General features: G+C 60.6%; 51 protein-coding genes and 5 pseudogenes (1 of these 56 only partly in view). 30 read left to right on the top strand and 26 right to left on the bottom strand.

All coding sequences use genetic code 11. From position 1 onward, the window contains the following. Window positions 1–866: 866 nt before the first annotated feature. The 3 genes from rpsT to mutM form a co-directional block, all read right to left on the bottom strand. Window positions 867–1,145, bottom strand: a complete 279-nt coding sequence (gene rpsT, locus N2599_RS20550) for a 30S ribosomal protein S20 (protein ID WP_027510846.1) — start codon at window positions 1,143–1,145, stop codon at window positions 867–869. A 193-nt stretch (window positions 1,146–1,338) separates the two neighbouring features. Beyond that, window positions 1,339–2,112 (bottom strand): enoyl-CoA hydratase, encoded by a 774-nt coding sequence (locus N2599_RS20545; protein WP_027510847.1) that lies wholly within the window; start codon window positions 2,110–2,112, stop codon window positions 1,339–1,341. An 11-nt stretch (window positions 2,113–2,123) separates the two neighbouring features. Continuing rightward, a complete protein-coding gene (gene mutM, locus N2599_RS20540) occupies window positions 2,124–3,014 on the bottom strand; it encodes a bifunctional DNA-formamidopyrimidine glycosylase/DNA-(apurinic or apyrimidinic site) lyase (protein ID WP_027510848.1) in 891 nt (296 codons plus the stop codon). 150 nt (window positions 3,015–3,164) lie between these two features. On the opposite strand from mutM, the gene ubiE reads away from it, so the two are divergent. The 8 genes from ubiE (at window position 3,165) to ertB (ending at window position 12,983) form a co-directional block, all read left to right on the top strand. Continuing rightward, entirely contained in the window at window positions 3,165–3,941 is a 777-nt protein-coding gene (gene ubiE, locus N2599_RS20535) for a bifunctional demethylmenaquinone methyltransferase/2-methoxy-6-polyprenyl-1,4-benzoquinol methylase UbiE (protein ID WP_027510849.1), read from the top strand. A 5-nt stretch (window positions 3,942–3,946) separates the two neighbouring features. After that, entirely contained in the window at window positions 3,947–5,521 is a 1,575-nt protein-coding gene (gene ubiB, locus N2599_RS20530; RefSeq protein ID WP_027510850.1) for a 2-polyprenylphenol 6-hydroxylase, read from the top strand. A gap of 95 nt (window positions 5,522–5,616) precedes the next feature. Continuing rightward, window positions 5,617–7,176, top strand: coding sequence for an aromatic amino acid lyase (locus tag N2599_RS20525; RefSeq protein ID WP_027510851.1), 1,560 nt, complete (start codon window positions 5,617–5,619; stop codon window positions 7,174–7,176). 46 nt (window positions 7,177–7,222) lie between these two features. After that, window positions 7,223–8,605: a hydantoin-5-propionate amidohydrolase gene (gene ertD / locus N2599_RS20520; RefSeq protein WP_027510852.1), complete on the top strand. Its 1,383-nt coding sequence runs from the start codon at window positions 7,223–7,225 to the stop codon at window positions 8,603–8,605. Then, on the top strand, window positions 8,602–9,882 hold the full coding sequence (locus tag N2599_RS20515) for a Zn-dependent hydrolase (protein ID WP_027510853.1): 1,281 nt from the start codon (window positions 8,602–8,604) through the stop codon (window positions 9,880–9,882). The genes ertD and N2599_RS20515 overlap by 4 nt, the downstream gene beginning before the upstream one ends. Continuing rightward, window positions 9,863–10,960 carry a thiohydantoin desulfurase gene (ertC, locus tag N2599_RS20510; RefSeq protein ID WP_027510854.1) on the top strand — a complete coding sequence of 366 codons (1,098 nt, stop codon included), beginning with the start codon at window positions 9,863–9,865 and terminating at the stop codon, window positions 10,958–10,960. Before N2599_RS20515 ends, ertC begins: the two co-directional genes overlap by 20 nt. Window positions 10,961–10,963: 3 nt before the next feature. After that, window positions 10,964–11,293 carry a TfoX/Sxy family protein gene (locus N2599_RS20505; protein WP_027510855.1) on the top strand — a complete coding sequence of 110 codons (330 nt, stop codon included), beginning with the start codon at window positions 10,964–10,966 and terminating at the stop codon, window positions 11,291–11,293. Window positions 11,294–11,321: 28 nt separating this feature from the next. Then, window positions 11,322–12,983, top strand: a complete 1,662-nt coding sequence (ertB, locus tag N2599_RS20500) for a thiourocanate hydratase (protein ID WP_027510856.1) — start codon at window positions 11,322–11,324, stop codon at window positions 12,981–12,983. 15 nt (window positions 12,984–12,998) lie between these two features. Here the strand turns inward: ertB and N2599_RS20495 are convergent, their stop codons facing one another. The 5 genes and pseudogenes from N2599_RS20495 to N2599_RS20480 form a co-directional block, all read right to left on the bottom strand. Then, window positions 12,999–13,400 (bottom strand): GFA family protein, encoded by a 402-nt coding sequence (locus N2599_RS20495; RefSeq protein WP_027510857.1) that lies wholly within the window; start codon window positions 13,398–13,400, stop codon window positions 12,999–13,001. Further along, the gene (locus tag N2599_RS20490) at window positions 13,400–13,888 is read right to left on the bottom strand and encodes an SRPBCC family protein (RefSeq protein WP_037142269.1); all 489 of its coding nucleotides are present in this window, start codon (window positions 13,886–13,888) and stop codon (window positions 13,400–13,402) included. Before N2599_RS20490 ends, N2599_RS20495 begins: the two co-directional genes overlap by 1 nt. Continuing rightward, a complete protein-coding gene (locus tag N2599_RS20485; protein ID WP_037142272.1) occupies window positions 13,872–14,201 on the bottom strand; it encodes an ArsR/SmtB family transcription factor in 330 nt (109 codons plus the stop codon). The genes N2599_RS20490 and N2599_RS20485 overlap by 17 nt, the downstream gene beginning before the upstream one ends. A gap of 100 nt (window positions 14,202–14,301) precedes the next feature. Next, window positions 14,302–14,571: pseudogene (locus tag N2599_RS37625) on the bottom strand (VOC family protein); the annotation flags it as partial. 19 nt (window positions 14,572–14,590) lie between these two features. Further along, window positions 14,591–15,829 carry an MFS transporter gene (locus N2599_RS20480; RefSeq protein WP_051336607.1) on the bottom strand — a complete coding sequence of 413 codons (1,239 nt, stop codon included), beginning with the start codon at window positions 15,827–15,829 and terminating at the stop codon, window positions 14,591–14,593. Window positions 15,830–15,941: 112 nt separating this feature from the next. Between N2599_RS20480 and N2599_RS20475 the strand changes: the two genes are divergently transcribed. Next, a complete protein-coding gene (locus N2599_RS20475; RefSeq protein ID WP_027510861.1) occupies window positions 15,942–16,814 on the top strand; it encodes a LysR family transcriptional regulator in 873 nt (290 codons plus the stop codon). A 1-nt stretch (window position 16,815) separates the two neighbouring features. Here N2599_RS20475 and N2599_RS20470 read toward each other — a convergent pair whose 3' ends face one another. Then, on the bottom strand, window positions 16,816–17,721 hold the full coding sequence (locus N2599_RS20470) for a LysR family transcriptional regulator (protein WP_027510862.1): 906 nt from the start codon (window positions 17,719–17,721) through the stop codon (window positions 16,816–16,818). 121 nt (window positions 17,722–17,842) lie between these two features. On the opposite strand from N2599_RS20470, the gene N2599_RS20465 reads away from it, so the two are divergent. The 3 genes from N2599_RS20465 to coaBC all read left to right on the top strand — a co-directional run bounded on the left by N2599_RS20465 (window position 17,843) and on the right by coaBC (window position 21,084). After that, a complete protein-coding gene (locus N2599_RS20465; protein WP_027510863.1) occupies window positions 17,843–18,607 on the top strand; it encodes an SDR family oxidoreductase in 765 nt (254 codons plus the stop codon). 270 nt (window positions 18,608–18,877) lie between these two features. Continuing rightward, on the top strand, window positions 18,878–19,795 hold the full coding sequence (locus N2599_RS20460) for a DMT family transporter (protein ID WP_027510864.1): 918 nt from the start codon (window positions 18,878–18,880) through the stop codon (window positions 19,793–19,795). A gap of 77 nt (window positions 19,796–19,872) precedes the next feature. After that, window positions 19,873–21,084 (top strand): bifunctional phosphopantothenoylcysteine decarboxylase/phosphopantothenate--cysteine ligase CoaBC, encoded by a 1,212-nt coding sequence (gene coaBC, locus N2599_RS20455; RefSeq protein WP_027510865.1) that lies wholly within the window; start codon window positions 19,873–19,875, stop codon window positions 21,082–21,084. Here coaBC and N2599_RS20450 read toward each other — a convergent pair. Further along, entirely contained in the window at window positions 21,071–21,880 is an 810-nt protein-coding gene (locus N2599_RS20450) for a class II glutamine amidotransferase (protein WP_027510866.1), read from the bottom strand. The two genes, coaBC and N2599_RS20450, sit on opposite strands and share 14 nt — an antisense overlap. 521 nt (window positions 21,881–22,401) lie before the next feature. Between N2599_RS20450 and N2599_RS20445 the strand changes: the two genes are divergently transcribed. The 6 genes from N2599_RS20445 (at window position 22,402) to otsA (ending at window position 28,620) form a co-directional block, all read left to right on the top strand. Then, on the top strand, window positions 22,402–23,079 hold the full coding sequence (locus N2599_RS20445) for a FadR/GntR family transcriptional regulator (RefSeq protein ID WP_027510867.1): 678 nt from the start codon (window positions 22,402–22,404) through the stop codon (window positions 23,077–23,079). After that, the gene (locus N2599_RS20440) at window positions 23,076–24,365 is read left to right on the top strand and encodes a CynX/NimT family MFS transporter (protein ID WP_027510868.1); all 1,290 of its coding nucleotides are present in this window, start codon (window positions 23,076–23,078) and stop codon (window positions 24,363–24,365) included. Before N2599_RS20445 ends, N2599_RS20440 begins: the two co-directional genes overlap by 4 nt. A gap of 99 nt (window positions 24,366–24,464) precedes the next feature. Continuing rightward, complete coding sequence (locus tag N2599_RS20435) at window positions 24,465–25,958, top strand: S10 family peptidase (protein WP_027510869.1); 1,494 nt, start codon at window positions 24,465–24,467, stop codon at window positions 25,956–25,958. A 7-nt stretch (window positions 25,959–25,965) separates the two neighbouring features. Then, a complete protein-coding gene (locus N2599_RS20430; protein WP_027510870.1) occupies window positions 25,966–26,367 on the top strand; it encodes a GFA family protein in 402 nt (133 codons plus the stop codon). 37 nt (window positions 26,368–26,404) lie between these two features. Then, window positions 26,405–27,202 carry a trehalose-phosphatase gene (otsB, locus tag N2599_RS20425; RefSeq protein WP_027510871.1) on the top strand — a complete coding sequence of 266 codons (798 nt, stop codon included), beginning with the start codon at window positions 26,405–26,407 and terminating at the stop codon, window positions 27,200–27,202. A 44-nt stretch (window positions 27,203–27,246) separates the two neighbouring features. Further along, window positions 27,247–28,620: an alpha,alpha-trehalose-phosphate synthase (UDP-forming) gene (gene otsA / locus N2599_RS20420; protein ID WP_027510872.1), complete on the top strand. Its 1,374-nt coding sequence runs from the start codon at window positions 27,247–27,249 to the stop codon at window positions 28,618–28,620. Here otsA and N2599_RS20415 read toward each other — a convergent pair. Continuing rightward, the gene (locus tag N2599_RS20415; RefSeq protein ID WP_027510873.1) at window positions 28,601–29,521 is read right to left on the bottom strand and encodes a choline sulfate utilization transcriptional regulator; all 921 of its coding nucleotides are present in this window, start codon (window positions 29,519–29,521) and stop codon (window positions 28,601–28,603) included. The genes otsA and N2599_RS20415 overlap by 20 nt on opposite strands. Window positions 29,522–29,756: 235 nt before the next feature. Between N2599_RS20415 and betC the strand changes: the two genes are divergently transcribed. Further along, window positions 29,757–31,271, top strand: a complete 1,515-nt coding sequence (gene betC, locus N2599_RS20410; RefSeq protein ID WP_027510874.1) for a choline-sulfatase — start codon at window positions 29,757–29,759, stop codon at window positions 31,269–31,271. A gap of 25 nt (window positions 31,272–31,296) precedes the next feature. Here the strand turns inward: betC and N2599_RS20405 are convergent, their stop codons facing one another. After that, window positions 31,297–32,004, bottom strand: coding sequence for a glutathione S-transferase family protein (locus N2599_RS20405; RefSeq protein ID WP_027510875.1), 708 nt, complete (start codon window positions 32,002–32,004; stop codon window positions 31,297–31,299). Window positions 32,005–32,115: 111 nt separating this feature from the next. Here N2599_RS20405 and N2599_RS20400 point away from each other — a divergent pair, with 111 nt between their 5' ends. Beyond that, on the top strand, window positions 32,116–33,012 hold the full coding sequence (locus tag N2599_RS20400) for a LysR substrate-binding domain-containing protein (protein WP_027510876.1): 897 nt from the start codon (window positions 32,116–32,118) through the stop codon (window positions 33,010–33,012). A gap of 8 nt (window positions 33,013–33,020) precedes the next feature. Here N2599_RS20400 and N2599_RS20395 read toward each other — a convergent pair whose 3' ends face one another. After that, window positions 33,021–33,323, bottom strand: coding sequence for an ArsR/SmtB family transcription factor (locus tag N2599_RS20395; protein WP_027510877.1), 303 nt, complete (start codon window positions 33,321–33,323; stop codon window positions 33,021–33,023). 51 nt (window positions 33,324–33,374) lie between these two features. On the opposite strand from N2599_RS20395, the gene N2599_RS20390 reads away from it, so the two are divergent. Then, the gene (locus N2599_RS20390) at window positions 33,375–34,319 is read left to right on the top strand and encodes a threonine/serine dehydratase (RefSeq protein WP_027510878.1); all 945 of its coding nucleotides are present in this window, start codon (window positions 33,375–33,377) and stop codon (window positions 34,317–34,319) included. Here N2599_RS20390 and N2599_RS20385 read toward each other — a convergent pair whose 3' ends face one another. Beyond that, complete coding sequence (locus N2599_RS20385) at window positions 34,320–34,847, bottom strand: Lrp/AsnC family transcriptional regulator (RefSeq protein ID WP_051336606.1); 528 nt, start codon at window positions 34,845–34,847, stop codon at window positions 34,320–34,322. An 81-nt stretch (window positions 34,848–34,928) separates the two neighbouring features. On the opposite strand from N2599_RS20385, the gene N2599_RS20380 reads away from it, so the two are divergent. Then, the gene (locus N2599_RS20380; RefSeq protein ID WP_027510880.1) at window positions 34,929–35,315 is read left to right on the top strand and encodes a RidA family protein; all 387 of its coding nucleotides are present in this window, start codon (window positions 34,929–34,931) and stop codon (window positions 35,313–35,315) included. Between the two features lie 7 nt (window positions 35,316–35,322). Here N2599_RS20380 and N2599_RS20375 read toward each other — a convergent pair whose 3' ends face one another. Continuing rightward, window positions 35,323–36,906 carry a peptide chain release factor 3 gene (locus tag N2599_RS20375; protein WP_027510881.1) on the bottom strand — a complete coding sequence of 528 codons (1,584 nt, stop codon included), beginning with the start codon at window positions 36,904–36,906 and terminating at the stop codon, window positions 35,323–35,325. A 90-nt stretch (window positions 36,907–36,996) separates the two neighbouring features. Between N2599_RS20375 and dut the strand changes: the two genes are divergently transcribed. Together dut and N2599_RS20365 are read left to right on the top strand one after the other, a co-directional pair. After that, on the top strand, window positions 36,997–37,467 hold the full coding sequence (dut, locus tag N2599_RS20370; RefSeq protein WP_027510882.1) for a dUTP diphosphatase: 471 nt from the start codon (window positions 36,997–36,999) through the stop codon (window positions 37,465–37,467). Then, window positions 37,464–38,363: a GNAT family N-acetyltransferase gene (locus tag N2599_RS20365; RefSeq protein ID WP_027510883.1), complete on the top strand. Its 900-nt coding sequence runs from the start codon at window positions 37,464–37,466 to the stop codon at window positions 38,361–38,363. Before dut ends, N2599_RS20365 begins: the two co-directional genes overlap by 4 nt. Before the next feature lie 25 nt (window positions 38,364–38,388). Here the strand turns inward: N2599_RS20365 and N2599_RS20360 are convergent, their stop codons facing one another. After that, a complete protein-coding gene (locus tag N2599_RS20360) occupies window positions 38,389–38,871 on the bottom strand; it encodes an Lrp/AsnC family transcriptional regulator (protein WP_063829607.1) in 483 nt (160 codons plus the stop codon). Between the two features lie 88 nt (window positions 38,872–38,959). Here N2599_RS20360 and N2599_RS20355 point away from each other — a divergent pair, with 88 nt between their 5' ends. Continuing rightward, complete coding sequence (locus N2599_RS20355; protein WP_027510885.1) at window positions 38,960–39,856, top strand: DMT family transporter; 897 nt, start codon at window positions 38,960–38,962, stop codon at window positions 39,854–39,856. Here the strand turns inward: N2599_RS20355 and N2599_RS20350 are convergent. Continuing rightward, window positions 39,843–40,403: a cysteine hydrolase family protein gene (locus tag N2599_RS20350; protein ID WP_027510886.1), complete on the bottom strand. Its 561-nt coding sequence runs from the start codon at window positions 40,401–40,403 to the stop codon at window positions 39,843–39,845. The two genes, N2599_RS20355 and N2599_RS20350, sit on opposite strands and share 14 nt — an antisense overlap. A 104-nt stretch (window positions 40,404–40,507) precedes the next feature. Between N2599_RS20350 and N2599_RS20345 the strand changes: the two genes are divergently transcribed. Then, entirely contained in the window at window positions 40,508–41,125 is a 618-nt protein-coding gene (locus N2599_RS20345) for a LysE family translocator (RefSeq protein WP_027510887.1), read from the top strand. Window positions 41,126–41,259: 134 nt separating this feature from the next. Then, a complete protein-coding gene (gene cysK, locus N2599_RS20340; protein ID WP_027510888.1) occupies window positions 41,260–42,222 on the top strand; it encodes a cysteine synthase A in 963 nt (320 codons plus the stop codon). A 44-nt stretch (window positions 42,223–42,266) separates the two neighbouring features. On the opposite strand, the pseudogene N2599_RS37865 reads toward cysK, so the two are convergent. Continuing rightward, a pseudogene (locus N2599_RS37865) lies at window positions 42,267–42,663 on the bottom strand (magnesium chelatase subunit ChlI family protein); the annotation flags it as partial. 442 nt (window positions 42,664–43,105) lie between these two features. Between N2599_RS37865 and N2599_RS20330 the strand changes: the two are divergent. Next, on the top strand, window positions 43,106–43,930 hold the full coding sequence (locus N2599_RS20330; RefSeq protein WP_027510890.1) for an alpha/beta hydrolase: 825 nt from the start codon (window positions 43,106–43,108) through the stop codon (window positions 43,928–43,930). A gap of 48 nt (window positions 43,931–43,978) precedes the next feature. Here the strand turns inward: N2599_RS20330 and N2599_RS20325 are convergent. Together N2599_RS20325 and N2599_RS20320 are read right to left on the bottom strand one after the other, a co-directional pair. Continuing rightward, a pseudogene (locus N2599_RS20325) lies at window positions 43,979–44,284 on the bottom strand (NAD-dependent formate dehydrogenase); the annotation flags it as partial. Window positions 44,285–44,290: 6 nt separating this feature from the next. Then, window positions 44,291–45,235, bottom strand: a complete 945-nt coding sequence (locus N2599_RS20320) for a complex I NDUFA9 subunit family protein (RefSeq protein WP_051336608.1) — start codon at window positions 45,233–45,235, stop codon at window positions 44,291–44,293. Between the two features lie 529 nt (window positions 45,236–45,764). On the opposite strand from N2599_RS20320, the gene N2599_RS20315 reads away from it, so the two are divergent. After that, the gene (locus N2599_RS20315) at window positions 45,765–46,391 is read left to right on the top strand and encodes a class I SAM-dependent methyltransferase (protein ID WP_222286306.1); all 627 of its coding nucleotides are present in this window, start codon (window positions 45,765–45,767) and stop codon (window positions 46,389–46,391) included. A 119-nt stretch (window positions 46,392–46,510) separates the two neighbouring features. Here the strand turns inward: N2599_RS20315 and N2599_RS20310 are convergent, their stop codons facing one another. The 3 genes and pseudogenes from N2599_RS20310 to N2599_RS20300 form a co-directional block, all read right to left on the bottom strand. Next, a complete protein-coding gene (locus tag N2599_RS20310) occupies window positions 46,511–46,912 on the bottom strand; it encodes a hypothetical protein (RefSeq protein ID WP_027510696.1) in 402 nt (133 codons plus the stop codon). 73 nt (window positions 46,913–46,985) lie between these two features. Then, window positions 46,986–47,144 (bottom strand): annotated as a pseudogene (locus tag N2599_RS20305) (ATP-binding protein); the annotation flags it as partial. A gap of 150 nt (window positions 47,145–47,294) precedes the next feature. Beyond that, window positions 47,295–47,539, bottom strand: a pseudogene (locus N2599_RS20300) (IS110 family transposase); the annotation flags it as partial. A 166-nt stretch (window positions 47,540–47,705) separates the two neighbouring features. Between N2599_RS20300 and N2599_RS20295 the strand changes: the two are divergent. Then, complete coding sequence (locus N2599_RS20295) at window positions 47,706–48,269, top strand: putative glycolipid-binding domain-containing protein (RefSeq protein WP_037142163.1); 564 nt, start codon at window positions 47,706–47,708, stop codon at window positions 48,267–48,269. A gap of 374 nt (window positions 48,270–48,643) precedes the next feature. Here the strand turns inward: N2599_RS20295 and gshB are convergent, their stop codons facing one another. From gshB to N2599_RS20280, 3 genes are all read right to left on the bottom strand, one after another. After that, window positions 48,644–49,591 carry a glutathione synthase gene (gene gshB, locus N2599_RS20290; RefSeq protein ID WP_027510694.1) on the bottom strand — a complete coding sequence of 316 codons (948 nt, stop codon included), beginning with the start codon at window positions 49,589–49,591 and terminating at the stop codon, window positions 48,644–48,646. Window positions 49,592–49,687: 96 nt separating this feature from the next. After that, window positions 49,688–50,191, bottom strand: a complete 504-nt coding sequence (locus N2599_RS20285; RefSeq protein ID WP_027510693.1) for a cupin domain-containing protein — start codon at window positions 50,189–50,191, stop codon at window positions 49,688–49,690. A 94-nt stretch (window positions 50,192–50,285) separates the two neighbouring features. Further along, window positions 50,286–51,319, bottom strand: the 3' portion of a protein-coding gene (locus tag N2599_RS20280) for an ABC transporter ATP-binding protein (RefSeq protein ID WP_051336601.1). It continues 73 nt past the right edge of the window; the window shows 1,034 of its 1,107 coding nt (coding positions 74–1,107); its start codon lies beyond the right edge, outside the window; its stop codon occupies window positions 50,286–50,288.

The raw sequence follows: 51,319 nt of genomic DNA, 5'->3' as shown, positions 1-51,319 counted from the left end.
CATGCCGCCTTCCAAATTGATTTCATCGGGCGGATATCAGCCAGCCGCCCGATCAATTTTCCCCGTTCTGGCACGCCGGCAGCCCGTTCATGGGCCATCATGCATGCCGGTTCACACAAACACCGTCCCGCCCAGCGAGACCGACGCAGAGGACCGTGGCAGACACCGCGTTCATGCGGTCCCTGTCATGTTCACTACGCCAAGGTGGCTGCCAGGCCTCGTTTCCCGGCCAACCGCCCAAACGCAAATATACTATCCCCATCCCCTTCGGCTCACCTTAGGCGTGCAGCCGCTGAGCGCACAAAGCATCCTCGTTCCGCGACCAGCCACGGTCCCGGCGCAAATTGCTCAAGTGCTTGAAAAAACGGAGAGATAAACTGCTCCGTAGCAAATGGCACAAACCCATCGGCCTGCCGGTGTGGCAGTTTAGACTAAGCCTTTGCAGGTGATGTCCGCGCCCTTTGCTGGACGCCATTTAGGCAGGATCAGTTGCGGAGATCAATGATGAATTTTACGCAAAATTAAGAAGCGGCCATTGACTCCGGGGCCCGCTTTTGGGCGTCACGCCAATGTCAAAAAAGAATCGCAGGAGAATCAAGGAGATTCCCTAAGTGGGTATTTTGGACACGCATTGAAAGAAAAAAAATAAAAATCCGCTTGACTCACAACTAAGCCCGCCGGAAGGCAGGAGAGTCGCCCAAGCTGGAAACATCCTTGCGCAACTATTTGATTTTAAACATTTTTTCATGTCACCTCAGTGACACGAAACAGTCGCTAAATTAACCAATCCGGCGGAGATCGTTAGAATCGAAAAAGCCCGGCTTGATTACCGGGCTAATCATAACGATCAATTTGTTAACGAAAGATTATGCGGCCGAAGCTGCCGACAGCGCCTTCACGCGAGCAGCGAGGCGCGAAACCTTGCGGGATGCCGTGTTGGCGTGAAGCACGCCCTTGCTTGCAGCGCGCGCCAGTTCCGGCTGAGCTGCGAGGAAGGCTTCCTTTGCCTTTGCAGCATCACCTGCCGCGAGTGCCTCTTCGACTTGGCGAACGAAAGTGCGAACGCGCGAGCGACGAGCCTTGTTGACGTCGGTACGGCGGGCGATCTTGCGGGTCGCTTTTTTCGCCGAAGTTGTATTGGCCATGGATGCCTCTCTCAAGAATTCGAACAAACTCCGTCATTACCGCGGGCCTTGCGGCCACAATATCCAGCAATGCGGGAGCATAAACGGAAAACCTGATCGGCTTCCCGAACCGTGGGCGGGCATATAGCTCTAAAGCCGACCCGCGTCAACGCGCATTTTCAAGGAAACGCCGCCTTTCTCCGTGGAATGAAGATCAGCGGTGTTTAAAGGCCGGTTTGCGCTTCTCGATGAAGGCAGCCATGCCCTCCTTCTGATCTTCCGTTGCAAAAAGGCTGTGGAATAGACGGCGCTCGAAACGCAGGCCCTCCTCCAGCGTGGTTTCCAGCGCGCGATTGACCGCCTCTTTGGCCATCAGCACCGAGGGCTGCGACAGCGACGCGATCTTGGCCGCTGCCTCCAGCGCTTCGTCGAGAAGCCGTTCCGGTGCGACCACACGAGAAACAAGCCCTGCACGTTCCGCTTCCGCCGCGTCCATCATCCGGCCGGTCAGCACCATATCCATCGCCTTCGACTTGCCGACCATACGCGTCAAGCGCTGCGAGCCGCCCATGCCGGGGATGACGCCGAGCGTGATTTCAGGCTGACCGAATTTCGCGGTCTCCGATGCGATAATAAAGTCGCACATCATCGCCAGCTCGCAGCCGCCACCGAGCGCGAAGCCGCTGACGGCAGCGATGACCGGCTTGCGGGCCTTGGCAATCTCATCCCAACCGCTGATGTATTCGGCCTTATAGATATCTGCAAACTGCAGCGGCTGCATTTCCTTGATATCGGCGCCGGCTGCGAAAGCACGTTCCGAGCCCGTCAGAACGATTGCGCCGATCGCCTCGTCTGCGTGGAAGTCCGCATAGGCGTGCTTCAATTCCTTGAGTACCGTGGAGTTCAGCGCGTTCAGCGCCTGCGGCCGGTTCAGCGTAATCAGACCGACATTGCCGCGGGTTTCGACGATCAGCGTTTCATAGGCCATGTTTCTCTCCCCTATTTCTGGCAGTCCGGGCAATAGAAGGTGGAACGCCCTGCCTGCACGATGCGCGAGACCGTACCGCCGCAGCCGGGTGTGCGGCAAGGCAGACCTTCGCGGTCATAGACCGAGAAGGAATGCTGGAAATAGCCGAGCGAGCCGTCGGTCTGGATATGGTCGCGAAGTGACGAGCCGCCGGCCTTGATCGCATCGGCGACGACATCGCGGACCGATGCGACGAGAAGGTTTAGCTGCTCCTTCGGCTTTCCGGTTTTGCTGACCAGCGTTCCAGCAGCACGTGTCGGCATCAAATGCGCGCGCCAAAGCGCTTCGCAGACATATATATTGCCAAGCCCGGCGATGTTTCTCTGGTCGAGAAGCGCACCCTTCAGCGGTTGTGCCTTTCCGGCAAACCGCTCCGCAAGATAAGTGGCGCTCAGCTCGTTGCCGGTTGGCTCCGGCCCGAGGCCGAAGAGGAAAGGACTGTTCTGAAGCTCAGACCGATCGGCGATATCCATGAAGCCGAAGCGGCGCGGGTCATTATAGATGACGCGGCGCTCACCACCCTTGCCTTCCAGATGGAAGATCGCATGGTCATGCTTCTCGTCCTTCGACCGCTCGTGGCGAAAATCGCCGGGCGTTTCGCTGACTGGCCCCTGCTCGATGCGGAAGGAGCCGGACATACCGAGATGGGAGATGATGGTCTTGCCGCTGTCGAGATCGATCAGCAGATACTTGGCGCGGCGGCCAAGTCCGATAATGGTGCGGCCTGAAACCTGGTCTTCGAAATTTTCCGGAAAAGGAAAGCGCAGATCGCCGCGGCGAAGCTCCAGCCTCTCGATGCGTGCACCCTCCATGGCGGGTGAAAGACCGCGCTTCACCGTTTCGACTTCTGGCAATTCCGGCATCTTAACCCATCTGTATTTAAACGTGTTTCAACTGCGGACGATGTGGGTTATAGCGCCAGTAAGCCGCGGGTATTACCCGCCCCCACAGATAGCGTCTTAAGCGACGTTTCGCTATGGTCGCGTACCGATTTCGAGTAACGGAGTAGTCCGATGCCAGAAAGCCGCACTTCCGCCGATGGCGGCATGGAAACGTCCTACGGCTTCCGCGAGGTGCCGAGCGGCGAGAAGCAGGGTCTCGTCAACGACGTCTTCCACAAGGTCGCCAGACGCTACGATATCATGAACGATGTGATGTCGATGGGTATGCACCGCGCCTGGAAGGATGCGATGGTTGCGGCGCTCAATCCGCGCAAGGAACCGGGCTACAAGGTGCTGGATGTAGCGGGCGGCACAGGCGACATCGCCTTCCGTATCGTCGAGGCGTCGAACCGCATGGCACACGCGACCGTGCTCGACATCAACGGCTCCATGCTGGGCGTCGGCTCAGAGCGGGCAGAGAAGAAGAAACTCTCCGACAATCTTACCTTCATTGAGGCCAATGCCGAGGACCTGCCCTTCGAGGCCGGCAGCTTCGATGCCTACACGATCGCCTTCGGCATCCGCAACGTGCCGCGCATAGACGTCGCGCTCGCGGAAGCCTTTCGCGTGCTGAAGCGCGGCGGCCGGCTGCTCGTGCTGGAATTTTCGGAAGTGGACATGCCTCTTCTGGACAAGGTCTACGAGGCCTGGTCTTTCAACGCCATTCCGAGGTTCGGCAAGGCGATTACCGGCGACGCCGAGCCCTATCAGTATCTCGTCGAATCCATCCGCAAGTTCCCGAACCAGGAAAACTTCGCGGAAATGATCCGAAAGGCCGGCTTTTCGCGCGTGACCTACACCAGCTATACCGGCGGGATCGCGGCCTTGCACTCGGGCTGGAAACTTTGATCTAAATGAGTGCTTTCGGAGCATATTTCCGGCTCGTGCGGGTCGGCTGGGTTCTAGTGCGCGAGGGCGTTGTTTCGGCCTTGCCCTCCGAGGAATTGCCGCCGTCTGTCAGCCTTGCGAAATCGTTTGTCGGCCTGTTTGCGCGCAGCCAGGCGAAAGCCAAGAAACGCAGCGATCGGCTGGCCCAGGCAGTCGAGCGGCTCGGACCTTCCTATGTGAAGATTGGGCAGTTCCTGGCGACCAGACCGGATGTCGTAGGCGTGGAGTTCGCTGACGACCTTTCGCAACTTCAGGACCGGATGGCCTTCTTCCCGATTGCGGCGGCAAAGGCGAGTATCGAAGGTTCGCTCGGCCGCCCGATCGAAGAGCTTTATGCGAGTTTCGACGATCCGATTGCCGCAGCCTCTATTGCGCAGGTGCATCCTGCAGAGGTAAATACCCCCAATGGCCGCAGGAAGGTCGCGGTCAAGGTCGTGCGTCCCGGTGTGCGGCAGCGCTTCGCCCATGACATCGAGGCGATGTATCTCGTCGCCGGTATGCAGGAACGCTTCATGCCTTCGAGCCGGCGGCTGAGGCCGGTCGAAGTGACGAAGACGCTCGAGCAGTCGACCAAAGTCGAGATGGATCTCCGGCTTGAAGCGGCGGCCCTTTCCGAGATTGCCGAAAACACGGGGCAGGATCCGGGCTTCCGCGTTCCGAAGGTGGATTGGGAGCGCACCGGCCGCGACGTCATCACCATGGAGTGGATCGACGGCGTGAAGATGTCCGATGTCGAGGGGCTCCGCAGCGCCGGGCACGATCTTAACACGCTTGCCGATAGGCTGATCCAATCGTTCCTGCGCCACACGCTGCGCGATGGCTTCTTCCATGCCGACATGCATCCCGGCAATCTCTTCGTCGATTCGGGCGGCATGATCGTCGCCGTCGACATGGGGATTGTCGGTCGGCTTGGAAAGAAGGAACGGCGCTTCCTCGCCGAAATTCTCTATGGCTTCATTACGCGTGACTATGTGCGTGTTGCGGAGGTCCATTTCGAGGCGGGCTATGTGCCAGGCCATCACAATGTCGAAAGCTTCGCGCAAGCAATCCGGGCGATCGGCGAGCCGATCCATGGCCAGCCGGCCGAAACGATCTCGATGGGCAAGCTGTTAACGCTGCTGTTCGAGGTGACGGAACTTTTCGACATGCAGACCCGGCCCGAGCTGGTCATGCTGCAGAAAACCATGGTGGTCGTCGAAGGCGTCTCGCGCATGCTGAACCCGCGTTTCAACATGTGGAAGGCATCGGAGCCAGTCGTCGGAGATTGGATTCGCAATAATCTCGGCCCGAAGCGGATCGTCACCGACCTCAAGGATGGGCTGAAGGCTGCCGTGAAGCTTGCGGAAGCCGTTCCGGAAATCGCCGCGCAGACCGAGAAATTCCATCACCAGTTGCTGCATATGAGCGAGCATGGACTGCGCTTCGATCCGCAGACAGCGGAAGCGATCGGCAAATCCGAGGCACGATACAGCCGATCCGGCCGCCTCGCGCTCTGGATTATCGCGTTGACGCTTCTCTATATTGCCTGGATGTTGAGCTGAGGTTCAGACACAAACAATCACATGCTGTGTTCGGCATTTGGGATATCCCACAATGCGCAGTGCTCGCTTAGTCTCGCATTCAAGGAGACCTGCAGATGAAGCATGAACGCCCTGGCATCGAACTTTCCGGCCAACCATTCGGCTTTGGCGACATGGTGAGGATAGGGTCCGGCAGGGTGGCGCTATCAGCTTCGCCGACGGGCATGGCACGGGTGGAGATCGCGCGTTCCGTCGTCGAAGAAGCGATCCAGGCTGGCATTCCCGTTTACGGTTCCACTACCGGCGTCGGCGCGATGAAGGACGTCGAATGGTCGGCGGAGGAACTCGATACCTTCAACCTCGGCCTCGTGCGCGCCCATCACTTCGGCACCGGCACGCCCTTTTCCAGCGCTGTCGTGCGGAACGCCATGGCGATCCGCGTCAATACCGCGCTGACGGGCCAGGTCGGGTGTACGCCGGAGCTCATAGAAACCTATCTGCGGCTGCTCAGGGCTGACCTCATCCCGCTCGTGCGGCGCACGGGCTCGATCGGTTGTGCCGATATCGGCCTTATGGGACAGATCGGAGCGGTTCTGACCGGCGTCGGCGAAGCCGTCTATCGCGGCAAGCGCATGCAGGCGGCCGACGCCTTCCGGGCGGCGGGGCTCGAACCGGTCACCATGGCGCCGCGCGACAGCCTTGCTTCGCTCAGCATCAACGCGGTGAGTTTTGCATCTGCCGCCGAGGCGACGCGCAATGCGGCGGCTTCGATTCGCGTTCTGCTCGCAACCGGCATGATGGCGGCCGGCGCTCTTGGCGCGTCACGCGACCCCTGGCGGGCAGTACGCCATGTCGGCACCCCGCGGGAAGCGCTGATCGGCTCGTGGCTGTGCAATGCGTCAGAGGCTTGGGAATGGCCGGTGGCCACCCACGTGCAGGACCCGCTCAGCCTTCGCATGATCGCCCAGGTCTTCGGCGCGGTGATCGAGAACCTACTTTCGACCGGTCACAAGATCCTTGCTGCCACCGGCCGTTCGGACGACAATCCGGTCGTCGTCGAGGGCCGCGTAATGACGTCCGGCGGTTCGCTACCTCTCGATGTAACGATCCTGCTCGAATCGGCAGCACTCTGCATGGCGCATGCGGCACGCAATTCATTCAACCGCTGCGTCCTGCTCGGCAACGGACAGCGGCGCGACCTGCCCGTGAACCTCGTGCCGCCCGGCCGGATTGCGACCGGTTTCGGGCCGATCATCAAGCTCGCCGGCGAGATCTTTTCACGCGTGCTTTCCATGTCCAACCCAGTGTCCGCCCAGTCGCTGGTGGTTGCGGCGGGGCTTGAGGACGAAGCCGCTTTCCTGCCGCTGGTGATCGAGCGCTTCGAGCGGCAGATGCGGGCGCTGAAGCGTCTTGCCGCTCTCGAGGCTCTGCTGGCATCACAGGCGGCCGACATTCTCGGCGACCGGCCCGAGGGCGTTGCGGGCATGATTTACGATGTCGTCCGCAAGCACGCCGATTTCTACACCGTCGATCGCCCCCTTTCGGCGGAGGTCGAAGCGATCGAGGAAGAACTCGGGTCCGATGAGTTCGTCTCGAAGCTGATCGAGCCTGTGCCGATCGCCGCCTTCGACGATTTCTTCGCCCTCGGCTCGGTGGAGTACATCGACGGAGACTGACGCAGGAAGCGGTCGTCATCTAAGCTTTTAACCGGAGGAAAACAGCGTGGCTGATTTCGATCTCGTTTTGCAAGGTACCGTCGTGCTGCCGGAGCGCATCCTCGATGAGGGTTATGTTGCAGTCCGCAACGGCAAGATCGCCGAGGTCGGCGTCGGCGTGCCGCCCGCGGCCAAGGAGCGGCACTTGCTCGGCAAGGCGCTGATCCTGCCCGGTGCGATCGATGCGCAAGTGCATTCGTTGAGCCAGATGGATCAGGAGGACTTCATCTGGTCGACGCGTTCGGCGGCTGCTGGCGGCGTCACGACGATCGTCGACATGCCTTATGACGAAGCCAATCTCGTCTGCTCGGCGGAAGCGGTAAAGAAAAAGACCAACCATGCGAGCCCGCAGACGCGTGTCGATTTCGCTCTCTATGGCACGGTCAGACCTGAAGAAGGTGCGGCCCGAATACGCGAAATGGTGGATGCCGGGGTCGCCGCCTTCAAATTCTCGACTTTCGGGACCGATGCGAAGCGTTTCCCGCGCATTCCCCCTGCCCTCCTTGCCGAATGCTTTGCCGCAATCGCCCCGACCGGGCTGACGGCCGGTGTTCACAATGAAGACGATGAAGCCGTTCGAACTTACATGGAGAAGGTCAAGGCAAGCGGCGTGACCGACTGGCGTGCCCACGGTCTTTCACGCCCGCCGATGACCGAACTTCTCGCCATGCACACGATCTTCGAGACTGGCGCTCATACCGGCTGCCCGGCGCATGTCGTGCATTGTTCGCTCGGTCGCGGCTACGATATTGCCCGTGCCTATCGCCGCGGCGGCTTCGAGGCGACGGTCGAATGCTGCATTCATTACCTGACGCTTGACGAGGAAAACGACGTGAGGCGCCTCGGCGGCAAAGCCAAGATCAATCCGCCGATCCGGCCGCGCGCCGAGGTGGAAACGTTGTGGCGCAAGATAGCGGAAGGCAATGTCTGGCTGGTGTCGACCGACCATGTGAGCTGGTCAGAAAACCGCAAGACCAATCCGGACATGTTGGCGAATGCCTCGGGCGTGCCGGGGCTCGAGGTCATGGTGCCGCTTTTCGTCAAGGGAGCGTTGGAGCGGGGCATTCCACTCACATGGGCCGCGAAGCTGATGGCCGAAAATCCGGCGAAGCATTTCCGCCTCGACCACATCAAGGGCGCACTGACGCCCGGCAAGGACGCCGACATCGTCGTGCTGGAGCCGCGAGAGAGTGTCTACGACGCTGCCGTGAGCGGTAACAATGTCGTCGGCTGGAGCCCTTATAATGGTATCCGTTTGCCATGGACAATTTCGGCGGCATATCTGCGCGGCAGCCAGATAGCCGATGGCGCGAACGTGCTTGCAGAGCCCGGCACGGGACAATTCGTCCGTCCGCTGCCGCGCCAGATCATTTCCGGAGAAGCCGCATGAGCCGCAACCTGCCCGTCAACGCCGATCGCATCGCCGAGGATATCGACGCACTTGCAAAGATCACCGAGCCCGATCATCCATGGACACGCCGGGCCTTCTCGCCGCTGTTTCTCGATGGCCGCGCCTATATCGAAGCGCGCATGAAGGCGGCCGGGCTGGAGACACGGATCGATGCGGCCGGCAATCTGATCGGACGCCGGGTGGGGACGAAACCGGGTCTTGGCACGATCATGGTCGGTTCGCATTCCGATACTGTACCAGATGGCGGGCGCTTTGATGGCATTGCGGGCGTGATCTCGGCGTTGGAAGTCGCCCGGGCGCTGAACGATCGGGGAATCGTGCTAGAGCACGATCTGGAGGTCGTCGACTTCCTCGCGGAAGAAGTCAGCATCTTTGGCGTTTCGTGCGTCGGCAGCCGCGGCATGACCGGGCAGCTTCCGGAGGCATGGCTTTCGCGCACTAGCGGCGACCGCGACCTGGCTGAGGGGATTGCGCAAGTCGGCGGCCGTCCAAGCGTGCTGCTGCAGCAGAACCGGCCCGATATTGCCGGCTTCCTCGAACTGCATATCGAACAGGGGCCTGTGCTCGAGGACGAGAAGAAAGACGTCGGCATCGTGACGGCGATCGCTGGCATCACCCGGATTGAAATTACAGTCGAAGGCCGAGCGGACCATGCGGGTACGACGCCGATGGATGGCCGCGCGGATGCGCTGGTCGCCGCCTCGCGACTGGTGCTCGATATCCGCAACGCGGCAGGCGAGCGGGCGAAGACGCCGGGCCATTTCGCCGCGACCGTCGGCGAATTCCGGATAGAGCCGAATGCGGCCAATGTCGTGCCTTCCAAAGTCGTGCTGCTGATCGACGGGCGCGCGGAAATCCGCAGCGACATGGAAGCCTTCTGCGAATGGCTGGATGCGCATGTCGTCAAGCTTGCGATCACCCACGGTGTGACGATCGAACCACCGAAACGCGTTTCAGACAACCATCCGACACCTGCAGATGCCAGCTTGCTGCAGACGCTGGAGCGCGCCTGCAACGCAGTCGGCGCCAAACACCGGCGCATGGCATCCGGCGCAGGGCACGACACCGCCTGGATCGCTAAGGTGGCACCCGCGGCAATGATCTTCGTGCCTTGTAAAGAGGGCCGCAGCCACTCGGCCGACGAATGGGCGGAAAATGACGACATCGCGCTTGGCGCGGCGGTGCTTTTTGAAGCGGTGCGGGAGATGGACAAGGCGCTGAGCAAGGAGAAGGCTGATGGGACGCATACTCGTTGAAAAGGACGTCGAGGCGGCAGTCAAGGGTGGCTCCGTCTATGCAGCAGGCGGCGGCGGCTGGGCCGATCACGGCCGTATGCTCGGTTATGCCGCGGTCAGCATCGGCAAGCCGGAACTCGTTTCCATCGATGAACTTAGAGACGACGACTGGATCGCGACGGCAGCGGCGATCGGCGCGCCAGCCTCCACGACGCCTTGGGAAATGCAGGGCATCGATTACGTGAAAGCCGTCCAGCTTCTTCAGGACGAACTCGGCGAAAAGCTCTCCGGGCTCATCATCGGGCAGAACGGCAAATCCTCGACGCTGAACGGCTGGCTGCCCTCGGCCATTCTCGGCACGAAGGTTGTCGATGCGGTTGGCGATATCCGGGCGCATCCGACCGGCGACATGGGCTCGATCGGCATGGCGGGTTCGCCGGAGCAGATGATCCAGACGGCCGTTGGCGGAAACCGCGCGGAGAACCGCTACATCGAGCTTGTGGTGAAGGGTGCGACCGCGAAGATCTCTCCGATCCTGCGAGCCGCCGCTGACCAATCGGGCGGCTTCATCGCCAGCTGCCGCAATCCGCTGCAGGCATCCTATGTGCGCACGCATGCGGCACTCGGCGGCATCTCTATGGCGCTTGCGCTCGGCGAAGCGATCATTGCGGCGGAGAAGAATGGCGGATCGGCCGTCATCGATGCGATTTGCAAAACAACCGGCGGCAGCATCCTCGCTGAAGGCATCATTACGATGAAGGATGTCGTCTACACCAAAGAAGCCTTCGACATCGGCACGATCGTCGTCGGCTCCGGCGCCGAAGCCGTGACGGTGCATGTGATGAACGAATACATGGCCATCGACGATGCCGATGGTAAGCGCGTGGCGACGTTTCCCTCGGTCATCACGACGCTTTCGCCGGAAGGTGAGCCGCTCAGCGTCGGCCAGCTCAAGGGCGGCATGCAGGTTTTCATCCTGCATGTACCCATGGATATCATTCCACTTTCTGCAAGCGTCCTCGACCCAACCGTCTACCCGCCCGTGGAAGAAGTGATGGGTATTGAGATTGGGCGCTATGCCTTGGCGGCAAAGGCGTGACTTATGGCGCGGGATGCCGGTCTTGAGGAACTGATGAGAGAAGAGCTCAGCGGCCATCCGGGTCTCAGCGAAAAGGCCATGTTCGGCGGCTGGGGCTTTCTGTTGAACGGCAACCTTCTCTGTGGTGCGCGAGAGGATGGCATGCTGGTTCGGCTCGGCAAAGGCAATGACGGCTGGGCACTGGCTCTACCGGGAGCGGTGCAGATGCTGTCGGGCGGGCGCTTGATGCAAGGCTGGGTGCGCGTCAATGCCGATGTGTATGGCGAGGATGCACTGCGAAAGCGTCTGCTTGATGCGGCACTCGCCTATGTGGAGATGCTGCCGGGGAAATAACAAGACAGGACTTGAGGAAGGACATTCCATGCCGAAGCCTAATCCACGTCATCCAAAATTTCCGATTCCCGGCGGGCTGGAACTGCGGGCCAAGGGTTGGCGGCAGGAAGCGTTGCTGCGTCTCCTCGAAAACGTGCTTGCCGTCGGCGAGGACCCGGACAATCTCGTCGTCTATGCGGCACTTGGCAAGGCCGCGCGCAACTGGGCGGCGCATAAGGGCATCGTCAAGGCGCTGACGGAGATGGAGGAGGATCAGACCCTGCTGATCCAGTCCGGCAAGCCGATCGGCCTCGTGAAAACCCATGCCAAGGCACCGCTCGTCATCATGGCGAACTGCAATATCGTCGGCCAATGGGCGAAGGTCGAAGTGTTTTACGAACTGCAGCGCAAGGGATTGATCTGCTGGGGTGGGCTGACGGCGGGCGCCTGGCAATATATCGGCAGCCAGGGTGTTATCCAGGGCACCTACGAAATCTTCATGCGTATCGCCGAGCGACGCTTCGGCGGCGATCTCTCCGGCCGCTTCGTGCTCACCGCCGGCCTTGGCGGTATGGGCGGGGCTCAACCGCTCGCCGGCCGCATGGCAGGGGCCGCGATCCTGTGCGTCGATATCGATCCCGAGCGGGCGAAGAAGCGCCAGCAGATCGGTTACCTGCAGGAGATCACACCTGATCTCGATACCGCACTGCAGATGATCGATACGGCCGTGAAGGAAAAGCGCGCGCTATCCGTCGGCCTCGTCGGCAATGCGGCCGAGATCTACCCGGAGATCGCCCGGCGCGGCATCGTGCCGGATATCGTGACGGACCAGACCTCGGCGCATGATCTCGTCTATGGCTACGTGCCGAAGGGCATGAGCCTTGCCCAGGTCAAGGAACTTCGCGATGACGGCCAGGGCCAGTTAATGGCCGCAAGCCGCGCCTCGATCGTTCAGCATGTAACGGCGATGCTGGAGTTCCAGAAGAAAGGTTCCGAAGTCTTCGACAACGGCAACTTGATCCGCACACAGGCGAAGGAAGGCGGCGTTGCCAACGCCTTCGACATTCCGATCTTCACCGAAGCCTATCTGCGGCCGCTGTTTGCCCGGGCGATTGGCCCATTCCGTTGGATGGCGCTTTCCGGCGAAGAAAGCGACATCGCCCGGATCGACGATCTGCTGCTCGAAATGTTCCCGGACAACAAGATTATCACCAACTGGATCCGGCTTGCCCGCGAGCATGTGCCCTTCGAGGGCCTGCCGGCGCGGATCGCCTGGCTCGGCCACGGCGAGCGCACCGCGCTTGCCCGCCGCGTCAACGAATTGGTCGCCAGTGGAGATCTGAAAGGCCCTGTCGCCTTCTCGCGCGATCATCTTGATGCCGGCGCTATGGCGCATCCGAACATCATGACCGAGCGCATGAAGGACGGCTCCGACGCGATCGCCGACTGGCCGCTGCTCGATGCCATGATGCTCTGCTCCTCGATGGCCGACCTCGTCGTCGTCCATTCCGGCGGCGGCGGCTATGCCGGCTACATGACCAGTTGCGGCGTGACTGTCGTCGCCGACGGCACGGCGGCTGCCGACGAACGCCTCGACCATGCGCTCACCAATGATACGGCGCTCGGCGTCATGCGCTATGCAGACGCCGGATACGATGAAGCGCTGGACGAAGTGCAAAAGAAGGATGTGTCGTATATCCAGCTTGATTGAAATATCGGCGCTCCATCAAAGATGCCGCGTCTCCTCCGGGGGACCGTCATAGCGGTCGCGCAGGCCGTCGACGAAGGCAATGGGTGCGGCGATGAGCTCTTCAGCAGTCGCATCGTCCAGACAACTTACGGTGATCGCGTAGAAGGTGCCGAGATGTTCGTTTTCGCCCCAACTGTAGGAGCTGATGCCGCAATCCTTGCAGAACAGATGATGCAGTTTGCGGGAGGCAAACTGATATTCTCCGAGCTTTTCTTCCCCTGATAGAAGGCGAAAATCCTCCGGCTGGGCCACCGCCAGCCAGTTGCGCTTCTTCATGCAGATCGAGCAATTGCAGCGGAACGTGCCGGCCGACAGATCGAGCCTGGTTTCGTAGCGGATTGCGCCGCAATGGCAGCTGCCGTGATAGGTCTTCTTCATTACTTTCTCCTTTTGACTGCGGCTTCCGCGTAGGCAGCGGCCTTATCGAGCGCCTCGCGCCAACCTTCCGACTGTAATTTGAATTCGGTATCGCTCGGCAGCTCGCGCTTACGGAAGGTGAGGCGCGTACCCTCGCCCCGTTCTTCCAACTCGACCGTTACGCACATCTCGTGCTCCGGCTTTCCGGCGTCATTTTCCCAGGCAAAGGTGAAGACGAGGCGTTCCGGCGGACTGATCTCAACGTACCGGCCCCGGCTCCAGTATTCCTTGCCGTCCAGCCCGAGAATGCAATGACGCCAGGCGCCGCCTTCGCGCAGATCGACCGAAACCGAGGACGCCGAGCAATGGTGCGGACCCCACCATTTCATCAGGTGCTCCGGCTCGGTCCACAGGCTGAAGACAAGCTCGCGCGGCGCATCGATCTCGCGGGTGAGCACGATCTCACGGCTGCGACCGCCGGCGACGCGGATTTCATTTCTTGCCTTCATCCTCGTTCTTCCTTGACTTGAGGGTGGCTGCGTAGGCTTCCAATCTATCGAGGCTTTCGCTCCAGAACCGGCGGTAGGTGTCGAGCCAGTCATCAACACCGCGAAGTGGCCCTGCCTCCAGTCTGCAGGGTCGCCACTGTGCTTGCCGTCCTTTTGATACGAGGCCGGCATTTTCCAGCACTTTCAGATGCTTCGATACGGCAACGAGGGACATATCGAATGGTTCGGCGAGTTCGGATACCGAAGCCTCGCCGAGCGCCAGCCGTGCGAGGATCGCGCGGCGGGTTGGATCGGCGAGAGCCGAAAACGTCATGCTTAGTCGATCGGCAGACACAGTAAACTCATCAGTTAATTAACCTATGGATTAAATATAGGGGACGAAGGCGCCTGTCAAGCCTGTGCCTGACAGCGCTTCAAAGGATCGAGTTGGATACTTCGATGAGATTGCCATCCGGATCGAGGAGACCGAGCCGACAGTACCGGTGGCGCCGGCGCGCTCGACCGGCCTACCTCGATTGGAACATCCGCCGCTTCGAGATGGGCGATGACCCTTCAAGCGCTATCTCGGCGATAAAGCAGAGGTCCTCAGAACCCGGCGCCGGATGCCTTGCCTTGGGCACGAACTCGCGTGCTACCTGGTGCAGGTTGATCTTCTGATTGCCGAATTTCAATGCCTCGCTGCCTCGAGGTGGCTGATGCGGATCATAACTTTCTCCTCGAAAAGATGCCTGCGGCGCAGGCCGCCGCAAAGGCGAGGGTCAGCATGCCGAGTGTGAAGGAGACGACAGCCGACCAGCCTTCGATGGCAAAGAACCAGCCGCCTGCCGAGCCCATGACGCTCGAACCGACGTAATAACCAAGCATATAGAGCGATGAGGCATGCCCCTTCGTGCCTCTGGCAAGCTTGCCGACGAGGCCGCTTGCGATCGAATGGCTCATGAAGAAGCCACTGGTGAGCACGATAATGCCGAAAATGATGATCGGAAGGGAGGCGGAAAGCGTCAGGGCGCTGCCGGCGGCGGTAATTGCGATGCCTGTCAGCAGGACAGCGAAGTGGCCGAAGCGATCGCCCAGCATGCCACCGATCGAAGAGGCGCCGATGCCGAAGAGATAGACGGCAAAGATCAGACCGAGTTCGGTCTGCGTCAGATCATAGGGTGCTGCAACAAGCAGGAAGCCGGCATAATTGTAAATTGTGACGAAGGATCCCATCGCGAAGAAGGCAATGGCGAAAATGAACGGCAGCGCCGGATTGCGGACATGCCCGAGCCAGGCCCTTAGGTGGAACTTCGGATCGAATCCAGAGCGGCGGTCGAAATTCCGCGAGGGCGGCAACAGGGCGATGAAGCCAATGGCTGCGGCAAGGCCGATTGCGCCGACTAAAAGGAGCGCCGGCCGCCAGGTCAGATATTCCGCGAAGATGCCGGTCAGCACTCGGCCCGACATGCCGCCGAAGGCGGTGCCGCCGACATAGAGGCCCATCGTAGCGCCTAGGCCGCGCGGATCAATTTCCTCGGCGAGATAGGCCATGGCGACCGCCGGAACGCCACCGAGCACCAGACCCTCCAGCGCGCGAATGACGAGCAGTAGATGCCAACTCGGCGCAAAGGCCGTAGCGATCGTCAGCAATGCGGCCCCGACGAGCGAGATCGACATCAGGCTGCGACGGCCAAGACCTTCGGAGACGGCGGCAGCGCATATAATGGCAACGGCAAGGAAACCCGTCGACAGCGAAAGTGCCAGCGAGCTTTCCGCGGGGCTGACGGAGAATTCATCCGCAAAAATCGGCAGCAGCGGCTGGACGCAATAGAGCAGCGAGAAGGTGGAGAAGCCCGAGAGGAAGAGTGCAAGACTGGCACGGCGATAGGAAGCCGTACCGCGCGTCAGGTATTCTTTCGCCGGTGATTTCGCCGGCATCTCGATTGGGGAAATGTCGCTCATTCTGGCTGCGGTCTTGTGCATGGCTCAAGCCTTTCGCCACTCATCTAGTCAGAAGGGCATAAGTTGTCCAATATATGGCACTGACGTTTGCGATACGTTTTGGAGATACCACATGGAGCTTCGGCATATTCGCTATTTTCTGGCGGTCGCGGAAGAAGGCAATTTTACGCGGGCGGCCGCAAGGATCGGCATCGGCCAGCCACCGCTCAGCCAGCAGATCCGCGATCTCGAAGCCGAGGTCGGTGCGGCCTTGTTTCATCGCGTGCCGCACGGGGCGGAATTGACGGTGGCGGGCGAGGCGTTTCTCGGCGAAGCCAAAGTGTCGCTTGCTTCTGCCGAGAAGGCGAAGCTCGCCGCGCAGCGTGCCAATCGCGGCGAGACGGGCAAGCTGGCGCTCGGCTTTACGGCATCCTCGGCGTTCAATCCGGTGGTCAGCGCGACGATCAGACGGTTTCGTGCGCAGTGGCGGGAAGTACGGCTGTCTCTGACGGAAATGAACACGCTGGCGCTGATGGAGAGGCTCAATCGCGGCGAGTTGGATGCGACCTTCATGCGCCCCAGCCTCGACGATCCGCCGGGCGTGCGCCTGAAGCGTCTTGATGACGAGCCGATGGTGGTCGCCCTGCCTGCAAACCATCCGCTGGCGAAGTACGAGCGTCTGCCTTTGGCGCTGCTGTCGAAAGAGCCGTTCATTCTCTTCCCGCGGCTGGTTGGCCTCAGCCTCTTCGACGATGTCGTGCTCGCCTGCAGGAAAGCGGGTTTCGAACTGACGGTGGCACAGGAGGCGCCACAAATTTCCTCCGTCGTCAATCTGGTTGCGGCAGAACTTGGAGTGTCGATCGTTCCGGCATCGATCGCACAGATCAGGCTCGATGGCGTCGCCTATCGCCCGATCGACGGGCCGCCTGCTGTCGCGCGGCTGGCGCTTGCCGTGCTGAAGACGCAGCGCTCGCCGGTAACGGATAACCTGTTGAGCCTGCTTTGATTTAGCCTGCAGGATCCCAATAAGGCGGATCGCCGAAGGCTTTTTTCAGGTGATCGGCTATGGCGCGGAGTTTGGCGGAAGGGTTACGGCCTTCCGGATGCGCCATGTAGATGAACTCAGCTTCGGGCTTGTAGCCGACATCAATCTCGACAAGCTTGCCTTCGCGGATTGCCGGACCGGCAATGAAGGTCGGCAGCAGCGCGATGCCGAGACCGGCGATTGCCGCATCGCGAAGCATGTCGCCATTATTGATACCCATCGCCAGCTTCGCACGCACGACGATTGCACCCTCCAGGGTCTGGAAGCGCCAGTCCGCGATACCGCGATTAGTGTAGAACAGGCCTCGATGATCGTCGAGATCGGCCAATGTCGCCGGTGTCCCATGGCGGTCGAGATAGGCCGGGGAAGCCGTCAGAAGACGGCGGCTGCGCGAGAGCTTCCAGGCCACCAGGCGTGAATCGGCGATCGGCCCATGGCGGATGATGGCGTCGTAGCCTTCCGACGAGGCGTCCACGCGACGGTCATCAATGTCGAGCGTCAGCGCGATTTCGGGGTGCTCTGCCAAAAACGGATAAAGCGCCGGACCAAGATGGAGGCGACCGAGGGTGACAGGTGCTGCAATACGCAAGGGACCGGCGAGCGTACCTCGGCGTTCGGCCATGTCGGCTGCGGCCTCTTCTATCTCACGCAGGATTCGAAGCGCACGCTCCATAAAAGCCGTGCCGTCTTCCGTCAGCGTTAGCTTGCGTGTCGTGCGGTGAAGCAGCAAACCGCCAAGTGTCTTTTCCAGATCAGCCAGCCTTTCGCTGACAACGGATTTCGACAGGCGGAGGCGCCTCGCAGCCTCGCTCACGGAACCTGATTCCACCACTGCGACGAAAACCGCTATCCCTTCGATCTTGATCATCGTTCGGCATTTCCGAATTCGAGTTCCATCATATGGAGACTAATCCGAACGCATGGAAAATGCCATCTTCAACGCATCGAAGGGGCCACAGACGCTGTCCCCCCGACTAGGAGATGGAACAATGAACCGCTTGAATAACAAAGTCGCAATCATCACCGGAGCTAGCTCCGGCATCGGCCGCTCGACAGCAAAGCTCTTCGCCGCTGAAGGCGCCAAAGTCGTCATTGGCGCGCGTCGGCAGGTAGAACTCGACAGCCTCGTCGCGGAAATCAAGGGTGCCGGCGGCGAAGCCTTTGCAGTCGCTGGTGACGTGCGCTCGGAAGACTACCAGAAGGCACTTGTCGCTGCGGCGATCGAAAATTACGGCAAGCTCGACATCGCCTTCAACAATGCCGGCATGCTCGGCGAAGCTGGGCCGAGCACGGGCGTTTCCGAGGCAGGCTTCAACGAAGCTCTGGCTGTCAACCTCACCGCCTCTTTCCTGGGCGCCAAACACCAGATCACGGAAATGGCGAAACACAGCGGCGGCTCGGTGATCTTCACCTCTACCTTCGTCGGCTACAGCTTCGCCTTCCCGGGCGTTGCCGCCTACGCCGCCAGCAAGTCCGGACTGATCGGCCTGACGCAGGCACTTGCTGCCGAGTTCGGCCCGCAGAATGTCCGCGTCAATGCCATCCTGCCCGGCGCAGTCGATACCGACATGTATCGCGACATGAACGATACGCCGGACAAACAGGACTTCATCACCAATCTGCACGCCCTGAAGCGCGTCGCAACGCCGGAAGAGATAGCCCGCTCCGTCCTCTACCTTGCCTCCGACGACTCGAGCTTCGTAACAGGCACGGCTTCGCTGCTCGACGGCGGCGTTTCAATCACTCGCACGTAACCGCAGCGCGATTATCTGCCACCCAAACCACCAGCGTTATCGCGAACGCTTTTGAATGCACATCGACCTATCAACAGCTGCATGAATCCTCGGCTATCACCAATGGATTCATGCAACTTTCCAATCCGAAATACCCCTTCCTGTTGGCCTCTTCCAGCGATCAAGGCTGGAAAACAGATGTCGCGGCTGAGACTTGTCTCGGATGGTTATCCCGCATATCACTCGAGCTTCCTTTTTGCTTTTCGGGCACCCTCGACCCTCAGGTGAACCATGCTCATCGGTGTCCTTTGCGGCCTCGCCACATGCGCTTTGTGGGGACTGACTTTCGTCGTGCCCCGCGCCATTGCGCCATTCAACACGATGGACCTGACAATCGCGCGCTACGGGCTCTTTGCCGTGGCGAGCGTGGTTCTGATGGTCAATCCACGCTTCCGGCCGAGGAACATAAAGCCTCGGCTTGCAGTCACCGCACTGCTTCTCGGCGGTGTCGGTTATGTCGGCTATTTCGTCAGCGTCGCCTATGCCGTTCGGCTTGTAGGCGCTGCCATTCCGCCGCTCGTCATCGGGACCATGCCGGTGATTCTCGCGATCATTGCGAATTTTCGCGACCGCTCCGTTGCCTGGCAGATGCTCGCCCTGCCGCTGCTCTTGATTGCAGCGGGCATCGGTTGGGTGAATGTCTCGATCTTTTCCGCCACGCCTTCCGGCGATGAGGCAGCGATCATCCTGGGTATCGGCTCAACGCTGATCGGTCTTGCATTGTGGGTCATTTACGGACTTGCGAGCACGGCGGCAATGCAGTCGCCGGAGGCGCCGGATATCCTGCAATGGACAGGCCTTCAGGGTATCGGCGCAGGTATCGGCAGCCTCGTGCTCATCCCATTCACTTCGATCGGCACGGACATCGTCTTCACAGGCGCCGAGCTTTTACGATTCATTCTCTGGTCGCTCATCATGGGGCTCGCCGGAGCGTGGTTGGCGACGCTGCTCTGGATGATCGCTTCGAAGCGGCTGCCGCTTGCGCTTGCCGCGCAGTTGATCGTTGCCGAAACGATCTTTGGACTGATCTTCGGCTTCCTCTTCGAGCAACGCCTGCCGACGCTCGCGGAAGCAGGCGGCTCCATTCTCCAACTCGCGGGCGTCGGACTTGCGATCGCGATCTTCACTCCGAATGGCCGGAGAGCTTAGGCGCGCCGTGATGATTGCATGTTATCCGCCAAAGGCTTAGGGTCGGCAGTGGTCAACAAGGCGACGGGTAGAAGGCCATGGCTCTCAGCGGCAAACGCATCCTGCTTATCATTTCAGGCGGTATCGCGGCCTATAAGAGCCTCGACCTGATCCGGCGCCTGCGCGAGCGCGGGACCTCGGTACGTCCGGTGATGACGAAGGGCGCGCAGGAATTCGTGACGCCGCTTGCCGTCGGTGCGCTTGCTGCAGACCACGTGTTCACCGATCTCTTTTCGCGGCAGGACGAGCAGGATGTCGGCCATATCCGGCTTGCCCGCGACTGCGACCTCATTGTCATCGCGCCGGCGACGGCCGATCTGATGGCCAAGATGGCAAACGGTTTCGCGGACGATCTGGCCTCGACCGTTTTGCTCGCGACGGACAGGCCGGTCCTTGCCGCGCCGGCGATGAACCCGAAGATGTGGTCGCACGCGGCGACGAAGCGGAATTTCGACATCCTGAAAAGTGATGGAATCCATTTCGTCGGGCCGATGGCGGGCGAGATGGCAGAGGGCAACGAGATCGGCACCGGCCGCATGGCTGAACCGCTGGAGATCGTAGCCGCCGCGGAAGCGCTGCTTGACGATGGACCGAAGCCGCTTGCAGGGCGCAGGGCGATCGTTACCTCGGGACCGACCCACGAGCCAATCGACCCGGTCCGCTACATCGCCAATCGCTCCTCCGGCAGGCAAGGGCACGCGATTGCCGCAGCACTTGCGAGGCTCGGCGCGGATGTGACGCTCGTCTCCGGACCAGTGGCGATTGCCGATCCCGTCAGCGTCAGGACGATTCATGTCGAGCGCGCCGAAGAAATGCGCGATGCGGTGCTCGCGGCGCTGCCGGCCGATATTGCCGTCATGGTGGCGGCCGTGGCCGACTGGCGCGTGGCCTCTGCCGCCGATCAGAAGATCAAGAAGCATCCGGGCGAGTCCATCCCGACGCTGTCTCTCACCGAAAACCCGGACATCCTTAAGACCGTCGGCCACCACACGATGCGACCAAAGCTGGTGATCGGCTTTGCCGCCGAGACGCAGGATGTGGAAAGCAACGCCAAGGCCAAGCTCGAGCGCAAGGGCGCCGACCTGATCGTTGCCAACGACGTTTCTGCGGCGACGGGCATCATGGGCGGCACGCGCAACAGCGTGAAGCTGGTCAGCCGAAGCGGTGTCGAGAAATGGCCCGATCTCGCCAAGGAAGAGGTTGCGGAAAAGCTGGCGGCGCTGATTGCCGAGCGCTTCAGGCAGAAATAGCGATATCCGCCACGACGCCGCTGCACTTTTCCGGCTTGAAGGCGGCGACCTCGATGCCGTTCTCGCCAATCGTAACTGCGCTACCGTCCGGTATTTCGGTCCAGGCATCGATGTCGTCGTTCAACGGCTCGGAAACAAGGCAATGTCCCTGGCGCATCGGTGAGGCGTAAAGTGTCGGCGCCCTTCGATCGGTTGCATAACGAATTCCGTACAGCGACCGTCCGTCGGAAAACGCGGCGGTGAAACGCAGATGGGCTCGGCCCAGGATGTTTTCAGCAAGCCCTTCGACGAAGCTCACCATTTCCGCCATCGCAACGAGCGGCGCCTGGCGCAGACCGAATTGCAAAGCGAGCAGGAACATCAGCTCGGAGTCAGTCGTGCCACTGCGAACATTGAAGAGCTCGTCATCGAGCATCGCCTCCATGGCACGGCGCAGGCGCTCGAAGCCGCCGATCTGGCCGTTGTGCATGAAAGACCAATTCTCGTGCGTGAAGGGATGGCAATTATCGCGCCGTGTGCCGCCTCCTGTGGCTGCTCGAACATGGGCCAGGAAAAGCGACGAGCGGATTTGCCGTGCCAGGCTCTTCAGATTGCAGTCGGACCATGCGGGAAGGATGTCGCGATAGCGGCCCGGCTCCGGCCGGTCGCCATACCAGGCAATACCGAAGCCGTCGCCGTTCGTTGCGGTCTTGGCGCGGGTGGCGCAATGGGATTGTTCGATGAGTGAATGGGCGGGAGAGGACACCAGTTCCTCGAGATAGAGGGGGTCTCCACGATAGGCTGCCCAGCGACACATGCTTTTCTGACTCCGGAACCCGCCGTCTCAGCAACGGGACTGATTGGAAATGCCCGATCGATTGTCGAGCGCGATGGTGAATAAAAACTTAACGATTGCAATTTTTTAAGGCGGCATGCGGGTTGGAAACACTGCAGGCGATCACATTCGGCGATCACGTTTCTTCGTTTGTGAACACATTGCCTCTCGGCTACGTCACGGCGGTCATCGCAAGAATTTCCCTTGCATCATCGAAATTTTTCCTTACCTTTTAATCATCAGCAACAGAACGAAAGGAAGGTGATCCAATGTCTAATGAGATTTCGGACCTCGTAACGGGCATGGGAGAGGTGACGAAAGCGAGGCAGCCCTCGCTCTAATCCCCGCCTTCCTGGGGCCGCCTTGACGGTCCAGGCCAGTTAACAGGCCAAACTCATGGAAAGGGTCGCTGAGGCGGCCCTTTTTATTTTGCAGATTTTCTTTGACAGGCGCCGAGGCACTGGCATATTCATAAAGTCATCTGATGACTTTATGAATATGCCATGCAGCCGCTCAACAGAACAAACTTGGCCGAGACCGCGATTGAAGCAATCCGCGGCGAGATCCTCGCGAAGCGATGGAGCGTCGGCGACAAGCTGCCGAACGAGGCGGCACTTTCCGCCGCGCTGGCAGTCAGCAGGGGCACGATCCGTGAGGCCGTGCGCGTGCTTGTCTCTCAGGGCCTGCTCGAAACGCGGCAGGGCTCCGGAACCTACGTCCTTTCGACAATGGATGCGACTCGGCCGCTGACGATGGCCCGACGCGCAAGCCTGCGCGACCAATTCGAAGCGCGTTGCGCCCTGGATGTCGAGGCGGCCCGCCTCGCTTCGCTGCGGCAGACGCCGGAAATCATCACTCGGCTGCGCGACCTTCTGGCCGAGCGCGGCAATTACGAAGGCGGCGACAAGGCGGCTTTTATCGAGCGCGATCTTACCTTTCACAAGGCGATCATCGCAGCCTCGGGCAACCGCGCGATGATCGAGATCTATGACTTCTTCTCGGCTTCGATCGCCGAAACCATCGAGGCAACGCTCGGGCAGGATATTCCCGAACCCGACATGCAGGCGCACGTCAGTATCATCGATGCCATCGAGACCGGACGCCCCGCGAAAGCTGACGCCGCCGTGCGCCGCTTCATGCAGCCGGTCATCGCCGCCCTTGAACGGATGATTCTTTCATGACCACCTCCATTTCTGATACAGCCGAGGCTCTCGATGCCATCGACGAGCAGTTGATCGATGCCGAGGCGGACAGCATTCCCGCACCGGAAGCGCCTGCACAGTCGACAGCGGCAAGCCGCATCATTCTCGGCGTCAGTCTGTTGCTCATTGCCTTTAACCTTCGCCCGGTCTTTTCCAGCGCATCGGCGCTGCTGCCGGAAATTCGCTCAGGTCTCGGCCTTTCGGCTCTCGGCGCGAGCCTGTTGACCACGCTTCCCATCGTTTGCCTGGGTGTCTTTTCGCCGCTCGCGCCAAAGCTGGCACAGCGCATGGGTGCCGAGCGAACGCTCCTCGGCGTGCTGTTGCTGCTGGCGCTCGGCACGGCCATGCGCGGGCTATCCTCTGTTCCGCTTCTCTTTCTCGGAACAGCACTCGCTGGTGCTTGTATCGCCATCGGAAACGTCCTGCTTCCCGGCCTGGTCAAGCGCGACTTCGCCGACCGCACCGCGCTGATGACCGGCGGCTACACGATGGCGCTTTGCGCCGGCGCGGCGAGTGCTGCCGGTTTCACGCTGCCGATCGAGCATACGCTCGACGGATCGCTGGAGGGCGCTCTTGCCGCCTGGGCATTGCCCGCCTTCGTCGTCGCTCTGATCTGGCTTCCCCAGGTTCTCGGGATTCCGGCTCGGCCGCGCCGGAGCGGCTTCAGAGTCGATGGGCTTTGGCGCGACCGGCTTGCCTGGCAGGTCACGCTTTTCATGGGCCTTCAATCAGCGCTGGCCTATTGCGTCTTCGGCTGGCTCGCGCCGATCCTTCGCGAGCGCGGACTCGACGGCGTGACTGCCGGCGCCATCGTTTCGGTGTCAGTCGTGGTGCAGGCTGCTGCTTGCCTCGTGACGCCGCAGATTGCCGTGCGCGGCAAGGACCAGCGGCTGATCAATGCGTCGCTTTGTATCATTGCCGTGGTAGCCCTGCTCGGCTTGCTCTTCGCGCCGCTTTCGACGGTCTGGCTTTGGGCGGCGCTGCAGGGGATAGGACAAGGCGGCCTGATTGCAGTCGCAATGACGACGATCGTGCTGCGCTCGCGCGATGCGCATGTCGCAGCTCACCTATCCGGCATGGCACAATGCGTCGGCTATCTGCTGGCCGCTGTCGGCCCGCTGATCGTCGGGCTCATTCGCGGCGCCACGGGAGGTTATGCCTGGTCCGCGATACTCTTCGTTCTGCTCGGACTTGGAGCCGCGATCAGCGGCTGGAATGCCGGACGTGCACTGTACGTCAATGCGCAGACGATCCAGAAGACGTAAGCGCCCCTCCTCACCTGCATATCACCATCTCTTGATACCTCTCTGGGATCGCAGATGTTACGCTGCCGCTGATCGTGTTCCATCGCCCAGGAGGAAAGAGTGTCCTTCCGATCTGCCATCCTGTTCGCCCTGCTGGCTCTTGCCGCACCTGCTATCTCGAATGCCCAGGAGCGGCCCGGCGTGTTGAAGCTGTTGCCGCCCGATTCCGTGACCCAGCATGAGCGAAACATCGGCGGCCGCAGGCTGGCCTATACGGCGACGGCGGGCACGCTCGATCTCTTCGGTCAGGACGGCTCGCGGACAGGCGCGATATTCTACACCGCCTATACCGCCAAGGAGGGTGTAGCCGACCGGCCCATCACCTTCGCGTTCAATGGTGGTCCGGGTGCTGCCTCCGCATTCCTGCATCTTGGGCTCGTAGGGCCGCGCATATTGGATTTCGGCCCGCAGGCCCGGGACGGCGCAAACGCGAAGCTCGTCGATAACCCACAGAGCTGGCTCGATTTTACCGATCTCGTGCTGATCGATCCGATCGGCACGGGATGGAGCCGCACAGCGAGAGCCGACGACGCATCGAATTACTACAACGTCAGCGCCGATGCGCAGAGCATCGCAAAGGCGATCGCGCTTTATGTCGCGCATAACAATCGCTCAGGCTCACCAAAATATCTTCTCGGCGAAAGCTATGGCGGTTTCCGAGCGGCGAAGGTCGCTGCAGCCCTTCGGCAAAGCCAGGGCGTCATCGTCTCCGGCGCGATCATGCTCTCGCCGTTGCTAGAGGGCCAGTTGATGTTCAATGCAGACCGGTTTGCACTTGGGGCTGCTCTCGAGTTCCCGTCGCTCGCCGCCGCTGAAGCCGAACGCCGCAAGACCTTCGACGAGAAGACGCAGCAGGACGCGGAGAAGTTCGCGCTCGGCGAATATCTGACGACCCTGGCCGGCCCGGCGCCGGTGGGGGACGCTGCGAAAGCATTCTATGGCAAGGTCTCGGCGATGTCCGGCATTCCCGAAGACGTCGTCACCCGCAACCGCGGCTTCCTGGGCAACGCCTTTGCCAAGAATTCCGCCAGGTCGCTAGGCGAGGTGATGAGCCCCTATGATGCTTCGTTCGCAACGCTGGACCCTTATCCGGAGTCAGACTCCGATCGTGGTGACGATGCGGTCCTCGACGGCTTCACGCGCGCTTATGGGGGCGCTTTTGCCGATTACGCGCGCAACGAACTCGGCTTCAAAACCGAGATGACCTATGCGCTGCTCGAAAGCGACGTCAGCCGTCAGTGGGAATGGGGGGGTGGACGCGGCGGCGGATCGCGGTTGCAGGCGAGCATAACGGACGACATCCGCGAATTGCTGGGTTCCAATCCAAGCTTTCATTTGCTGATCGCACATGGTTACAGCGATATCGTCACGCCCTATGGCGTTAGCCGCTATGTCGTGGATCATCTGCCTGAAAGCCTCACCCGAGGCCGTGTAAGCCTGGACGTCTATCGCGGCGGCCATATGTTCTACACCAACGTGGAAGCGCGGGCCGCCTTCACCGCCGATGCCAAGGCCTTCTATGGCCAGCATCCGGCGACGCAGCTGGCGGATTGAGGAGCCGATGCACGTTACCGGTGGATGCCATTGCGGCGCGGTTGCCTATGAGGCCGAGATCGATCCGGAGCGCGTCATCATCTGTCATTGCACGGATTGCCAGCGGCTGACAGGGACGGCTTATCGCGTCAGCGCGGTTGCGCGGCAGGAGGACTTCCGGCTTCTCCGCAGCACGCCGAAAATCTATGTCAAGCATGGCGAAAGTGGCGCGCGCAGCCGGCAATTCTTCTGCCCGGATTGCGGTTCGCATCTCTATCGCATGGGAGAGGACAACGCCTTCGTCGGCATCCGCGTCGGCACGATCGATCAGCGGGCCGAGCTGCGGCCGCGCAAGCAGATCTGGTGCCGCTCCGCTCTACCCTGGACCGCCAATATCGAAGGCCTGCCGCGTTTCGAAACGGAAAGCTAGGGTTGCCTGAAGCGGGGCCTGACATAGATAGAGCCTCATGTCATACCAGAAGCAGTCTCTCAGCGCCTCGAAACCGGATACGGCTTCAGGGAAAGATTCTATTCTCGCTATGCTCTCCGCCGAGCCGGAAAAATGGGCTCTCTTCCTTGATATTGACGGGACCTTGCTCGAGCTAGCCGAAACGCCGGACGACATAGTCGTTCCGCCGTCGCTGCCTGCAAATCTCGACACCTTGTCGACAAGGCTCGAGGGTGCACTAGCCCTCGTGACCGGCCGGCGGCTTGATTATGCCGACCAGCTTTTTTCGCCGTTTCACTTTCCGATCGCTGGGCTTCACGGCGCCGAGCGGCGGGACCCGGACGGACGCGTGCGCAAAGCCGAAGTAACAGCGGAATTCGAGCGGCTGAAGGAGGATCTCACCGCCGAGACTGCAGGTTGGGCGGGCGTTCTGATCGAGGATAAGGGAGCGGCAGTCGCCGCACATTATCGGCTTGCGCCAGAGAGGGAGCTCGAACTCGAACCATTGATGGAACAGGCGCTTAGCCGAGCAGGACCGAACTGGACGATCCAGCACGGCAAAATGGTCATCGAAATTCGTCCCGCCAGCGCCGACAAGGGCCATGCGGTCGAAGCCTTTCTCGCACAGCCGGTCTTTGCCGGCAGACGCGCCATTGCAATCGGAGATGACGTGACCGACGAAGCGATGTTTCGCACGGTCAACCGGCTTGGCGGCCATTCGATCCGCGTCGGGCCGCTTTCGCCTGCGAGTGAAGCGCGCGGCTCCATCCCCTCTGCCGAGGCTTTGCGCGGCATTATTGCGACATTGGTCTCCTGAAGATTTGAGCACTCGTAATATTTTCTTGTATGAAAGGAACTGGCATGGGCCGTCTTGTCATTGTCTCCAATCGCGTGCCCGTTCCCGACAAGGGCGGCATTGCGCCCGCCGGCGGGCTGGCGGTTGCGCTGAAGGCAGCCCTCGAAGAGCGCGGCGGCATATGGATGGGCTGGTCGGGAAAATCGAGCGGCGAGCATGAGCCGCCGCCGCTTGCACGGCTGCAGCAAGGCAATATCACCTATGCACTGACGGATCTGACCGATACCGATGTGGATGAATACTATCACGGCTTTGCCAACCGCGTTCTCTGGCCGATCTGTCACTACCGGCTGGATCTCGCGGAATACGGCCGCAAGGAGATGGCCGGCTATTTCCGCGTCAACCGTTTTTTCGCCCATCGACTGGCGCCGCTGATCGAACCCGACGACCTCATCTGGGTGCACGACTACCACCTGATCCCGCTCGCTGCAGAGCTGCGTCAAATGGGTCTGAAGAACCGCATCGGCTTTTTCCTTCATATTCCCTGGCCGCCTGCGGACGTAATCTTCACGATGCCGGTTCACGAGCAGATCATGCGTGGCCTCTCGCACTACGATGTCGTCGGCTTTCAGACGGATCACGACCTTGAGAATTTTGCCGGATGTCTCAGACGGGAAGGTATCGGCGACGAGCTTGGCGAAGGGCGCTACAGCTCCCACGGCCGGACTTTCAAGGGCGGGGCCTATGCGATCAGCATCGAGACTGCAGCCTTTGCCGAATTCGCCCAAAAGGCCGCGACCAACAGCATGGTCAAAAAAGCGCGTCTAAGCATAGAAGGCCGCAGCCTGATCATCGGCGTCGATCGTCTCGATTACTCCAAGGGAATCACGCAGCGCATCGACGCTTTCGAGCGCTTCATCCTGGCAAACCCAGCGCAGCAGGGGCGCGTCACCTATCTGCAGATCACGCCGAAATCCCGCTCCGAAGTGCCGGAATACGAAGCCATGCAGCGCACCGTGGCCGAGCAGGCCGGCAGGGTGAACGGCGCTCTCAGCGCCGTCGATTGGGTGCCGATACGCTATATCAACCGCTCCGTCGGCCGACACATCCTTGCGGGCCTTTACCGGCTCGGCAAAGTCGGCCTCGTGACGCCGCTCCGCGACGGGATGAACCTTGTAGCGAAGGAATATGTGGCCGCGCAGGACCCGAACGATCCGGGCGTGCTCGTACTTTCGCGTTTCGCCGGTGCCGCCCGTGAATTGAAAGGCTCCCTACTGGTCAACCCTTACGACATAGAGGGTACGGCAAACGCGCTGGCGCGCGCGCTCAGCATGCCTATGGAAGAGCGCAAAGAGCGCTGGCAGATGATGATGGACCATTTGCTGGAACACGATGTTTCGCGCTGGTGCCGGGATTTTCTCAAAGATCTTGCGCCTTGACCGGGTCCATGCCTGCCTCAGAGATCAGCCAGGCAGCAAGCCGATCGGTCTCTGCGCTCTGCGCTTTCGGCGGCAAAAGCCAGTAACCGCGGTCCTTGGCCTCCAGCATCGGTCCGGCCGCGACGAGCATACGTGACGAGAGCAGCGAATCGACCAGACCCATCCAGCCGATCGCCAGCCCCTGCTCACCGATCGCCGCCTGCACGACGAGCGAATAGGTGTTGAAACTGAGCTCGCCCTGCCCTACGGCCGCATCACGGCTGATGCCGAGTTCGGCGAGGTAACTCTTCCAATCGAACCACGGCGACGGCGCGCGCGAATCGAGATGCAGAAGACGCGCGCCGGCAATCTCGAACGGATCGAAGAAGGGGCCGTTCCGATCCAGAAAGCCTTGGGTGCAAATCGGGACGACCCTTTCCGGCAGAAGTAGCGTTGCGTTTCTGCCGAATTCCTGCCGCGTTCCGAAGACGACGGCAATGTCGCCATCCGACGGGCCCTGCTCCATGCGCTGCGTCGCGACGATCTGGATGTCCATTTCCGGATAAAGCAGGCGGAAGGTATGCATACGCGGAATCAACCAGAGCGACGAGAAAGCATAATCCGTTCTCAGCCTGATCGCGGGGCGTTCGGACTGGCTGCGGAAGCTGCGCACCAACGCGTCGACATCATCGACCGTGCGTGAGGCGACGTCGAAAAGCCGGCGTCCCTCCGGCGTCAACTCGACACCGCGATGCTGCCGCTGCAGGAGGCTGACGCCCATCTGCTCTTCGAGGCGGCGGACCTGATAGCTGACGGCAGGCTGGGTCAGGCCGAGAATTCCGGCCGCAGACGAGAGACTGCCCATTTCCCCCACCGCTGCAAATACGCGAACCCATCCAAGGTCGATTGGTCGCTCCGCCATAAAAAATCCTTTGATCATCCATTGAAAAAAGCCAGCTTCACAAAGGAAACCAAACTGATGTTCAATAAATTGCTCGAATAACAGAGGAACTGCAATGAAAAGAATTTTACGCATGAACCGGATCGCTGCAGGCTTCCTTCTCTCCACCATCTCCAGCGTGATCGCTTGACGGAGAGCCTGCTGCAGACGCAGTAAAAAGTTCTCTCGGCCTCTAATATCCAAGGACAGACTACGCATGGCGCGCCCTAATATCCTTATCTTGATGGTCGATCAGTTCAACGGGACCTTGTTTCCGGACGGACCGGCCGAATTCCTCCATGCGCCGCATCTGAAGGCATTGGCGGAGCGCTCCGTGCGCTTCGCCAACACCTATACGGCAAGCCCGCTCTGCGCGCCGGCGCGGGCTTCCTTCATGTCCGGCCAACTCCCAAGCCGGACGCGCGTCTATGACAACGCCGCGGAATTCGCTTCCGACATCCCAACTTACGCGCACCACCTGCGGGCCGCCGGATATCAAACGGCGCTTTCCGGCAAAATGCATTTCGTCGGCCCGGATCAGCTTCACGGCTTCGAGGAACGGCTGACGACCGATATCTATCCTGCCGATTTCGGCTGGACGCCCGACTATACGAAACCCGGCGAACGGATCGACTGGTGGTATCACAATCTCGGTTCGGTCACCGGCGCCGGTGTCGCCGAAATCACGAACCAGATGGAATATGACGACGAGGTCGCCTATCACGCGACCCGCAAACTCTACGATCTTTCACGCCGTCAGGACGAGCGGCCGTGGTGTCTGACTGTCAGCTTTACACACCCGCACGACCCTTACGTTGCGCGGCAGAAATTCTGGGACCTCTATGAAGACTGCCCGGCGCTCGACCCGCAGATCGGACCAGTCCCCTTCGACGAGCTTGACCCGCATTCGCAGCGCCTGCTCGAGGCGTGCGATTACGAGGCTTTCGACATTACGCCGGAGCAGATACGCCGGGCGCGGCAGGGCTACTTCGCCAATATCTCCTATGTGGACGAGAAAATCGGCGAAATCCTCGACGTGCTTGAGCGCGGACGGATGGCGGAGAACACCGTCATCCTCTTCGTCTCCGATCATGGCGACATGCTCGGCGAACGGGGCCTCTGGTTCAAGATGTGCTTTTTCGACGGGTCCGCGCGCGTCCCGCTAATGATTGCCGCACCCGGCTGGAACGCAGCGCGAATCGATCAGCCGGTTTCGACGCTGGATGTAACGCCGACACTGGCGGGCCTTGCCGGTCTCGACATAAGCTCGCTCAAGAAATGGACCGACGGCGAGGATCTGGGGCCGCTCGCTATGGGCACGGGCAGCCGCGGGCCTGTGCCGATGGAATATGCGGCGGAAGGCTCGATCGCGCCGCTCGTCTGCCTGCGCGCCGGGCGCTATAAGCTGTCGCTCTGCGAAAAAGACCCGCCGATGCTCTTCGACCTTGATGCCGATCCGCACGAACTTAAGAACCTCGCTGTCGACCCTGCCTATGCCGCGATGCTCACGGCATTGACCGAAGAGGCAAGCAAACGCTGGAATCTCACAATCTACGACGCAGCGGTGCGCGAAAGCCAGGCACGCCGCTGGGTCGTCTATGCGGCGCTGCGCAATGGCGCCTATTATCCTTGGGATTACCAGCCGCTGCAGAAGGCATCCGAGCGCTATATGCGCAACCACATGGATCTCAACGTGCTGGAAGAGAATCAGCGATATCCGCGCGGAGAATGACCCGCACGGACATTTTTGCAACGTATCAGGCTGCCTGCTTCAGGTAGCCCAACGCTTCATCCAGCGAGACGTGACCGAGGAAGCGGCCGCTGCTTTCGACCTGTTGTTCGTGTTCTATCGCCAAGGCAAAGCGCACCGCCGGATTTTCCTGCAGCCTTTCATAAAGGCTGTTCAATGCCGGGAATTGCTTGCGATCCACGACATTATGGAAGTCGTTCCAGCGGGCGATGCCGGCGAAATAAGCGTCAGCAAGGCTGGGTCCTTTGTCAACCAGCCACATGCGGCCGTCAAGGAGCTGCTCGAGTTCGCTATGCACCTTCTCGACCTTGGCAACGCCATAGGCGACCAGTGCCTTCTTTGCCTCCGGCTCCAGCTCATGTTCGATCGAATACCAGAGGGGGCTGAAGGCGTTGAAAAAGCTGGTGTTGAGATAGGCAAGTATCTGGTTCAGCCTGTCGAACTCAGCGCTGCCCTGTGCAAAGCCAAGACCCTTGCCGATATGGTCGGAGGCGATGCAGTTGAGAATGGCCATGCTCTCGTTGATGACGCGGCCATCGCCAAGCATGAGCGAAGGTGTTTCGCCGATCGCGTTGATGCGCTTGTAGTCGTCGCCCGATACCACCTTCGGCATCTCGACACGGCAAAGGCGATAGGGTTTGCCTGACCATTCGAGCGCGACGATGGAGCCGAAGGAGCAACCTTCCGGCACGCCGTAAAACAAAATCGGAGACATTCATCATTCCTTTCGTTTGAACTGATTCCACGATCGGAATATCGTTTTGTAGACGATCAGTGAAAAGAAGCCAAAAATGCACATCAAAGTCTATGAATTTGGAAGATGGAATTGAGCTCCTTCAATCTCAATGACCTCAACCTCTTCGTTCACGCGGTGGAAAGCGGCAGCTTCACGGCCGCTGGACGGCGGCTTGGTGTTCCCAAATCAACGGTGAGCAAGCGGGTTGCGGAACTGGAGGCGAAGCTGGGCGCGCGACTGATCCAGCGCACCTCGCGCAGCTTTTCGCTCACAGATTTGGGACGCGATTTCTTCGAGCACGCCCAGGCATCCGTGATCGAAGCGGAGATGGCGGAGAGCATCGTTCGATCGCGTCTCAGTGAGCCGAGTGGCACGGTGCGTATCACGGCCTCGGTGCCGACTTCGCAGTTTACGCTTGCGGAGCATCTACCGGAACTCGCAATCCGATATCCGAAGCTCAAGGTTTCCCTGCATGTCACCGATCGCTTTGTCGACATCATACAAGAGGGCTTCGATATTGCAGTACGCAGCCATCAGCTGCCGCTTGCCGATTCAAGCCTCGTGCAGCGCAAACTTGCGGAACACGAATTCCTTCTTGTTGCCGCGCCATCCTATGCGGACAGGCACGGGGTTCCACAAAGGCCGGAAGAGCTCGCGGCGCATGCTGCCGTCATGCCCAGTCTCTCCGACATGGTCTGGCGGCTTTTCTCCACCTCGGGGGAAGAGACGTTGGTCAAACCACACCCAGTGATGGCAGCCGACGAACCTTTCGTCTTGCTGAGAGCTGCAGCGGCGGGAATGGGAATCACCATTCTTCCGACGTCCGTCTGCCGAGAGCCTATCGAGCAAGGTCAATTGCTCCGTGTCCTGCCCGAATGGACAGCCGGTAGAATTACGACAACGGTGCTCGTGCCGCACCGGCGTGGCCAACTGCCATCGGTACGCGCCACCGTCGAATTCCTGAGTGAGCGGCTGGGTCAGCTTTGAGCGCCCAGTCATAGGCTCGCGAAAAGCCCCTGCTTCAGCGCCGCGATGCGCTCCTCGTTGCGGCGGTAGAATATCCATTGCTTGATACGCTTGGCATGCACCAATTCCGCCTGCACGAGGATACGCATATGTTCGCTGAGCGTGGCGGCATTTATCCCGAGTTTGCGGGCGATCAGCAGCGCACACACGCCATCCTCGACCAGGTCGCCATCAACCTGCGGTTCGAAATGAATCCGGGGCTGCTTCAGCCATTCGAGAGTAATGAGGCGCTTTTCATTCGCCAGAGCTTTGAGAACATCAACATCTTGCATTTCGTTATTTTGCCAAGTAACAAAATATTGTCAATCCACGGGAGAGCCTGCATGCCGATCGAAACCGCCCTTTCTCTCGAACGCATCGCCGAAACCGAAGGGCTGATCCGGCCCTATATCCGCCGCACACCCGTGATGCGCGTTGACATGCAGGATTTCGGCGGAGCGCCGCTCAAGGTCGATCTCAAGCTCGAATGCCTGCAGCATTCCGGCTCCTTCAAGGCACGCGGCGCCTTTTCCCACCTCCTGACGCGGCAGGTGCCTGCAACCGGCGTCGTGGCAGCCTCGGGCGGCAACCACGGCGCGGCCGTTGCCTATGCCGCATCGCAGCTTGGCGTCCCGGCCACCATCTTCGTGCCGAGCGTCTCCTCGCCTGCCAAGTTGGAGAAAATCCGCGCCTACGGTGCCAATCTGGTGACCGGCGGCGAGCGTTACGCCGATGCGCTAGCGGCGAGCGAGACCCATGTGCGGGCGAGCGGCGCGCTTGCCATACATGCCTACGACCAGGTCGAGACGCTCCTCGGCCAGGGAACGCTTGGCAAGGAGATCGAAGAGGACGTGCCGGACATCACCACATTGCTGGTCGCGGTCGGCGGCGGGGGATTGATCGGCGGCATCGCCGCGTGGTTTCGCGGCCGGGTGAAGATCGTGGCCGTCGAATCCGACGGCGCGCCGACCCTCTACGAAGCCTTCAAGGCCGGCAAACCGGTGGACGCTCCGGCAGGCGGCATCGCGGCAGATTCGCTCGCCCCGAAACGGGTTGGCGAACTGATGTTTCCCCTCGCGCAGCAATTCGTGCAGCCGCCGGTGCTGGTAACGGATGACGAAATCCGCGCTGCCCAGAAAACCCTGTGGGAAGGGGCAAGGGTCGTTGCCGAGCCGGGAGGTGCTGCGGCATTCGCAGCCATGCTTTCCGGCAAATATGTTCCGGCGCGGGATGAGCGCGTCTGCGTGTTGGTCTGCGGTGCCAATACGGCAGCGGTGAGGTTCGACTGACTATTCCGGCGGCAACGGCACCGAGGGCCACTCGGCCGTCACTTGCGCCTGTACCGGCCGGTCGAGATAGGTGGAGAGCGCGACATAGCTGCGCGTGCCGCGAACGCCCGGCACGGAATGAATCTGCCCGAGTAGAAATTCCAGTGCCTGCGGATTTTCCAACCGCACCTTGAGGATCATGCTGGTATCCCCGGCGACCGAGTGCATTTCTTCCACTTCCGGAAACCGGCTGATCTGCATCAGCCGTTCGCTCTTGCCCCAGCCAGCCGCTTCCACATGCACGAAGGCCAACAACGGCTTGCCGACTGCTGTACCATCAAGCCGGGCGACCACATCCCGGATGACGCCGGACCGCTTCAGCCGCTTGACCCGTTCGTGCACCGACGGCGGCGAGAGCCCCACCTTCTCCCCAAGCGCGGCGTAGCTCTGGCCCGCATCGGCGGCGAGCGCCGCTAATATCTTTCGGTCGAACGGATCGATTGAAGCGCTCTCACGCCGCTTTTGCCGAATGCCTTCTGTATTTTCCATCCACACGTCTCCTCTGCTTTTCAGCCGAACTTTATTCGGCAAGATAGCGGCAAGGCCATATAAAGTTCCAGAGGAGCAGAAATGGAAATGATCGTTCGCAATCCACACGACGGCATCTATGCCGCAACGCCCGATTACGTGCATGCCATGGAGGTGCGTCAGCCTGAACGTCTTGTCTTCGTCAGCGGAACGATGGGCCTTGACCCCGCTGGCAGAGCCGGCGCCGACCTAAACTCCCAACTCCACCTGATCTGGTCGAACCTCAGGCGAATTCTGGCAGAGGCTCAGATGACCACGAAAAACATCGTGCGAGTGACCAGCTACCTGCGCGACGTATCCTTCACCGAGGCAAACCAAAATGCACGGGTGGCGGCGCTCGGAGAGCATCGGGCGCCGACAACAGCCATCGTCGTCGAAACGCTGCAAGACGACTGGCTGGTCGAGATCGAGATCATTGCCGCAGCGTGAATGGAAATCACGCCGCTTTGGCGATGTGATATTCCTTGATCGCGACCATCTTGATCGCTGGATAGCGCTCCGCCTCGTAGCGCAGCGAGAAGCTGTCCTGCGCCAAGAACACCGGATCGCCGTCGAGATCGCGGGCGATATCGCCGCGTTTGACCGTCAGGAACTTTTCGAGTTCAGCCGACTGATCGGCCGAAATCCAGCGGCAGACCGAAAAGCGCGACATTTCAAAGGAAACCGGTAGGCCGTATTCCGCCTGCAGGCGCTCCTTCAGCACGTCGAGCTGTAGCGCGCCGACAACACCAACGATCGCCGGCGAACCGTCTTCCGGAGAAAAGAGCTGGACGACTCCCTCTTCTGCCATCTGCTGCAGAGCTTCCTTGAGCTTCTTTGCCTTCATCGCATCTTCAAGACGGACACGGCGAAGGATTTCCGGTGAGAAGTTCGGTACGCCCTGGAACACCAGCGCTTCGCCTTCCGTCAGCGTATCGCCAATGCGCAGCGTGCCGTGGTTCGGAATGCCCACGACGTCGCCAGCAAAGGCGGTATCCGCAAGCTGCCTCTGCGAGGCGAAGAAGAACTGCGGCGCGGTTAATCCCAGCTGCTTGCCGGTGCGTGACAAGCGCGCCTTCATGCCGCGTTCCAGCTTGCCGGAGCAGATGCGGGCAAAGGCGATGCGGTCGCGATGGTTTGGGTCCATGTTGGCCTGGATCTTGAAGACGAAGGCCGTCATCTTGTCCTCGGCCGCATGCACCGTCCTTAAATCGGCAACCTGGTCGCGCGGCGGCGGCGCGAAGTCTCCAAGCGCGTTGATGAGATCGCGGACGCCGTAATTGCGAAGCGCCGAGCCGAAGAAGACCGGCGTCATGTGACCCTCCAGGAATGCCTTGCGGTCGAACGGCCGGCAGGCCTCCATCGCGAGCTCCGTTTCGTCGATAAACACTTGGCGTTCGTTTTCCGGCAACCGATCAGCGACGTTCCGCGGACCGTTGACCGGCGTTGCTTCCACTTCCGTGTCTGAACCGCGCACAGTGTTGGTCGCCAGATGATATGAGCCGCAGAACGTTTTGGAGCGGCCGATGGGCCAGGTGATCGGCGCGGTATCCAACGCCAGTTTCTCCTCCACCTCATCTAGGATCTCGAAAGGATCGCGGCTTTCGCGATCCATCTTATTGATGAAGGTGATGATCGGGATGTCGCGCATACGGCAGACTTCGAAGAGCTTCAGCGTGCGCGGCTCAATGCCTTTGGCGGCGTCGATGACCATGACGGCCGCGTCCACCGCCGTCAGCGTGCGATAGGTGTCGTCCGCGAAGTCTTCGTGGCCGGGCGTGTCGAGGATGTTGAAGACGTTGTCGCCATATTCGAAGGTCATGACGGAGGTGACCACCGAGATGCCGCGCTCGCGCTCGATCTTCATCCAATCCGACCGGGTCTGGATGCGGTCCTTCTTCGCCTTGACCTCACCGGCGAGCTGGATTGCGCCGCCGAAAAGCAGCAGCTTTTCGGTGAGCGTGGTTTTGCCCGCATCGGGGTGTGCGATAATAGCGAATGTGCGGCGGCGGGAAACCGCCTCGGCGAGGCTTTCGGCCATGGTGTGAATCCTGTGGAATTGCCGCGTATCTAGCGATTAAAGCCGACCATTGCAATTGACCTTGGGCGTCCTGGCGCAAAGTAATGGCTCATGACCATTCACAACGACATCCGCCCGCAGCTTAACCTTGTCCGTTTGCCGAACGGCGAAGGTCTCGACCTGCCCTCCTATGAAACGAGCGGCGCCGCCGGCATGGATCTTCGGGCGGCTGTTGCCGGCAACGAACCGATGACGCTTGCGCCCGGCAAGCGCGCACTGGTGCCGACCGGCTTCATTTTCGAGATTCCGGATGGCTACGAAGCGCAGATCCGCCCCCGCTCCGGCCTCGCCTTCAAACACGGCATCACCTGCCTCAACACGCCAGGCACGATCGACAGCGACTATCGCGGCGAAGTGAAGGTGCTGCTCGTCAATCTCGGCGATGAGACTTTCGAGATCACGCGCGGTATGCGCATCGCGCAGATGGTGATCGCCCCGGTCACGCAGGTGCGGGTTGCGGAGGTCACCCAAAGCAGCGCAACTGCGCGCGGCGCCGGCGGCTTCGGCTCGACCGGCATATGAGCAAGTCTTTCGACAGTGCCGGGCTGACCTTTCGTCAGGACTATTTCGATGATCTGGCGGCATGGGCCGCGCTCGTCTCTCTCCTCGACGATACATTCGGCATTGACATCGGGCCGCTGCAACAGCTCGGCGGCCCGGATCCGACAAGCATGCCTTTCGGCTGGTTTGCCGCCGACGGCACCCTCGGCGCCAACCTGTCCGCCTTTGCCATGCCGCTCGTCATAAATGGCCGGCAGATCAACGCGGCCGCCTTTCAATCCGGCGCCGGCCGCCCGCCGTGGCGCGGGCGCGGGCTTTACCGCGACGTGACACGGAAAGCGCTTGAATGGTGCGAGAGCCAACAGTTCGAAGCTATCGTGCTCTACACCGACAAGCCCTCGCTCTACCAACCTTACGGCTTCCGCAGCCTGCCGATGCAACGCTACTCCGGGGCAGCACCAAAGCTACATCCCGCGACAGAGCCTGCCCGGCCGCTCGATCCGAGAAACGGGACAGAACTTGCCCCGTTGCAACAAGCGCTGAAGACGCGTGCGCCGGTTTCGGATGTGCTGGCTGTTTCGGGCAATGCATCGATGTTTCTCATCAATACGCAACTCGATCCCGACGTTCGTTTGAGCTGGCTCGATGCCGAGCAAGCCGTCGTCGCGTGGAAACCCGGAGAGGCTGGCCGCTTCAGCCTGCTTGACGTCGTCGCTGCGGAAATTCCGCCGCTTGCCGTCATCCTCGGCGGGCTCGGCGTGACGCCTGAACATGTCGACGTCTTCTTTTCGCCGGACAAGCTTGAGTGGCGCGGAGAGGCGCTCAGTTTCGACAACGGTACGGCCTTCATGATCCGGAGCACGGCTGATCTCGCGCCTGCGTCTCCCGCGATGCTCTCGCCGATGGCGGACTTCTAAACGGTCCGTCTCACGGGCCATCGACTCAGCGGGTCGAAAGCGGCGGCAGGCGGCGTTTGACGGGGGAAGCCTTGATCATCGAGGTGTTGGTCTCTGCCTTCTCGGCCACCTTGTCCAAAATACCATCGAGTTCTCCCATCGAGCGGACGACGAGGCGGGCGATGAAGCAATCGTCGCCGGTCACCTTGTCGCATTCGATGAATTCCGGCGTCTCCTGAATTATGCGTTCGACAACGTGCAACTGTCCCGGCAGCGGTCGGACACGAACGATCGCCTGGAGCGGATAGCCGAGGGCGGCCGGATCGATATCGATCGTGAAAGCCTTGACGATGCCGCGCTCCTCCAGTCTGCGCAGCCGCTCCGCCGCGCTTGGCGACGAAAGGTTGGCGGCCTGCGCCAACTCCTTCAGCGAAATGCGTGCATTCTGCGCCAGCGCATCGAGGAGACGCTGGTCGATGATATCCAAGCGAGACGCCTCATTAGCCACCAAAGCGATTTTACCTTTCATTATTAGGAGAAGACCGATTATCGCGCATTGCAGATTATAGAAGTTGGCATCCAAACACAATAATCTCCAACACACAAAGGAGATCGCAATGCAGAACGATATAGGAAAAGGCACGGTTGAGATGACGGCCGCAATGGTAATTTCGGGGACGATCGGCTGGTTCGTCGTCATGTCCGGCCAGCCTGTGAGCGGGGTCGTTTTCTGGCGTTGCCTGTTTGGTGCTGCGAGCCTTCTTGTCGTCTGCGGTGCCCTCGGATTCCTGAAGCCCAGCATTCTCTCGCCGAGAACTTTCGGCATCGCCGTTCTCGGCGGGGTCGCCATCGTGCTGAACTGGCTGCTGCTTTTCGCCTCCTATTCGCACGCATCGATCTCGATCGCGACCACCATCTACAATACCCAGCCCTTCATGCTGTTGGCGCTTGGCGCCGTATTCCTCGGCGAAAAGATCACGGCAGCGAAACTCTTTTGGCTGGCCCTCGCCTTTGCCGGCATGATGGCGATTGTCGAGGCCAAACCTGAGGCCGGGGGCATTTCAGCAAGCTACGGGCTGGGTATTGCGCTGGCACTTGGAGCCGCGTTCTTCTATGCGCTGGCGGCACTTGCTGCAAAGTGGCTGAAAGGTACACCGCCGCATCTGATCGCGCTCATTCAGGTTTCGACCGGCATTCTCATGCTGGCGCCCGTGACCGACTTTTCGGACCTGCCGACGACCGCCGGATCGTGGTCCATTCTGGTGGCGATGGGCGTCGTTCACACCGGCTTGATGTATGTACTGCTCTACGGCGCGATCCAGAAGCTGCCGACCCATCTCACCGGCGCGCTTTCCTTCATCTATCCGATCGTTGCGATCGCGGTGGACGGCCTGGCTTTTGGCCATGCATTGCAGCCGCTGCAGATCCTCGGTGCGGCAATCATCCTTGTTGCGGCCGCCGGCATGAATCTCGGCTGGACGCCAGGGCGTTGGCTGCGGCCTATCCGAAACTGATCGCAGCCGCCTTCGCAAGCCGGATTTCGTGGCTGCCGGCATCGAACTCATCGAGCACGGCATTGTGATGGGCGATGATCTGCTCGAAGCGGAGTTCGCCCATGTCCGCGGTCATGTGCCCATCGGAAATTAGCGTCACGTCGTAGCCGAGCGAAACGGCGCGGCGTGCGGTGGTATCAACGCAGAACGGGGTCATGCAGCCGCCGACCGCCAGCCTGGTGATGCCGTTCTCCTTGAGGCGCTGCTCAAGTTCGGTTTCGAAAAATGAGTCGCAGCTGCGCTTGTGAACGACGATCTCGCGATCTTGAGGCGCAATCTCGTCACGCAACTGCCAGCCTTCGCTGCCTGCCGCAAGACGGTGGGACGCATGCCCGTCATGCTGGATGATGACGACCGGTGCATTCACCGCGCGAGCCTTCTGGAGAACCTCTGCGAGACGCGCCACCGTCTCGTCCAGCGCCCTGTCAATCAAGGGCTGGCGTGTGGGGCTTCCGAGGCCTTTCAAGATGGCATTCTGAACATCGATGAGCAGCAACGCGGTTGTCATTTGTTTTCTCCTTTTCGGCGCCCTTTTATCTGATTCGATCGTGTGACTTCATCTTGAAAGCAGCCCATAGCATCAGTAAAAGAAGCTGCCTGAGGAGAGCAAAGATGACCGTTGCAGCCCTGCTTGCCTATAGCGGCGCCCTTTTCATCGCCGCGATCATTCCCGGACCCGGCATCACCGCGATCGTCGCCCGCGCGCTCGGCTCGAATTTTCGCGAGACCTTTTTCATGGGTCTCGGCCTTGTTCTCGGCGACATCACGTATCTGACGGCGGTGATCCTCGGGCTCTCATTCGTGGCGCAGACCTTCACCGGGATTTTCCTCGCCATCAAGTTCGCCGGCGTCCTTTACCTCTGCTACATTGCCTACAAGCTCTGGACCGCAGGTCTTTTGCCGCAGGATATTGCCGCACGCAAATCGAGCAGCGTCGGAATGTCCTTCCTGTCCGGCCTGCTGGTAACGCTCGGCAATCCAAAGACGATGCTCTTTTACGTCGCCCTCGTGCCGACGCTGATCGACGTCAACCATATCGGCCTTCGCGAATATGGCATACTTCTGATCGCAACCTTCATCGTGCTGCTGGTGGTTTTGATCCCCTATATGCTGCTTGCGGCGCGCGCCCGCACGATGCTGAAACAGCCGCGTGCGCTGCAAGCGCTCAACCGGGTTGCGGCAAGCATCCTGGCCGGAACGGCAGCCTTTATCGCCGCGCGCGCTGCCTGAAAAAATCATTCGATAAAGCATCGTATTCAAACGATTTTTTCTCTTGGACAGCGGTTCCGTGGATCAAGGCCCTCTGGCCTGCTTCGGCCTTTGACCCTATTCTCTCGCCCAACAATCATTAAGGGAGCGCACTCATGTCGAGAAAACCGGGCCGCGGCCGCATCTACTCGTCGATCACGGAAACCATCGGCGATACGCCGATCGTCCGCCTCGACAAGCTCGCCAAGGAAAAGGGCGTGACGGCCAATCTGCTCGCCAAGCTGGAATTCTTCAATCCGATTGCTTCCGTTAAGGACCGTATCGGCGTCGCCATGATCGAGAGCCTCGAAGCACAAGGCAAGATTGCGCCCGGCAGGACGACGCTCATCGAGCCGACCTCCGGCAATACCGGCATCGCGCTCGCCTTTGCCGCCGCCGCCAAAGGCTACAAGCTAATTCTCACCATGCCGGAGACCATGTCGGTCGAGCGCCGCAAGATGCTGGCGCTGCTCGGCGCCGAACTCGTGCTGACCGAGGGGCCGAGGGGCATGAAGGGCGCGATCGCCAAGGCGGAGGAACTTGCGGCGACGCTTCCCGACGCCATCATTCCGCAGCAGTTCGAGAACCCGGCCAACCCGGAAATCCACCGCAAGACGACGGCCGAGGAAATCTGGAACGACACGGAGGGTGCCGTCGACATCCTCGTTTCCGGCATCGGCACCGGCGGCACGATCACCGGCGCCGGCCAGGTTCTGAAGTCGAAGAAACCAGGCATCAGGGTAATCGCCGTGGAGCCGGAGGAATCTCCCGTTCTTTCCGGCGGCCAGCCGGGACCGCACAAGATCCAGGGTATCGGCGCAGGCTTTGCGCCGGCCATCCTCGATACGAAAATCTATGATGAAGTCGTCACCATCAACAGCGCGCAGGCGATGGAAACCGCGCGCCTGGTCGCCAGGCTTGAAGGCGTTCCAGTCGGCATTTCCTCGGGCGCGGCGCTGGCGGCAGCAATCAAGGTCGGCAGCCGCGAGGAAAATGCCGGCAAGAACATCGTCGTCATCATCCCCTCCTTCGCCGAGCGCTATCTTTCGACCGCCCTTTTCGAGGGGCTCGGAAACTGAGTTTTCCAGCGGAATTCGGGTACGCTTCGGCGCCCCTTTTTCCGTCAGGCCGCCGCCGTCAACCGTTCGCCCGCAATACGATGGGAAATTGCCTCCGCAGATGAATGCGCCCGACGTCGCCTTGCCATCCAGATCGGCAAGCGTCCGCGCCACCTTCAGCACGCGGTGGTAGCCACGCGCTGAAAACCGCATTTTCTCGGCAGCGTCGCGCAACAGTTGGAGGCCGCTAGCATCCGGCTCGGCGTATTTTTCGATCAACGCGGTCGAGCATCGGGCATTCGTGGCGATGCCGCCGACGCCCGCTGCGATGAAGCGATCCTTCTGAATTTTCCAGGCACGGGCGACCACGGCAGCACTGGTTTCCGCGGGCATCGGCCAGATGCGATCGGTCGCGGACACCGCCGGAACGTCAATGCGGATATCGATGCGGTCCATCAGGGGAAAAAGCGGCGGCAGAATGGAAGGCAGCCGCGCGGCAAGCATCGACTTACCTGAGCCGGGCGGACCAACCATCAGCGCGATATGCCGACCTGTCCGCATTGCGCCGCCAGTAGGAGAGATCGGCGTCGGGTTTGCTCCTTTCGCCTTCGCGCGAGAAGGCCATGGCGGCAAGTTAACAGGCGCGATTGACGCGAGCCGGAGGGTTAACCCGCTCACAAGCTGCAATCTGTGAAAACCCTGTTTCGGTCCGACGCACCCGACTATTTCCGCCACTGAAACGTCAAATAATCTCTGCATCGCCAGGCTCTGGGTGCTACCGTATATTTGTGCCCTTCCATTCAGGGGTCAAGTCCGCCGCGCGGTTCCGCCTCATTCGGGAACGGGATGGCTTTGCCGGAAGAGGTTCTGGACATTCGACGGACCTACGTTTGGACATGTTGTCGTGAGCGTCACCAAACTCGTGCTGATCTTGCCGCTGATGGCGGCATTCGCGTATGTGTCGCTTGTCGGCCTGATGTATCTTTCACAGCGCGCCCTCCTCTATCCGGGCGCCAGCCCTACACTTGCTCCAGAGCACGCGCGCTGGGGCGAGAGCATCTTTATCAGGACGCCCGACGGAGAGACCCTTCACGGACTCTACCGCCGGGGCGAGTCCGGCAAGCCGTCAGTGCTCTTCTTTCTCGGAAATGCTGATCGGGCCAGCAACTACGGCTTCCTCGCCCAGGCGTTGGCGGCGCGGGGCATTGGCCTGCTGGCGATTTCCTATCGCGGCTATCCGGGATCGACCGGCTCGCCGAGCGAGGACGGGCTTCTGACCGACGGCATCGCCGCGTTCGATTGGCTTTTTATACGCACTGAAGGCCAGATCGTTGTGCTGGGCCAGTCTCTGGGCAGCGGCGTCGCCATCAACACGGCGGCACAAAGGCCGGCTGCGGCCGTCATCCTGGTGTCCGCCTACCTGTCGGTCCTGTCGCTCGCACAGACGTACTACCCGTTCGTTCCGGTTGCGCTTCTTGTCAAGGATCCCTTCCGCTCGGACCTCAGAATAGCGAAGCTGAGGCAACCGAAGCTGTTCATCCACGGCCGGCGCGACGATATCATCCCGCTGTCTTCGGGCGAAGCGCTATATTGCATCGCTCCCGAGCCGAAGCAGATGCGGATTTATGACGGCTCTGGTCACAATGATATTTGGAACGACGACACGATTGGTCAGGTCATCCGCTTCGTGGAGGCGCTGAAAAGAGACATCACCAGGGCCGCCCCATGATTGCTTTAGCTGCCATTTCGCCGTTGTGTCTAGCTCAGCCCGCCGAGATCATTTGTTCTTGAAGCGGGCCGCTTCTTCGGACCCGCTCGTTACATCACCGGCACTATAGGAATGTGCGCCGGCGTCGGCGAGCCGTCCTCCGTCGACGATCAGGTATTCCTCGAGAATGGGCCCCCCTTCGAACCAGCATTCGAGAATCTCCCGCGTTCCGGCCGCGCACCGCGCCTGCGCGGACAACGAGGTTCCGGAAATGTGCGGCGTCATCCCGTGATGGGGCATGGTCCGCCGCGGATGTTCTTGCGGCGACGGTTGCGGAAACAAGACATCCCCCGCATAACCGGCCAGTCGCGAGGCTCCGGCTCAAGCCTCGTGCTCAATCATATGGACGAGTTCCTCGATGCCGCGGGATTGGATGCCCAGTTCTTCAAGGCCCGGAAGATCGTTTGCCGTGACATTGTCACGCCGCATGAGATCGACTTGGTTGCGCGTTAGGGACACGGCGGGAAGAAACTCCGCAGCAGTCGCCACTATGCTCCATACTGCGAATGGCACGGGCACAAGCCTGCTTCGCGCGTTGAGTTGAGTGGCGATCTCCTGGACGAGTTCCCGATACGAATAAATGCGCGGACCGGCGCACTCGAAGATCGAAGCATCCGTGGAATACTGTCCTGAGGCCAAGCGGCTCACGGCTTCCGCCACGTCCTCGACATAAACCGGCTGCAACCGAGTGCCGCCTTCTCCAAACAGCGGATAGATCGGGAGGATGCGCACCAGCCTCGCGATCGTTGTGATGAACGCGTCGTCGGGTCCCGCCATTACAGAGGGACGGACGATTACCGCGCCTGGAAACGCCGCCTTCACCACCTCCTCGCCGCGGCCCCGGGCCTGGATGTAATTCGAACGGGATTTCGGATCCGATCCAATGCCCGAAATCTGGACGAACATCTCGACGCCTGCATCCCGTGAAGCGGTCGCCAGATCGGCCGCGGCTTCTATATGGACACGCTCGAAGGTGTGCTCACCGCGCTCGACATAAAGGCTGACCGCATTCACAACCGCGCGAGATCCAGCCACGGCAGCGGCGATCGAGGATGAATCGAGTATGTCCGCCTCGATCTCCTGAGATGGCCTCTGACCGGACACAGTGTCCAACTTATATTTGTGCGGATGGCGCGAGACGGAACGCACATCAACGGCCTTGTCCAGAAGCCTGGTTACGATCCGCCGCCCGAGGAAGCCCGTTCCGCCGAACACTGTCACAATGTTTTTGCCGGCTAAATCATTTCGACCAGGTTGGTTAGTCATCTTGCTCTCTGAGACCATCACCTAGCGACGCATCGTCGCGTTCTCCGCGTTTACCAGAATACCCGCCTCAGCTCTTGATCCCGCTCGTGGGATGAGAGTTTCTGGTTCCACGAGTCCTCGCTGGCTGCCGAACGATACGGAAGCATCCCATTCTACGGCCGATCGCAGGCAGGCATTCGAGGTAGAGGCGAGGAAACGTTTCCAATTGGCATCCGTTCCGCGAACGGTCCCCAATCGCAATGAAAGGGATCGATGGAGGTCGGCTCAGGGCCATGGCGTCACGTGGATGACCGTGCGACAAACGGACCCTTCGGGTTGAGAGGTGACCTTCGCGGCATCCCCAAGGTCCGGATGCGGCGCATTGCCGCCCGGCAGCATTGGCTCGGCCGGTGGTGTGTCTGACCGCATTTCTGCTAAAGCTGGGAAGCAAATCGCCCGCGATGTCACCAACTGCCGAAGTGTGAAGGGCGCAACGGGCTGATGGGCCTCTCGCTCATCAGGCCTCTTGTCTTGAAGGAGGAGCGCTAGGATGAGCACCGACCTGGATACCGTGCGGTCCTATGATACGGTCGCGGCGGAGTACGCTGCCGAGGCCGCGGCGATGCCCGAATGGGTCGCGACAGAGATCGATGCGTTCGTGACCGAGCTGGGCGGCTCGGGCAGGGTGCTGGAGATCGGAAGCGGTGGCGGGCGAGATGCACTTGAGCTTGAGAAGCGGGGAATTAGCGTCCGGCGCACCGACATTTCAAGGGGGTTCGTCGAACTGCTTCGCGAAAGTGGCTTCGAGGCCGACCTGCTGGACCCGCTGACCGAAGACTTGGCCGACCCGCAGCGTCCCGGCACGCCGTACGACGGGATCTGGGCCTGTGCCTGCCTGATTCATGTCGCGCGCGAGGATTTTGGCACGGTGCTTGGACGGCTTGCCGAGGCGACCCGGACCGGTGGCCGATTGCACGCCTCGGTTAGAGAGGGCGAAGGCGAGGATGTGTCCACACACGGCAGTGCTGCAGCGCCCCGGCGCTACGTCGAGACGTACTGGCGCGAGTCTGCCCTGCGGTCCGCACTCACAGACGCCGGCTGGATCGTCAGCGAGGTCCGTCGGTGCGTCGGAAAGCCCCATGATCGGTGGCTGAGCGTTCGGGCGAGTCGGGCGTGACGCACACAGAACTTGCGGGAATGGCCGGTTGTGTGAAGGGTTTCGGATGCCGGCTATCCACGTGTTGGCCTGGCGCCGGGCCGGCGTCCGAAAGCCTTCACAACACCGGCCATTGAACGTCAGAAGGACATGATGATTTCACCCATCGGGCGGCTTTTAAGAAGGACCGCGTGATTGCCTGGCGCGTTGCCTTCGGCCAACTTGAACTTCAAGAACTTCCCGGTCTGTCGCACGTCAATATTCTCAGACCTATACGAAACGAAACAATCCCCTACCCCACAAGAGACGATCGGACGGACGAAAGCACCGTCATCGCTGCTGAGTGAACGATTAATGTCGGGTGCTTTGTGATTGAGCAATTGGCATGGATATTTCGCGCATTCCACCTCGCCGTAAATTGGCTCTTGTTGATTGATGAGGATGGCGTACCGAAACGTTCTGGCGAGAGCAGTCTCTTCGGCAGAAGCCACACCTCCGGTGACCACCAGACCTGCGCACAGCAGAAATGCGTTACGAGGCATGGGACAATCTCCGACTAGCCGGATTTCTGATTTCATGAAGATTCAACAAAAATATGGCTTTCGTAGAGAGGGATGTGCGGAACGGCCGGCGGTCCGAGAGCTTGCGGCCGGAAAGCTGACGGGCAACCGAATGAATCATCGAGACCTCGAGAAGCTCGACAGCCGAAAGCGGCGGCAGAATGGAGGGCAGTCGCGCAGCAAGCATCGATTTTCCGGAACCGGGCGGACCAACATCAGCGAGTGGAGCCGCCGCCATGGTTCTAAATGACTGTAGTGGACGGGGAGCGGAAGTTCGCGCCACGCCGCGAGTGCTGACACCACCTTGTCAGAACCAGCCTATATATTATTTTCAGTGGTGTTGTTGAGCGTCTCGTCTAATACCTTTTGCGTGCCGTGCTTCAATGCAGATCGCGGGCACCCCTCGGTCGTCAGCGCATGATAGAGCCACGTCGACAGCGGCCCCGTCTCGAATACGACGCGCCTAGCGTGCGGGGCATGCTTGCGGATCATCTGCGCCAGAACCTTCGAATCCGAGGGACACTTTCCCCGCCAGATCCGCTTCCCGTCCTCGCGGATCGAGATCGCGGTATCTTTCAATGAACCATCAAGCCCGATATATTGGTCCATGTTGCCTCCATTCGATGTTTGGGCCCGGTTCCAATCGTGAGCCCGTTTTTCCATCTTATCGGGGCAACCACCCCAGCCAGCCATCATCGTGTAAAAAAGTGGCCTGGGACGATCGCGCCGCGATCAGCTCATGTTTTGGAAAAACGAGTGCGCGGAGGAGCCGAGCATGACCAGATCGTTCCTTTTCTGGCATCGGACAGATTTCGAGGGCCTTGAGCGTCTGGAACTTCTTGTTGAGCCTGAGGGAGTGACGGCCGACTCAACCGTGATATGCCTGGAAGCTGGCGGCTTCCGCCTCGACCACCGCTGGCGGCTCGACTCGGATTGGCACGCGCAGTCCGTTGTGGTTGAGCGCTGGAATGCGCAAGGCCGCGGGATGCTGAGCCTGGAGCGTGCCGGGACCGGCTGGCGGGTGAACGGCGAACCGCGGCTAGACCTCGAAGGCGCGGAAGATCCGGACCTGTCGGTCACGCCCTTCTGCAACACCTTTCCCATCCGCAGGACGCCCACTGCCGCCGGGGAAAGCCTTACGCTCGACACCGCTTTCATCGATGGGCCAGCGCTGACGGTCGCCCGTTCGAAGCAGCGCTACGACCGGCAGGGTCCCGGGCGAGTACGTTACGTCGACCTGGGCCTTTCCGCCGGTTTTCAAGCTGACCTAGCGGTCGATGAGGAGGGATTGGTGCTGCAATACGAACACCTTTTCGAGCGGTTGCCGGTGCCTGCCTGACACTGCGCCGAGTCCTACTGGAGAAGGGGTTCAGGGATCATAGCACCACCACATGGCCGCGCTCGTTCTTAAGAAGCGTATATCCCAAACGGTCTCGAAGTTCCGGTTTGATGTAGGTTTTTCGATGCGGGCGGCGGCGCGAGGGTTCGGACTGGAGGCTTGCCCGTTCAATGGGAGTCAAACACGCCGCAGACCTATATGGATTAATGTCCCCGCAACCTTTTACATGCCCCGTTGCGACTTCTCATCGTCGCCAATTGCAATCTTGCGTAGAAAAAGAGTAAAACAAGAGCAATAAAGGAACAGATTCACGCCGCCGCTGCAGTTGCAGCGCGTTGCAAAGCGTGAACGAAGAGGAACAGAAGCCGGAACGGTTAAGGCCGTTTGCGCTCGATTGCATCCCAGAGAAGGCTTGCGATATCCGCGCCGCCGAACTTGCGAACCTCGCGAAGTCCGGTCGGCGAGGTAACGTTGATCTCGGTCATATAGTCGCCGATGACATCGATGCCCACGAGCAGGAAGCCGCGTTCCCTGAGCGCCGGACCGATGCGCTTGCAGATTTCCTTTTCGCGCGCAGTCAACTCAGTCGCTTCCGCGCGGCCGCCGACATGCATGTTGGAGCGGCTGTCGTGCTCCGCCGGCACGCGGTTGATTGCACCCGCCGGTTCGCCGTCGACGAGGATAATGCGTTTGTCGCCCTTGCGGACATCCGGGAGATACTGCTGGGCGATGAAGGGTTCGCGGAAGAGCTGGCCGAACATTTCGAGCAGCGAGGAGAGGTTGCGGTCATCCCTCGTCGAGTGAAAGACGCCGGCGCCGCCGTTTCCGTAAAGCGGCTTCAGGATGATATCGCCCATCTCGTCGCGGAAGCGACGGACTTCGGCAGCCTCCTTGGTGATCAACGTCTTCGGCATGAGGTCGGCGAATTCGGTGACGAAGATCTTTTCCGGCGAATTGCGCACCCAGCCAGGATCGTTGACAACGAGCGTCTTCGGGTGAATGCGCTCCAAAAGATGCGTCGAGGTGATGTATGCCATGTCGAAGGGCGGGTCCTGGCGAAGCAGCACGACATCCATGGTCGAAAGGTCGACACGTTCGGGCGCACCGAGCTCGAAATGATCGCCCTTCACGTCGCGCAGCAGCATCGGCTCGACGGAGGCATAAAGCTTGCCGTCGCGGAGGCTCAGCCGCTCAGGAGTATAATGGAAAAGCTTGTAGCCCCGGGCCTGCGCTTCGAGGCTCATGGCGAAGGTGGAATCGCCTGCGATATTGATGCCCGCGACATGGTCCATCTGGACCGCTACGTTCTTGATCTTGGCCATTTCCGTCCCTCAGTGAGTGCCGGACAGATGTAGGTCGCAAGCAGAGCAAACGCAACGGCCAGCCAAGGACTTCCGAGCGCCGGCATCAAGGATTTTTCAGGCCGCGAGCCCGTGCTGGCCGCCGCTGCGCATCAGGTTGCGAAGACGGTAGAGGATTGCCACAGGCTTGGGGAAGGGCTTGCGGAGAAACGCAATCTTCCGGACGTAGCTGTCCACCCGCCAGCTCGCCCATGTGCCGCCCGCGAAGAAGGCAACGTCGCCGGCGCGTAGCGTGCGCTCCGTTCCATCTTCGGCGGTAATGTGAACCTCGCCTTCGAGGATCATCACCGTCTCGTCCCAGCCGAAGAACCAGCGGAATTCGCCGGCTGTGCAATCCCAGATCGCCGTCAGCGATGCGTCGTCATGGCCGCGGGAATGTTCCGCCGTGCGCGCCTGTGGGTCGCCACCGACGACCCAGTCAGGATTGATCGGGGTCGATTTCATCGGCAAATGGTCGCTGGAGTGCGCGACGAAATTCCTGCCGCGCGTTGGCGCGATGGCATACGGCACCGAACGCGCGGCCATTGCGACCGCGCTTGCGAGCATGAGCTTCATGGCCATGGACCACCCCCAATTTGCTACCCCAATCATTGCGGAATAGCAGAGAGTCGTAACGGAGGCGTTCAATGGGCCGCTAAAATTTTAACGATGCGTTTCAAACCTTTACGGCGTCAGCAACTGTCGGATGATGGGCAGTGACCAAAGCACCGACACCGATTCGTTTGCCTGTGTCGTGCGCAAAGAAATGCAGCTTCTCCGGCGGGATCACGAAACGCAACTCCGATGCCAGTGCTGTTTCCGGGGAAACGACAGCTGTCAGCGGCTGATCGCCCAAAAGACCATGCACGAGGCGCTGCGAGCCGAGTTCTTCAACATATTCCACCGTCAATGGCATCGCATATTCATTTGAACCCGCCAGCCGCAGATCCTCGGCGCGAATGCCGATAGTCACAGGGCCAGAGGCAGGCGCGTTACCTGCGAGATCGATCAAGGTCGGGCCGAGCGCCAACTTGTCGCCATGCAGTTCGCCCTTCAAGAGGTTCATGGCTGGCGAGCCGATGAAGCTTGCAACGAAGGTGGAGGCAGGCGTGTGATAGACATCGAGCGGCGCGCCGATCTGCTCGATCCTGCCGCCATTCAGCACCACAAGGCGATCGGCCAGCGTCATCGCCTCCAGCTGGTCGTGGGTGACGTAGATCGAGGTGGTGCCGAGGCGGCGCTGCAGGCGCTTGATCTCGCCGCGCATCGAAACACGGAGCTTGGCATCGAGGTTCGACAGCGGCTCGTCGAAGAGGAAGACAGCCGGCTTACGGACGATAGCTCGGCCCATGGCAACGCGCTGGCGCTGGCCGCCGGAAAGCGCCTTGGGCTTGCGCTGCAGATAGGGCTCGATCTGCAGCATGCGGGCAGCTTCCGCAACGCGCGCTTCGATTTCCTCCTTTGGCGTGCCGCGGTTCCTCAGGCCATAGGCGAGATTGTCATAGACGGACATATGCGGATAGAGCGCATAATTCTGGAAGACCATGGCGATGTCGCGGTCGGCAGGCTCGACATTGTTGACGACGCGATCGCCAATCTTTACCCGGCCTTCCGAAATGGTCTCAAGACCCGCGATCATGCGCAGCAGCGTGGACTTGCCGCAGCCCGACGGACCGACCAACACGATGAATTCACCATCCCTGATATTGA

It is taken from the genome of Rhizobium sullae, from assembly GCF_025200715.1.
In the GTDB taxonomy this organism is placed as follows: domain Bacteria; phylum Pseudomonadota; class Alphaproteobacteria; order Rhizobiales; family Rhizobiaceae; genus Rhizobium; species Rhizobium sullae.
Note: the sequence above shows the minus strand (reverse complement) of the source record. Positions and strands in the feature narration are given on the sequence as shown.

What these genes read in the sequence shown, in the direction of transcription:
- N2599_RS20395 (WP_027510877.1), bottom strand. Translation starts at nt 33,323, where the DNA reads ATGCAAGATGTTGATGTTCTCAAAGCTCTGGCGAATGAAAAGCGCCTC.
- N2599_RS20285 (WP_027510693.1), bottom strand. Translation starts at nt 50,191, where the DNA reads ATGGCCATGAAGCTCATGCTCGCAAGCGCGGTCGCAATGGCCGCGCGT.
- rpsT (WP_027510846.1), bottom strand. Translation starts at nt 1,145, where the DNA reads ATGGCCAATACAACTTCGGCGAAAAAAGCGACCCGCAAGATCGCCCGC.
- N2599_RS20380 (WP_027510880.1), top strand. Translation starts at nt 34,929, where the DNA reads ATGGAAATGATCGTTCGCAATCCACACGACGGCATCTATGCCGCAACG.
- N2599_RS20365 (WP_027510883.1), top strand. Translation starts at nt 37,464, where the DNA reads ATGAGCAAGTCTTTCGACAGTGCCGGGCTGACCTTTCGTCAGGACTAT.
- dut (WP_027510882.1), top strand. Translation starts at nt 36,997, where the DNA reads ATGACCATTCACAACGACATCCGCCCGCAGCTTAACCTTGTCCGTTTG.
- N2599_RS20415 (WP_027510873.1), bottom strand. Translation starts at nt 29,521, where the DNA reads ATGGCGGAGCGACCAATCGACCTTGGATGGGTTCGCGTATTTGCAGCG.
- N2599_RS20445 (WP_027510867.1), top strand. Translation starts at nt 22,402, where the DNA reads ATGCAGCCGCTCAACAGAACAAACTTGGCCGAGACCGCGATTGAAGCA.
- N2599_RS20310 (WP_027510696.1), bottom strand. Translation starts at nt 46,912, where the DNA reads ATGCCTCGTAACGCATTTCTGCTGTGCGCAGGTCTGGTGGTCACCGGA.
- N2599_RS20430 (WP_027510870.1), top strand. Translation starts at nt 25,966, where the DNA reads ATGCACGTTACCGGTGGATGCCATTGCGGCGCGGTTGCCTATGAGGCC.
- N2599_RS20440 (WP_027510868.1), top strand. Translation starts at nt 23,076, where the DNA reads ATGACCACCTCCATTTCTGATACAGCCGAGGCTCTCGATGCCATCGAC.
- gshB (WP_027510694.1), bottom strand. Translation starts at nt 49,591, where the DNA reads ATGGCCAAGATCAAGAACGTAGCGGTCCAGATGGACCATGTCGCGGGC.
- betC (WP_027510874.1), top strand. Translation starts at nt 29,757, where the DNA reads ATGGCGCGCCCTAATATCCTTATCTTGATGGTCGATCAGTTCAACGGG.
- otsB (WP_027510871.1), top strand. Translation starts at nt 26,405, where the DNA reads ATGTCATACCAGAAGCAGTCTCTCAGCGCCTCGAAACCGGATACGGCT.
- ertB (WP_027510856.1), top strand. Translation starts at nt 11,322, where the DNA reads ATGCCGAAGCCTAATCCACGTCATCCAAAATTTCCGATTCCCGGCGGG.
- coaBC (WP_027510865.1), top strand. Translation starts at nt 19,873, where the DNA reads ATGGCTCTCAGCGGCAAACGCATCCTGCTTATCATTTCAGGCGGTATC.
- N2599_RS20515 (WP_027510853.1), top strand. Translation starts at nt 8,602, where the DNA reads ATGAGCCGCAACCTGCCCGTCAACGCCGATCGCATCGCCGAGGATATC.
- N2599_RS20355 (WP_027510885.1), top strand. Translation starts at nt 38,960, where the DNA reads ATGCAGAACGATATAGGAAAAGGCACGGTTGAGATGACGGCCGCAATG.
- N2599_RS20470 (WP_027510862.1), bottom strand. Translation starts at nt 17,721, where the DNA reads ATGATCAAGATCGAAGGGATAGCGGTTTTCGTCGCAGTGGTGGAATCA.
- ubiE (WP_027510849.1), top strand. Translation starts at nt 3,165, where the DNA reads ATGCCAGAAAGCCGCACTTCCGCCGATGGCGGCATGGAAACGTCCTAC.
- N2599_RS20390 (WP_027510878.1), top strand. Translation starts at nt 33,375, where the DNA reads ATGCCGATCGAAACCGCCCTTTCTCTCGAACGCATCGCCGAAACCGAA.
- N2599_RS20405 (WP_027510875.1), bottom strand. Translation starts at nt 32,004, where the DNA reads ATGTCTCCGATTTTGTTTTACGGCGTGCCGGAAGGTTGCTCCTTCGGC.
- N2599_RS20375 (WP_027510881.1), bottom strand. Translation starts at nt 36,906, where the DNA reads ATGGCCGAAAGCCTCGCCGAGGCGGTTTCCCGCCGCCGCACATTCGCT.
- N2599_RS20505 (WP_027510855.1), top strand. Translation starts at nt 10,964, where the DNA reads ATGGCGCGGGATGCCGGTCTTGAGGAACTGATGAGAGAAGAGCTCAGC.
- N2599_RS20315 (WP_222286306.1), top strand. Translation starts at nt 45,765, where the DNA reads ATGAGCACCGACCTGGATACCGTGCGGTCCTATGATACGGTCGCGGCG.
- N2599_RS20450 (WP_027510866.1), bottom strand. Translation starts at nt 21,880, where the DNA reads ATGTGTCGCTGGGCAGCCTATCGTGGAGACCCCCTCTATCTCGAGGAA.
- N2599_RS20345 (WP_027510887.1), top strand. Translation starts at nt 40,508, where the DNA reads ATGACCGTTGCAGCCCTGCTTGCCTATAGCGGCGCCCTTTTCATCGCC.
- N2599_RS20350 (WP_027510886.1), bottom strand. Translation starts at nt 40,403, where the DNA reads ATGACAACCGCGTTGCTGCTCATCGATGTTCAGAATGCCATCTTGAAA.
- N2599_RS20480 (WP_051336607.1), bottom strand. Translation starts at nt 15,829, where the DNA reads ATGAGCGACATTTCCCCAATCGAGATGCCGGCGAAATCACCGGCGAAA.
- N2599_RS20490 (WP_037142269.1), bottom strand. Translation starts at nt 13,888, where the DNA reads ATGAAGGCAAGAAATGAAATCCGCGTCGCCGGCGGTCGCAGCCGTGAG.
- N2599_RS20485 (WP_037142272.1), bottom strand. Translation starts at nt 14,201, where the DNA reads ATGACGTTTTCGGCTCTCGCCGATCCAACCCGCCGCGCGATCCTCGCA.
- ubiB (WP_027510850.1), top strand. Translation starts at nt 3,947, where the DNA reads ATGAGTGCTTTCGGAGCATATTTCCGGCTCGTGCGGGTCGGCTGGGTT.
- mutM (WP_027510848.1), bottom strand. Translation starts at nt 3,014, where the DNA reads ATGCCGGAATTGCCAGAAGTCGAAACGGTGAAGCGCGGTCTTTCACCC.
- otsA (WP_027510872.1), top strand. Translation starts at nt 27,247, where the DNA reads ATGGGCCGTCTTGTCATTGTCTCCAATCGCGTGCCCGTTCCCGACAAG.
- N2599_RS20385 (WP_051336606.1), bottom strand. Translation starts at nt 34,847, where the DNA reads ATGGAAAATACAGAAGGCATTCGGCAAAAGCGGCGTGAGAGCGCTTCA.
- ertC (WP_027510854.1), top strand. Translation starts at nt 9,863, where the DNA reads ATGGGACGCATACTCGTTGAAAAGGACGTCGAGGCGGCAGTCAAGGGT.
- N2599_RS20545 (WP_027510847.1), bottom strand. Translation starts at nt 2,112, where the DNA reads ATGGCCTATGAAACGCTGATCGTCGAAACCCGCGGCAATGTCGGTCTG.
- N2599_RS20320 (WP_051336608.1), bottom strand. Translation starts at nt 45,235, where the DNA reads ATGACTAACCAACCTGGTCGAAATGATTTAGCCGGCAAAAACATTGTG.
- N2599_RS20295 (WP_037142163.1), top strand. Translation starts at nt 47,706, where the DNA reads ATGACCAGATCGTTCCTTTTCTGGCATCGGACAGATTTCGAGGGCCTT.
- cysK (WP_027510888.1), top strand. Translation starts at nt 41,260, where the DNA reads ATGTCGAGAAAACCGGGCCGCGGCCGCATCTACTCGTCGATCACGGAA.
- N2599_RS20460 (WP_027510864.1), top strand. Translation starts at nt 18,878, where the DNA reads ATGCTCATCGGTGTCCTTTGCGGCCTCGCCACATGCGCTTTGTGGGGA.
- N2599_RS20475 (WP_027510861.1), top strand. Translation starts at nt 15,942, where the DNA reads ATGGAGCTTCGGCATATTCGCTATTTTCTGGCGGTCGCGGAAGAAGGC.
- N2599_RS20360 (WP_063829607.1), bottom strand. Translation starts at nt 38,871, where the DNA reads ATGAAAGGTAAAATCGCTTTGGTGGCTAATGAGGCGTCTCGCTTGGAT.
- N2599_RS20525 (WP_027510851.1), top strand. Translation starts at nt 5,617, where the DNA reads ATGAAGCATGAACGCCCTGGCATCGAACTTTCCGGCCAACCATTCGGC.
- N2599_RS20465 (WP_027510863.1), top strand. Translation starts at nt 17,843, where the DNA reads ATGAACCGCTTGAATAACAAAGTCGCAATCATCACCGGAGCTAGCTCC.
- N2599_RS20495 (WP_027510857.1), bottom strand. Translation starts at nt 13,400, where the DNA reads ATGAAGAAGACCTATCACGGCAGCTGCCATTGCGGCGCAATCCGCTAC.